This window comes from Sphingopyxis sp. YR583, assembly GCF_900108295.1.
In the GTDB taxonomy this organism is placed as follows: Bacteria; Pseudomonadota; Alphaproteobacteria; order Sphingomonadales; family Sphingomonadaceae; genus Sphingopyxis.
This window is the reverse complement of sequence record NZ_FNWK01000001.1, coordinates 1,135,708-1,191,327: the sequence shown is the minus strand read 5'-3', so window position 1 is coordinate 1,191,327 and position 55,620 is coordinate 1,135,708. Positions and strand designations below refer to the sequence as shown.

Genomic DNA, 55,620 nt, shown 5'->3' with positions numbered 1-55,620 from the left:
GGCGGCTATGCCTATGCGCACTGGCTCGGGCGTTTCACCGTGCGGCGTCAGGCGACGATTCATCTCGCGCTTTTCCTCGTCGCGGCGCTCTGGCTCCCGATCGGCATCGCCCAGATCGCACCGCCCGCGCCGGGACAGGAGGCGCTGTGGGTGCCCTTGCTCCTGCTCGCGTCGATCGGCCCGGTCTTCTTCGTCGTATCGGCGCAGGCGCCGTTGATGCAGCGCTGGTTCGCCGCCGACGCGCGCGCGGGCGATCCCTATTATCTTTACGCCGCGTCGAACCTCGGCAGCTTTGCCGGCCTGATCAGCTATCCGGCGCTCGTCGAGCCGACGATGCCGCTCGCGGTGCAAAGCTGGGGCTGGACCGCGGGTTATGCCCTGCTGGTCCTGCTCGTCGCAGGGGCGGCCGCGGCGCGCTGGCATGGCGGCGCCGAAAGCCATGCGGCCGCCTCCGACGAACCGCGACCGACGCTCCGCCGCCAGCTCCACTGGCTGCTGATCGCTGCCGTGCCGTCGGGGCTGATGCTGTCGACGACGACGCACCTCACCACCGACATCGTCGCGATGCCCTTGCTCTGGGTGCTACCGCTCGGCCTCTATCTGCTCAGTTTCGTGATCGCCTTTTCGACGATGGCGCGGCCGACGCAGATCATCACGCTGGTCGCGCCGGTGGTGTTGCTCGCGGTTGGCGGGCTCGGGCTTTTGAGCTCGGGCGGCGGGTCGATGATGGTCGCGCTCGCCAGTCTCGCGATGCTGTTCGTCATCGCGACCGCGCTCCACGGCTATCTCTATCACCTGCGTCCGGCGCCGCAGCATCTGACGCTCTTCTATCTCATCATGTCGGCGGGCGGCGTGCTCGGCGGATTGTTCGCGGCCTTGTTCGCGCCGCTGATTTTCGACTGGGTGTACGAACATCCGCTGCTGATCCTCGCCGCCGGGCTGTTGCTGCCGCTTCCTGCGCTCTTCCCGTGGGACAAATGGCTGGGGCTCGACCCGAAGATCACGCGTATCGCAGCCACGATACTCGTCGTGATTGCGGCATTCGGGGCCTGGCATATGGCGAACGCATGGACGGGCCGGTTCGATAGCGGGACGACCGCGTGGGGCATCGCGATCTTCGTCATCGGCATTCTCGTGATCGGCTGGCGCTGGGCCTATGTGCCCTTGCTCGCGTTGCTGATGATCGGTGTCGGCGGCTGGGACACGATCCAGGAAAGCTTCACCGGCGCCCGCGTGCGCAGCTATTTCGGCGTCTACACCGTCACCGACTATCCCGCATCGAACCAGCGCCGCCTCGCCCACGGGACGACGCTCCACGGTCTCCAGCGCACCGACGCCGCGCACCGGCGCGATCCGACCACCTATTACGGTCCGCAGTCGGGCGTCGGCCTGACGCTCGACAAGGCAGCGGCGCTTGCCGGGCCGGACGCATCGATCGGCATCGTCGGCCTCGGGGCGGGAACGCTCGCCTGTTACCGCAAACCCGGCCAGCACTGGACGATCTTCGAAATCGATCCGGTGATGGTCGACATCGCGCGCGATCCGTCGAAATTCACCTTCCTGTCCGATTGTGCCGGCGACACGCCGATCGTCATCGGCGACGCGCGACTGCAACTCGCCAATCAGCCCGCCGGCCGCTTCGACGTCATTGTCATCGACGCCTTCTCGTCCGACGCGATCCCGCTGCACCTGCTGACGAAGGAAGCGATCGGCATCTACGCGCGCGCGATGAAGCCCGACGGAATCCTGCTCATTCACATCTCGAACCGCTTCTTCGATCTGGAACCGGTGCTGGCGGCGGAAGCGAAGGCGCGCGGCTGGACGAGCGCGATCCGAATGGATCCCGGACCGATCGGCGACGAATATGGCGACCTCACGGGATCGAACTGGGTCGCGCTGACGGCGACGCCGCAGCGGATGCAGCAATTGACGGGCGGCATCCGCCCGCGCAAGGACGCGATGGATCTCGACGCGTGGGTGCCGGTCGATGCACGCCCCGGTTTCACCCGCTGGACCGACGATTATGCCTCGACGCTGCCGGTCCTGATCTGGAAGAATATTATCGGAGGCCGCGACGAATGACCTATCAAGACGTCAGCATCATCAGCGTCAACGGCAAGACGCCGCAGATCGACCCCAGCGCCTTCATCGCGCCGGGGTGCCGGATCATCGGCGACGTGACGATCGGTCCCGACGTCAGCATCTGGTATAATTGCGTACTCCGCGCCGACGTCAGCAGCATCGTGGTCGGTGCGCGTTCGAACATCCAGGACGGCAGCGTCGTCCATTGCGACGGCCCGATGCCGCATCGCCCCGACGGCTTTCCGACGATCATCGGCGAGGATGTGCTGATCGGCCATCTCGCGATGGTGCATGGCTGCATCCTTGCGGACCGGGCGTTCGTGGGCCTCAAAGCGACGGTGATGAACGGCTGCCGGATCGGCAGCGACGCGATGCTCGCCGCGGGCGCGCTCCTCACCGAGAATAAGGAAATCCCCGACCGCGAACTCTGGGCCGGATCGCCCGCGCGCCGCGTGCGCGAGATCGACGATGCACAGGCCGCGGGCATGCAGATGGGCGTCGCGCATTATGTGATGAACGGCCGCATGCACAAGGCGGCGATCGAGGGCTGAAACGAAAAGGGCGCCCCGGTCTCCCGGAGCGCCCTGTTTGCAATCTTCGCCGATTAGCTGAAGTTCACCATCGCATAGAGCATCGGGATCGACAGCAAGGTGTTGGTCCGCGAAAAGATCATCGCGGTCTTGGCAGCCTTCGCCTTGGTCGCATCGTCGGCCTCGACGATGCCCAGCGCCTTTTTCTGGTTCGGCCAGATGACGAACCAGACGTTGAACGCCATGATCAGGCCCAACCACATGCCGACGCCGATCAGCTTGTACGGATCCTGCAACCCCAGCGCGGGTGCCAGATATTTGGCGTGACCCGCGATGGCGAGGCCCAGCAGCACGGTGATCAGCGCCGCCCAACGGAACCAGAACAAAGCGGCGGGTGCGATATGCTTGCCGACCGCCGGTTTCAGCTCGGCCGGGATTTTCGGCATCGTCGGAATCTGGACGAAGTTGAAATAGTAAAGCAAGCCGATCCACAGCACGCCGAAGAAAGTGTGCAGCCAGCGCATGATCGCATTGCCCGCGGCAATTCCGTCCTCGAAATTCTGGCCGTTCAGCGTGAGCATCAGGACGATGGCGAGTATAAGACCCGCGCCGAGCACGGCGTGCAGGTTCCCGAAAAATTTATCCATGGCAGTTCCCCCTGTTTATCGCGGCCCCCGCGTGCGACCCGGTGCCGGTGACGCAGCTATGCCAGCCCGAGGGGGAAATGCATCAACTTTTGTCGGCGGCAGCCTCTTCGGGCACGGCGAGGCCGTTCTTCAGCATCACCGGAACCTGGCTGAAGGTGAAGAGGAAGGAGAGGGCGGTGACCCCCCAGACCTTGATCGTCAGCCACAGGTCGAAACTCATCTGCTTCGCCTGGATCATCTCGTACATCACATGATTGGCGATGCCGAGCGCGGCAAAGAATATCCCCCAGTTGCGCGACAGGAGAAGCCAGCCACGGTCGGTGAGCCCTTCCAGCGCCGACTGCAGCAGATATTTCAGCATCGGCTTTTTGAAATAATATCCGCCGAGCAACAGCACCGCGAAGGCGGCGTAGATGATCGTCGGTTTCATCACGATGAAGCGCTCGTCGTGGAACCAGATGGTCAGCGCGCCGAAACCGAGGACAAGGATGCTCGACATCCACAGCATCGGCGAAATCTTGCCGAGCTTCCATTTCGACACGATCATCGCGATGACGATCGCGACCATAAACGCCACCGTGCCCTTGATCGCGGCGGTCGTCGCAGCAAAGGCGCCTTCGCCGCCCGACGAAAATTTATAGGCGACGAAGAAGACGAGCAGCGGCCCGAAATCGATGACGAAATTGAGCCAGCCATGCTTCGCGGGCGGCGGTGCCGGGACCGTCTCGGGGCCAGTGGGAAGCACGTCGCTCATCGGATATTTCCTGCAATAATGCCCGCGATCTCGTCCGCATCGAACGGGCGAAGATCATCGATGGTTTCGCCGATGCCGATCGCGTGAATGGGAAGGCCGTGACGCTCGGCGGCCGAGACGAGCACGCCGCCACGCGCGGTGCCGTCGAGCTTGGTCATCACGAGGCCGGTGACGCCGGCAACCTCGCGGAACACGTCGATCTGCGACAGCGCATTCTGCCCCGTCGTCGCGTCGAGCACGAGCACGACGTCGTGAGGCGCGGCGGGATTGAGCCGGCCGAGCACGCGCTTGATCTTGGCGAGTTCGTCCATCAGTTCGCGCTTGTTCTGAAGCCGTCCGGCGGTGTCGACGATCAGCACGTCGATGCCCGTCGCCGTCGCCTGTTTCACCGCGTCGAACACGATGCCCGCGCTGTCGCCGCCCTCGGGCCCCGCCATGATCGGCACGCCGAGCCGTTCGGCCCAGACCTTCAATTGCCCGATCGCGGCGGCGCGAAAGGTATCGCCGGCGACCAGCATCACGCCATAATCCTGTTCCTGGAACAGGTGCGCGAGCTTGGCGATCGTCGTGGTCTTGCCCGATCCGTTGACTCCGATCACCAATATGACTTGCGGGCGCGGGAAAGCGTCGATGTCGAGCGGTTCGGCGACCGGGCGCAGGACCGCGGCGATTTCCTCCGCGACGACCTTGCGCAGTTCCTCGGTGCCGTTCGCGGCGATGTCGCGGCGTTCGGCGAGGCGGCCGCGGATGCGGTCTGCCATCGCGGGGCCAAGGTCGGCGGTGATCAGCGCCTCCTCGATCCGGTCGAGATCGTCCTCGTCGAGCCGCGCCTTGCCGGTCAGCCCGGCGAGATTTTCGCCGAGCCGTTCGGAGGTGCGGCGAAATCCGCCGAGCAGCCTTTCACTCCAGCTTTTGCCGGTCATGCGGCGATGTCCTTTGCTTGGGTGGGGGTGGCGATCATTCGGTCGCCGTCGCGCGCCGTCAGGCGCACGTCGATAATGGTGCCGGGCGCCGCGGGTGCGGTCAGCGTCACGGCGGCGAAATTTTCGGCATGGCCGCTGACGCCGTCGCGCTCGACGAGCATCGAAGCGGTGCGGCCGGTTTGCGTATCGAGCCAGTCCTGCCGACGCCGTGCATTGGCTTCGCGCAGGATCGCGGCGCGTTCGCGCGCGACCGTGCGGCCGACCTGCGGCATCCGCGCGGCGGGCGTCCCGGCGCGCGGGCTGTAGGGAAAGATATGACCGAAGACGATGTCGCAATCGTCGATCAGCGCCAGCGAGTTCGCGAACATCGAGTCGTCCTCGGTCGGAAAACCCGCGATCAGATCGGCGCCGATCGCGATGTCGGCGCGCGCCGCCTTCAATCGCTCGATCAGCCGCACCGCGTCGGCGCGGCGATGGCGGCGCTTCATGCGCGTCAGCACCATATCGTCGCCCGCCTGCAGCGACAAATGGACGTGCGGCATCACGCGCTTTTCCTGCGTCAGCAGCGCGAACAGCGCGTCATCGATCCGGTTCGGGTCGAGCGACGAGAGGCGGAGGCGCCCCACCGGCAAAGCCAGCAACGCCTCGACCAGCGCGGCCAAAGTCGTGCCGCTGTCGTCGCCATAGCTGGCAAGGTCGACGCCGGTCAGGATGATCTCGTGCTGCCCGCGATCCAGAGCGGTGCGTGCGGACGCGACCACCGCGTCGACGCTTGCCGATCGCGCGATCCCGCGCGCCAGCACCGTCGCGCAGAAAGTGCAGCTATGCGAGCAACCCGTCTGCACGCCGAGGAAGGCGCGCGCATGATCGGCGCCGGAGAGGGCTGGGGCGTAGGCCGAAGCCGCCGGCGCGACTGCGCCGCCGTAGCTTTGAGTCAGGCCTTTCGCGTCATTGGACACCACCCGGGCACCCATTGCAGCAAAAGCATCGCGCTCCAGTTCGGCCGCGCACCCCGTCACCACAACCTCGGTTCCCGGCCGCTCGCGTAGCGCACGGCGCACCGCCTGCCGTGCTTGCCGCACCGCTTCGTCGGTCACTGCGCAACTGTTGAAGACGATCGTGTCGCGCGCGCCCGCGGCCTTGATGGCCGAGCGGATGGCCTCGCCCTCGGCGATGTTCAGTCGGCAACCGAAATTGACGACCTCTTGCCGGTCGACGAGGGATGCGCTCATCCGAATTGCGCCCAGTCGGTCTCGCCCTCGTAAACGCGTGTCGCGGCGCCGCTCATCACGATCGGTTCGCCGGGCGCCCAGCGGATGACGAGGTCGCCGCCGGGCAGCGACACCGTCACCGGCGACTGGACAAGGCCGGCGCGGATCGCGGCGACCGCGGTCGCGCACGCACCGGTGCCGCACGCCTGCGTCAGGCCGACGCCGCGTTCCCAGACGCGGAGCTGCAACTGGTTTTCGCCGTCGAGGCTCGCGACATTGACGTTGACGCGCTCGGGGAACAGCGGATCGGTCTCGATCCGCGGGCCCAACTCGTCGAGCGCGACGGCGTCGGCCTCGGGTACGAAAAACACGATATGCGGATTGCCGACATTGACCCCCGCGCCATGCTCCAGCTCGTCCCACGCGACGGGCATGTCGCGCGTGTCCATCGGCATCGCGAGCGGGATATGCTCCCAGTCGAATTCGGGTTCGCCGAGCACGACCTCGGCGCCGCCGTCGGCCGGGGTGACGCGCAGCATCCCGCCCAGCGTTTCGATCACCGCGGGCTTGCCGATCAGCGTCGCGACGCAGCGCGTCGCATTGCCGCACGCCTCGACCTCGCCGCCGTCGGCGTTGAAAATCCGCATCTTCACATCGGCGTTGTTCGACGGTTCGAGCAGGATCAACTGGTCGCACCCGATGCCGTGGCGGCGGTCGGCGATCGCATGCGCGCGCGCCGGCGTCATCTCGACGGGCGTCACGCGCGCGTCGATCACGACGAAGTCGTTGCCGAGGCCGTGCATCTTGGTGAAGCGGTCTGCCATAATCCGCGCATGTAAGGGGGCGCGGGCGCGAAGTCTAGCGATGCGGCGGGATTACGCCGTCTTGCGCAGCGGCGCGTCTTCGCTCGTGTCGGGGCCCGCAGGCGGCACCAAGGGCGCGCGCAGCAGGCCGCGGTCGGCGAGCAGGCGGTCGGTGTCGGCGGCCGACGCGGCGCGGCCGAAAAACCAGCCCTGACCCTTCGAACAGCCAAGCCGCGTCAGTTCGATCGCGGTCGCCTCATCCTCGACACCCTCTGCGGTGATCGGCATGGCAAGGCTTTCACCGAGCCGCACGATCGCGACGACGATCGCCTGTGCATCGGGGCTGCCGCGCATCGCGGCGATGAAGCTGCGGTCGATCTTGATCCGGTCGAACGGCAGCGCGCGCAGATGCGACAGCGAGCTATAGCCGGTGCCGAAATCGTCGAGGCTCAGCGATACGCCCTGGTTCTTCAGGCTGGTGACGATCGAGCGCACGAGCGGCAGATTTTCGAACAGCGAGCTTTCGGTGATCTCGACCTCGAGCTGTGCCGCCGGAAAACCCGTCTCGACGAGCAGCTTGGTCAGTTTCTGGCTGAACCAGGGATCCTTCAATTGCTGCGGCGAGATATTGACCGCGAGCATGATCGACGGATCCCAGCGCTTGGCGATTTCCATCGCCTCGCGGATGACCTGCAGCGACAGTTCGCCGATCAGGCCGCTTTCCTCTGCGACCGGAATGAAACGTTCGGGCGGGATCATCCCATATTCGGGCGATTCCCAGCGCATCAGCATTTCGAAACCGAGCAGCCGGCCGCTGGCGATATCGACCTGCGGCTCGAAATGCGGGATGAACTCGCCGCGCGGCATGCCGTCGCGAATGCCGGTTTCGATCTGGTTGCGAACCTGCACGGCCATCTCCATTCCGGCTTCGAACCAGCAGAAGCGGTTCCGGCCTTCGTCCTTGCAATGATACATGGCGATGTCGGCCTGACGGACCATCGTTTCCATCGTCATGCCGACATCGTTCGCGAGCGCGATGCCCAGCGAAGCGCCGATCCGGATCTGCTGCGCGTCGTGCACGACCTTGTTGTCGAGTTCGGCGACCAGTTCGGCCGCGAGCGCGTCGATGTCGGCGCGCGCCGCCGGTTCAAAGGCCAGCATCGCGACGAACTCGTCTCCGCCGAGCCGGGCTTTCGTTGCATTGGGGGGCAGAACGGCCGAAATGCGCTCGGCGGCGACCTGCAGCACCCGGTCGCCCGCGGCATGGCCGTGAATGTCGTTGACCGTCTTGAAATGGTCGAGGTCGAGCAGGAACAGCGCGACCTGACGCTTTTCGGCGACTGCGCCGGCGATCATCCGTTGCCCGGCCGACAGCAGCGCCCGGCGGTTGAGGAAGCCGGTCAGCGGGTCGGTGTCGGCCAGGTAGCGCGCGCGCTGTTCGGCCTCGGTGCGTTCGCGGATTTCGCGGTTCAGATCCTTGTACCGGCGCCAGCCGAACAGGATCAGCGCGACGTTGAGCACGAGTGCGGTGGCGAGCGCGCGATCGGGGCCGCCGCCGATGCCGATCAGCGCACGCACCGCCGCCTGCATCACATTGCTGCCCGTCCCCACGAACAGCAGGATTGCGGCGACAACGATGCCGCCGGCTATGATATCGCGTTTGGCGCCCTCGCTTCGGTCGAATGGCTTCGGCGTCGCTGTCATATGAATTTTTCCCACCCTCATGCGCTCTATGGGCGCAAAGCGGTGAAATTTGGGTTAAGTGGGCCGCATCGGCGCTTGCTTGCCTATATGGGCATAAATGTGTATTGGCCGCCGCGTTCGCGCGCATTTTGCGTTCGGGCATATCGACATCCGCGACGGAAAACCTGTCCACGGATACCGCTGGTTGGCGAGGTTTCGCTCACCGGCGTGTTTTGCGTTGCGGGCGTCGAAAACAAGGATTTGAGGCGCATGTTCGACAGTCTGAGCAATCGGCTTGGCGATGTTTTCGGGAAGCTCCGCGGCCGCGGTGCGCTGACCGAGGACGACGTGCGCGCCGCGATGCGCGAAGTGCGAATCGCCCTGCTCGAGGCCGACGTCGCGCTGCCCGTGGTGCGCAGCTTCGTCGATCAGGTCACCGATCTCGCGATCGGCCAGAATGTCCTGCGCTCGGTCACCCCGGGGCAGCAGGTCGTCAAGATCGTCAGCGACGCGCTGACCGAAATGCTCGGTTCGGAAACCGCCGAGCTCGACCTTGCCGTCACCCCGCCTGCCGTCATCATGATGGTCGGCCTTCAGGGCTCGGGTAAAACCACCACGACCGCGAAGATCGCGAAGCGGCTGAAGGACAAGGAGCGCAAGAAGGTGCTGATGGCGTCGCTCGACGTCAATCGCCCCGCTGCGCAGGAACAGCTTGCCGTCCTCGGTACGCAGATCGACGTCGCGACGCTGCCGATCGTCGCGGGTCAGCAGCCGGTCGAGATCGCGCAGCGCGCGATGCAGGCGGCAAAGCTTCAGGGCTATGACGTCCTGATGCTCGATACCGCGGGCCGCCTCCACGTCGATCAGCAGCTGATGGACGAGATGCAGGCGGTGTCGCGTACCGCGAACCCCGCCGAAACTTTGCTCGTCGTCGACAGCCTCACGGGTCAGGACGCGGTGCAGGTCGCACAGCGCTTCACCGATCAGGTGCCGCTCACCGGCGTCGTGCTCACGCGCATGGATGGCGACGCGCGCGGCGGTGCCGCGCTCAGCATGCGCGCCGTCACTGGCAAGCCGATCAAGTTTGCGGGTACAGGTGAAAAGCTCGACGGGCTCGAACTCTTCCAGCCCTCGCGCATCGCGGGTCGCATCCTCGGCATGGGCGACGTCGTCAGCCTCGTCGAACGCGCCGCCGAAACGATCCAGGCCGAAGAGGCCGAGGCGATGGCGGCGAAGATGGCCAAGGGCCAGTTCGACCTCAACGACCTCCGCACGCAACTCAATCAGATGCGCCGCATGGGCGGCCTCGGCGCGCTCGCCGGGATGATCCCCGGGATCAAGAAGGCGCAGGCGCAGATGGCCGCCGGCGCCGCCGACGACAAGATGCTCATCCACTTCGACGCGATCATGGGGTCGATGACCCCCAAGGAACGCGCGAAGCCCGAAATCCTGACCGCGAAGCGCAAGATCCGTATCGCCAATGGCTCGGGCACCACGGTGCAGCAGGTCAACAAGGTGCTGAAGATGCACCAGGAAATGGCCAGCGCGATGAAGAAGATCCGCAAGATGGGCGGGCTCAAGGGCCTCGGCGCGCTGTTCGGCAAGGGCGGCGGCATTCCCGGAATGGGCGGAATGGGCGGTGGCCTCCCCGGTCTCGGTGGCGGCGGATCGATCCCGCCCGAACTCGCGAATCTGATGAATAAGAAAAAGTGATTTTAACCGACAACTCGAATTTGAATTAGAAAGAAGGAATTACTCATGGCAACCTCCATTCGCCTCGCACGCGGCGGTTCGAAAAAGCGTCCTTATTACAAGATCGTCGTTGCTGACTCGCGCAGCCCGCGCGACGGCCGCTTCATCGAGCGTATCGGCAGCTATAACCCGCTGCTCGCCAAGGACAATCCCGAGCGCGTGAAGCTCGACGCCGACCGTGCGAAGCATTGGGTTTCGGTTGGCGCGCAGCCGACCGACCGCGTCGCTCGCTTCCTCGACGCCGCTGGCGTCCTCGAACGCGCCGCGCGCAACAACCCGAACAAGGCTGTTCCGGGTGAAAAGGCCAAGGAACGCGCCGAGGAAAAGGCCCAGAAGCTGGCTGACGCCGAAGAAGCCGCAGCCGCCGCTGCCGCCGCACCGGCCCCGGAACCCGAAGCGCCCGCCGCTGAAGAAGCTGCCGCTCCCGAAGCCGCTGAATCGGACGCAACCGGCTCGGTGAAGAGCGAAGAAACCGCCGAAGCCGTTGCCGAAGCCGTCGCCGACGAAACCCCGGCCGACGCGACCGCCGACGACGCGACCGCGATCGCCGAAGAAGTCGCCGAAGGCGGCCCGGTCGCTGCCGAAGCCGAAGAAGCTCCGGCCGCCGAAGCTGGCGAAGAAAAGGCCGAAGGCTAAACCTTGGCCGACGCGAATCGCCCCGTCACCCTCGCCGCCATCGCCGGCGCGCACGGGGTACGGGGCGAGGTGCGTCTCAAGCTGTTTGGCGAAGGCGCGGAGGCTCTCCGCGCCTTTTCCGTTTTCGATGCGGGCGACCGCAAGCTCACGCTCAAATCGGTGCGCCCCGCCAATCAGGGCGCGGTCGCGACCTTTGCCGAGGTCAACGACCGCAGCGCCGCCGAGGCGCTCCGCGGCACCGTGCTTACCGTCCCGCGCTCGGCATTGCCGGCGCTTGGCGAGGGCGAATATTACCATCACGACCTGCTCGGCTTGCCGTGCGTATCGACCGACGGCAGCGCGATCGGCACCGTTGTCGCGATCGACAATTTCGGCGCCGGCGACATCGTCGAAATCGAACGCCCGACCGGCAAGCGTTTCATGGTGCCGATGCGTGTCGAGGCGGTGCCCGAATGGAACGCCGAACGGCTGGTCGTCGCCCAGGCCTTTGCCGACGCGGACTAGCGTCGGCTTAGCGGCAGAGTGTCTCTCGTTTCCGCGCCGCGATCGAATCGGGCGCGATATCGAACCAATGTTCCTCGTCGCTCATGTCGAAACGTTGGATCTCTGCGCCGCTCGCGTCATAATCGATGATCTCGATCGGCCGCATCCGGTTGCCCTTGCAATCCATTTCTTCCAGCATAACGCTCAGCGGCGGTTCGTCTTCGTCGAGTGTGGCGTTACGTCCGTCCGCGCGGGAGCGATATTGCACGAGCGGTCCGCTCCGCTTCGCCGTCGCCGGGTCGTAATAATGAAACACGCCGCGGTCGTCGTCGGTAAGCCGGGTCCATTCGGCCGCCGCTGGCGCCGCCACGCCCAGCGTCGATACCGCCACTATCGCGCAAATGAATTTTCGCATGTCTGGTCCCCCGTGCGCCCGGTCGGCGCGCGGCCACCCTGCTGATATCGCCCGCCAAAGCAAGCCCGGGTAATTTGGGGATGCCCTGTCATTGCCCGGACACGGCCCGGGTTTCCGGTTTCCCGGCGATGGCGATCAACGCGAGGCTTGACCGCGAGCGCGCCACCCCGGATCAGGTTCGGGTGATGTCGCAGCCGGACTCGTCCAGCTTGCTTGTGGAGAATCGTGATGCGTTCGAGATCGGCTTTTGCTTTCGCGGCTATTTTGGCCGTGTCGTCACCTGCGCAGGCGCAGGACGCCCCCAAGGCGCTCGACCAGCTCGCCCCCGAAATCGATGCGCTCTTCGCGAAATTCCAGGCCGAGCAGCATATCCCCGGCCTCGTCTACGGCGTCGTCGAGGACGGCAAGCTCGCCTATGTGAAGGGCATCGGCGTCCAGAACATCGCCGACAAGCGCGCCGTCACGCCCGACAGCCTGTTCCGCATCGCCTCGATGACCAAGGCGTTCACCGCGCTGTCGATCCTCAAACTGCGCGACGACGGCAAACTCCGCCTCGACGATCTTGCCGAACAATATGTGCCCGAAATGAGGGGCTGGACCTATCCGACCAAGGACAGCCCGCGCATACGGGTCAGGGATTTGCTCCAGCATGTCGGCGGCTTCGTTACCGACGATCCGTGGGGCGACCGGCAGCAGGTGCTGCCGCAGGACGACTTCACCAAAATGATCGCGACGGGCGTGCCGTTCAGTCGCGTGCCGCAGAGCCAACATGAATATTCGAACTTCGGCTATGCGCTGCTTGGCCGCATCGTCGCCAATGCGTCGGGCATGGCCTATACCGATTATGTCCAGAAGACGATCCTGACCCCGCTCGGCATGACGAGCAGCGGCTTCGACGCGCCGAAGGCTCCGAAGACGCGCTATGCGCTCGGCTATCGCTGGGAAAATGACAAATGGACCGCCGAGCCCGAGATGGTCGATGGCGCGTTCAATGCGATGGGCGGGTTGCAGGTCAGCGCCAACGATTATGCCAAATGGGTCGCCTTCCTGCTCTCGGCATGGCCCGCGCGCGATGATGCCGATAATGGCCCGGTCAAGCGGTCGACGGTACGCGAGATCGCGCAGGGATCGAACTTCGTCTCGGTCACGAACCGCATCGGCGCCAGCGGCGCGACCGCGTGCAAACAGGCCGCCGCCTATGGCATGGGCTGGCGCGTCGCACAGGATTGCGACCTCGGCCTCACGCTCGCGCATGGCGGCGGCTATCCGGGTTATGGCAGCCATGTGATGCTGATGCCCGATCATGGCGTCGGGGTGTTCGCGCTGTCGAACCGCACTTATGCCGGTCCGTCGGGCCCGGCATGGGACACCGCGGTCGCGCTGGACAAGGCGGGGCTGCTCGAGGCGCGTGCGATCCCCGTGTCGCCGGCGGTCGCGGACGCCTATGCGGCGGCGAAGGCGGCCTATGCTGCGGGCGATGTCGGTCCGCTTCAGGGCCGGCTCGCGATGAACTTCCTGCTCGACCGCTCGGCCGATAACTGGAAGGTCGAATTCGCCAAGCTGAAGGCCGAGGTCGGCGAATGCCCGACCGACGAACCGCTGGCGCCAACCGGCGCGATGTCGAGTGCGTTTCGCCTCAACTGCGAAAAGGGAAAGCTCGACGGGCAATTGCTGCTCGCGCCAACGACACCAGCGACGATCCAGGCGCTACGCTTACGCGTCGTCCCGCCCGAGGCGCGATAATGTCGACGGGGTGAGGCTTTATGCAAGGGACAGCCTCACCCCGTTTCACCCTGACCCTAGGGGACGGACAGGGAAATTATCGTGCCCGGCGCGGGCGGACGCCGCAGCGCTGGGCGACGCGGGTAAAGGCGCTGTCTTCGCCGGGCGCGCTCGGCAGGGCGATCCATTCGCCGAGGCGGCGGAACGGGGTCGCGAGCCAGTGAAGGCCGCGGGCGATATCGGCGCTGAAATGATCATGACCGTCATTCCAAACGCGCATGAACTGCTCGTCTTTCATCGTTCATCTCCTTTCGCTTCGGTACAGCCTGAATGCGCCCATTGGCGCCGCGCCGCCAACAAAAGGCGTAGACCATGATATAAGGCTGACTTATAAGGTCGTATGTCCCGCCTGCCGCCCCTCGCTGCCATACGCACCTTCGAAGTCGCCGGTCGTTTGCAGAATTTTTCGCGCGCCGCCGAAGAGCTGGGACTGACGCAGGCGGCGGTCAGTTATCAAATCCGCCAATTGGAGGACCGGCTCGGACGCGCGCTCTTCGTGCGCGAAAAGGGGCGGGTTCGCCTCTCCGAAACCGGGCGACGGCTGCTCCCCGCGATCAGCAACGCCTTCGCGACGATGGGCGATGCCTTCGCCGCGCTCGGCAGCGACGAGGCCGATGTGCTGACGATCAACGCCTCGACCAGCTTCGGCGGCACCTGGCTCAGCGCGCGCATCGGCAGCTTCCAGCTCCAATATCCCGAGCTCGCGGTGCGCATGGCGATGAGCAACGATCTGGTCGACTTCGACGCCTCGAACGTCGACGTCGCGATCCGCATCGGCCGGGGTGTGTGGCCCGGGCTGCGCGCCGATTTCCTGATGCGCCAATATCTCGCGCCGATCGCCTCGCCGGCGTTTATCGAAGAGCATGGCATAAGCGAACCCGCCGACCTGCTGCGCGTCCAGCGGCTCGCGCCGAACGATAGCTGGTGGGCCGACTGGTTCACCCTTGCTGGCGTCGAAACGCCGCTGGTGCCGTCGCGCCGCGGGATCGAACTCGACAGCCAGTTGCAGGAAGGGAGCGCGGTACAGGCGGGCTTCGGCGTCGCGATGATGACCCCGCTCTACTGGCAGGGCGAACTCGCGAGCGGCCGCATGGTCCAGCCCTTCGACACATTCTATGTGTCGGCGACGTCGGGCATGTGGCTCGTCCACCGCGACAATCGGGTGGGGGTGCGCAAGATCGAACGCTTCCGCGAATGGCTGCATGCGGAGATCGAGAAGGATCGCCACCTGCTCCCCGACGCGGTATGGGAGCCGCCATCATGACCTTCACTGCTGTCCCCCTGACCCTCTATCCCGACATGTTCCCCGGCCCGCTGGGGCACAGCATGGCGGGGCGCGCGCTCGAAAGCGGCACATGGCATTGCGCGCCGGTGCAGATCCGTGATTTCGCGACCGACAAGCACCGTACCGTCGACGACACGCCCGCGGGCGGCGGTGCGGGCATGGTGCTGAAGGCCGATGTGCTAGGCGCGGCGATCGACCATGCCGTCGCGGCGCATCCGGGCTTGCCGATCCTTGCCATGACGCCGCGCGGGGCACCGGTGACGCAGGCGCGCGTGCGCTCTCTTTCGGCCGGTCCCGGCGCGATCATTCTCTGCGGCCGCTTCGAGGGGTTCGACGAGCGCATCTTCGCTGCGCGCGCGATCGAGGAGGTGTCGATGGGCGACATCATCCTGTCGGGGGGCGAAATGGGCGCGCTGCTGCTGCTCGACGCCTGCATCCGGCTGCTCCCCGGCGTGATGGGCGCGGCGGCGAGCGGCGACGATGAATCGTTCGAGCAGGGGCTGCTCGAATATCCGCACTATACCCGCCCGGTAAGTTGGGAGGGACAGGATATTCCCGATGTGCTGCGATCGGGCGACCACAAAAAGATCGCCGCCTGGCGCCGCGAGCAGGCCGAGCGCGATACAAGGGCGCGCCGCCCCGACCTGTGGGCGGCTTATGTCGCTGCGCGCGACGGGCGATAGCGCAGCAGCACCCACGGCACCTTTGCGCTGTCGAACATCAGCCGGCTTTTCTGCTGGGTAAAGGGCGGCATATGATCGCCGACGATGAGGATGTCCGTGGGCGGGAAATCGGGCCGGCTCGCCATCGCGGCGAGCGCCGCGGCGGTATCGTCCCAGACCGCGAAAAGACGGCAGACCTGCGGATAGTCGCTATCGAGAACGGCGCCGAGCTGACGGCAATTCTCGGTGCGCAGCTCGGCGTTGGCAACGACCGGCAGGTGCGAATTGAGCGTCAGCCAATAGATGAACTGCGGCTCTTTTGCCGCGGCCAGATCGCGCCCGATCAGGCGCGGGATGTCGCGGTCGCACGCGCCGGGAAAGACATTGGGGCAATGCCCCGCGCCCTCGGCCTCGATCGTATCGCGAAAGCTCGTCTGTTCGAAACCGATCAGCGGATACCATTGGTCGCGATCGAAGAATTTCGGCGAAAAGCCGTGGAAGGCGTGCGTCCGATAGCCGCGCCGCGCCAATATGGCGGGCAGGCAATCGGGCTGGGGACCGGTAATTTCCCCATAGTCGCCCCAGCGCTGGCATAGCTCGCGAATCTCGCCCTTGGTCGTCGAATTATAGAAGGTCGTGCTGCCCTGGCTGATCGCGAACCGCTCCGACAGTTCGGGGCGCGTCCAGATCGCGTCGAGCCGCTCGCGCAGCGTCGCCTCGGTGGGAAGCCCCATCGCCTCGACCACGACGATCATCACATTGCGCTTGCCGTCGGCAAGCGTCAGGAAACCGGTCTGACGGGTTGCGGAGGTGAAGGGCGCGCCGACGGGCGCCATCCGGTTATAGGCGGTCGAACCGTCGCGCGCCCAGATATAGTCGGCCTGCGCCAGCGTATAGGTCAGCGCGGCCGCCGCGATGATCCATTGCAGTCCGTGCAGGGTCTGCGGCTTGCGGAGCTGCCGTGCGGCAAAGGCAAGGACGAGGATCAGCAGGCCGCCGCCGACCATATATTCGGGCGAGGCGGCGGGGCGAAGGTCGAGCACCAGCGCGATCACCGACAGGATCATGCTGATATGCATGTTGAACATGTTGGCGATAAAGACGAGCGTCAGGTAGAAAAGCAGGCCGAAAAAGGCCGTGAGGCGGACCCAATAGCCGAACCAGCTCGCGGCGAAGCCGACCGCGCCGCACAGCATGATCTCCGACGCCCGCATCGGGCCGCCCATCACCGTGATCGGCAAGAAGGGCAGGTTGGGCAATATGATCCAGCACAAGGCCCAGTTGAGGAACGCGGCCAGCCCCACGCCGCCGGCCGGCGCAAAAGCGCGGCTCGCCAGCGGCTTTATGGCATTCATGTACAGCATCGGTCCCCTTCGATGCCGTCCATGGCGGATTTTGGTTAATGGCTGTTTAAATCGCCGCCGCCGCCGGTCTGCCGAACCCCTTGCATTTGGCGCCTTTCCGGCGTAGTGGCCCCGGCTTCAAGTGGAACCAGGCGAATCGCGTTCATCGCATGTGCCTGTCATCCGCTTATCCCTGATCGCTTTGCGGACAGGGCGCAGGGTTTCCGAAGTGCTGCGATCGGGAAGCCTTGTCGATAGAAACGGTTACGCAGGCCGGACCTTTGGGAGCGCCATGAGGGTGCTCGGGACCGACCTGCCTCTGGCGCGCGGCGACAAGAAAAGGACTAGAGGACATGAACCTCATCCAGACGATTGAAGCCGAAGAAATCGCCAAAGCGGCAAAGACCATTCCGACCTTCCGTCCCGGCGACACGCTGAAAGTCGGCGTGAAGGTGGTCGAAGGCGAACGCACCCGCGTCCAGAATTTCGAAGGCGTGTGCATCGCACGCTCGAACAAGGGCATGGGCTCCAACTTCACCGTGCGCAAAATGTCGTTCGGCGAAGGTGTCGAGCGCGTGTTCCCGCTCTATTCGCCCAACATCGACAGCATTACCGTCATCCGCAAGGGTGCCGTGCGTCGTGCGAAGCTTTACTATCTTCGTGGCCGCACTGGTAAATCGGCGCGTATTGCGGAGCGCCGCGAATATCGGTCGGAAGCCGGCGAAGGCTAAGGAGAGCTTCTCCTCTACAAAGCCGAAACAGCTTTCAAAAACGACCGGTTCCGCCAACAGGCAGAGCCGGTCGTTTTCTTTTGGGCAAAGCGAATTTGATGCACCAGTCCGTCCTCCCCTTCCAGCCGACGCGCCGCGCCTTCCTTGGCGCGGTGCTCGCCTTTGGCGTGTCGGGCGAGGCGATGGCGCTCACCAATGCGCAGCGCGTGGTCGCGGCGGCGCGGCGGCAGGTCGGCGTCACGCTGACCTATGACCCCGCCTATACGGTGCTGCGTTTCCCCAACGGCGATGTCGACCGCGCCAAGGGCGTATGCACCGACGTCGTGATCCGCGCTTTTCGCGACGCGCTGGCTCTCGACCTTCAGGCCCTTGTAAACGCCGATATGAAGGCCAATTTCGGGGCCTATCCCAAGAATTGGGGCCTCGGCCGCCCCGACCGCAACATCGACCATCGCCGTGTTCCCAACCTCGCGACCTACTGGCGGCGGCACGGCGCGGCGCTGCCCGTCACCGACGATCCCGCCGACTGGCGGCCGGGCGACATCTTCACCTCTGTGGTCGGCGGCCGGCTGCCGCATACCGGCATCGTGTCCGACCGCAAGGACACGACCGGCGTGCCGCTCGTGCTCCACAATATCGGCGGCGGGACGCGCGAGGAGGATGCGCTGTTCAAGCATAAGCTGACCGGCCATTTCCGCTGGAAAGTCTGAATTATCGTAACGTTTTCAACCGAGTATTTGCACTGAGGAGTGAAGTAATGGGTTATCGTATCGTAGTCGCCGGAGCCACGGGCAATGTCGGGCGCGAAGTGCTCGCCATTCTCGCCGAGCGCGAATTTCCCTACGACGAACTGGCGGCGGTAGCATCGTCGCGCAGCCAGGGCGACGAGATCGAAATCGGCGATACCGGTAAAACCGTGAAGTGCCAGAATATCGAGAATTTCGACTGGTCGGGATGGGACATGGCGATTTTCGCGATCGGCAGCGACGCGACCGCGATCCACGCGCCAAAGGCCGCCGCCGCCGGCTGCGTCGTGATCGACAACAGCTCGCTCTATCGCATGGACCCCGACGTGCCGCTGATCGTGCCCGAGGTGAACCCCGATGCGATCGACGGCTATACCAAGCGCAACATCATCGCGAACCCGAACTGCTCGACCGCGCAGATGGTCGTCGCGCTGAAGCCGCTCCACGATGCCGCCAAGATCAAGCGCGTCGTCGTCTCGACCTATCAGTCGGTGTCGGGCGCGGGCAAGGCGGGCATGGACGAGCTGTGGAACCAGACGCGCCAGATCTTCGTCGGCGACGAAAAGGACGTGCAGAAATTCACCAAGCAGATCGCCTTCAACGTCATCCCGCACATCGACAAATTCCTCGACGACGGTTCGACCAAGGAAGAGTGGAAGATGGTCGTCGAGACCAAGAAGATCCTCGATCCGAAGATCAAGGTCACCGCGACCTGCGTCCGCGTCCCCGTCTTCGTCGGCCACTCGGAAGCGATCAACATCGAGATGGAGGATGAATTGTCGGCCGAGGACGCGCAGCGCATCCTGCGCGAGGCGCCCGGCGTCGTGCTCCACGACAAGCGCGAGGACGGCGGCTACATCACCCCCGTCGAATGCGTCGGCGATTTCGCGACCTTCGTCTCGCGCGTGCGTGAAGACCCGACGGTCGAGAACGGCCTCAACCTCTGGTGCGTCAGCGACAACCTCCGCAAGGGCGCGGCGCTGAACGCGGTGCAGATCGCCGAACTGCTTGGCCGCCGGCACCTCAAGAAGGGCTGAGCCCGAACCTCTCCCCGTTCGCATCTCGACTTCGGGATGCGAACGGGTAGGGATGAGGCATGACCAGCCCCTATGCCTTCACCCATGCCCTCTGCCGCGCCCCCGCCCGCTCGGCGGTTAAGGGCATCCGCGCCGACGGCGGCCCCGATCCGGATTTCTACGGCCTCCTCGCCGAACATGAAGCCTATGTCGCGACGCTGCGCGACCTCGGCCTTGCGGTCGAAGTCCTGCCGCCGCTCAATGATTTCCCCGACGCGCTCTTTACCGAAGACGTCGCGCTGACCTTTCCGGAGGGAGCGATCCTGCTCCGCCCCGGCGCGCCGAGCCGCGCGGGCGAGGTCGCGCATATCCGCGAACCGCTCGCGACACATCACAGCCGCCTCCTCGAAATGACCGGCCCCGGCTATGCCGACGGCGGCGATATCTTGCGCCTCGCCGACCGCGTGATCATCGGCCTCTCGGCGCGTACCGACCGCACAGGGGCGGAAGAACTCGCCGGGCTGCTCGGCCAACTCGGCACCCGCGCCGAAATCGCCGAAACGCCGCCCGGCGTGCTCCACTTCAAGACCGGCTGCGGGCTGATCGATGAATCGACCATCCTCGCCGTCCCCGCGCTCGCCGACTGCCCCGAGTTCGCCGGGCTCGAGGTGGTAACGACCCCGCCGGGCGAAGAACCCGCCGCCAACATCCTGCGCATCCGCGATACCGTCCTCGTCGGCGACCGCTGGCCCGCGACGCACGCGTTGCTTGGCGCGCGCGGCATCGAAATCCGTCCGCTGCCGACCGACCAGATCGCGCATATCGATGCGGGACTCAGCTGCATGTCGCTCCGCTGGTGAGCGCCGCGACCCCGCCCGCGCAGCGCCGCCTGACCGGCCTGCTTCTCATCCTCCTGCTGCTCGCGCAAATCGACCAGCCCTATCCCGAGATCGCGCTGCTCCAGCATATCCCGACGATGCTGCTGATCGTCGCATCGCCCGCGCTGCTCCGCCGCTGGCCGCTGTCGACCGCGTCGGTCGCGTGCATCGTGGCATTCATGGCGCTCCACACGCTCGGCGGGCGCTACGCGTACAGCAATGTCCCCTACGACGAATGGACGCGCGCACTGGCGGGCACGAGCCTCTCCGAAGCCTTCGGCTGGACGCGCAACCACTATGACCGTCTCGTCCATTTCGCCTTCGGTGCGCTGTCGGTGATCCCCGTTACCGAGATCGCACGGCGCTGGGGTGGGCTCGGCGCGCGCGGCGCGGCCTTGACCGTGCTGGCGTGGGTTCTCGCCATTTCGTGCCTCTATGAAATCTTCGAATGGCTGCTCACCATCGTCGCGGCGGGCGAGACCGCCGACCGCTATAACGGGCAACAGGGCGACATCTGGGACGCGCAAAAGGATATGGCGCTCGCGACGCTGGGTGCGATACTGGTGCTGGCGATCCCGCGCCGCGACAGGAGATAATATGCGCAAGTTCACCACTCTCGCGATGATCGGCTTGCTCGCCGCCTGCAAACCCGCCGCCGAACAGGCCCCCGCGGACGCCGACCCCGTCGCGCCCGCGGTGCCCGAGGCAAAGGCCGACGGCCCGAACGCCGCGACCACCGCGGTCAGCCTCGATGGCGAGGGACTGCGCTTCGTCGACAAGACCAGCGGCAAGACCAGCCTGCTCGCCTTCGGCGTCCCGCGCGCGCAGGCCGAAACCGCGCTTGCCAATGTCGCGGGCAAGGAGGATGACCGCAGCACCAACGAGGAATGCGGCGCCGGCACGATGGAATTCACCCGCTACGACGCGATGACGCTCAACTTCCAGGACGGCAAATTCGCCGGCTGGTTTCTCGGCAACGAACCCGGCGCGAACATCTATTCGACGATGAGCGGCATCGCCATCGGCACGACGCGCGCCAAGGCGAAGGAATCGGTGTCGATCGTCGATCTCGAGGACAGCACGCTGGGCGAGGAATTCAGCATCGGCACCGGCGACACTGTCATCGGCGGCATGTTCGCGGCGCCCGGCGAAACGGCGAAGATCGACGCGCTGTTCGCGGGCACCAACTGCTTCTTCCGCTGATATGGCGCGGGAAATCACCGGCGGCTGCCGCTGCGGCCAATTGCGCTACCGCTTCGATCAGGACGGCCCGCTGCTCAACTATTGCTGCCACTGCCTCGACTGCCAGAAATCGACCGCGAGCGCCTTTGCCGATCAGGTGATCGTGTCGACGGACGCGCTGACGCTGACCGGGCGCAGCGTGATCTTTTCGACCGAGCGCCCGTCGGGCGGGACGACGAACAACCAGCATTGCCCCGACTGTTTCAGCCGCGTGTGCAATGCGAACACCGTCTACCCGGCGATGACGATCGTGCGCGGCGGGACGCTCGATGACCCCTCGGGCCTCGAACCCTTCGCGCATATGTGGACCAGCCGGAAACGCGGCTGGATCGCGATCGACCCGGCGGTGCCGACCTTCGAGGAAACGCCCGACCCGGCGGAGTTCATGCGGCTCGCGATGGCGCGTCGGAAGGTCTGAGCGGCAGCTAACGACCGATTGCGGACGCTCGGCCTCCTATACTTCGTCATTCCCGCGAAAGCGGGAACCCAGCGATAGGCCAGCCGACGGCCGCTCTAGGTTCCCGCTTTCGCGGGAATGACGAAGATAGAGATGGCAGCTCCCCACCCCAAGCCGACCCCGCCCCTAATGCCCCATATCCGCCGCCGACGCCCGCGGCCCACCCGGCTTCGGCGGGCGTAGCAACAGCACCAGCGGCACCGACGCCAGCGTCACCCACATCATCAGCCAGAAATCGTCGATATAGGCGACCATTGCCGCCTGCCGGTTGATCTCGGCATTGACCATCGCCATCGCGGTATCGCCCGCGATCCCGAAACGGTCGGCGGTCGACGGGTCGAGCAGCGCGACCGAGCTGTTGGTGACATGCGCAGCCAGATCCTCGTGGCTCGTCTGGATATTCGCGCCGAGCAGGGTGGTCACGATCGAGATGCCGACCGACGCGCCGATGCTGCGGAACAGGTTGAGCAGGCTCGATCCGTCGGTGCGATATTGCGGCTGGATCGTCGCGAACGCCATGGTGTTCAGCGGAATGAAGATCAGCCCCATGCCCAGCCCCTGCACCAGCCCGCTGATGATCACCGGTTGCATTCCCATTTCCAGCGACCAGTGGCTCATCTGCCACAGCGAATAAGCCGCGATGAGCAGCCCGGTTCCGACCATCCAGCGCGCGTCGATCTTGCCGAGCAATTGTCCAGCGACCCACATGCTCGCAAGGATACCGATCCCGCGCAGCGCGAGGATGACGCCGGTGTCGATCACCGGCCAGCCGAACAGATTCTGCAGCATCGGCGGCAGCAGCGCCATCGATGCGAACATCACGACGCCGATCACGATCATGAACCCCATCGCGGTGACGAGGTTGCGGTCGGCCAACATCAGCCGGCTGAACAAGGGCGCGCGCGCGGTGAACATGTGGACGATGAACATCCACAGGCACGAGACCGCGACGCCTAGTTCGATCCAGATTTCGATGCTGTCGAACCAGTCGAGATGCGCGCCGCGGTCGAGCATGAGCTGCAAGGCGGCAAGCCCCAGCGCGAGCATCGAGAAACCGAACAGGTCGAACCGGCGCGTGACGCTTTTTGTCTTGGGCAGCAGCGCCCACATCATCGCGAGCGTCAGCAGCCCGACGGGCAGGTTGACGTAAAAGACCCAGCGCCAGTTGACGCTTTCGGTCAGCCAGCCGCCCAATATCGGCCCCAGGATCGGCCCGATCATGATCCCCATGCCCCAGATCGACATCGCGCGCGCGTGGCGTTCGGGCGGGTTGATGTCGAGCATCACCGATTGCGACAGCGGCCCGATAAAGGCGGCGCTGACTCCCTGCAGGAAGCGAAAGGCGACCATCTGCTCGAGCGATTGCGCGGCGCCGCATGCCATCGACGCGATGATGAAACCGACGACCGCTGCCATGAACAATTCGCGCCGCCCGATGCGGTCGGCAAGCCAGCCGGTGATCGGCATCGCGACTGCCGAGGCGAGAATATAGCTCGTCAGCACCCACGTCACCGTCTCGCTTGTCGCGCCCAGTGCCGACTGCATATGCGGGATGGCGACATTGGCGATCGTCGTGTCGAGGATCTGCATGATCGACGCGCCCATGACGGCGACCGTCAGCAGCCCGCGATATCGCACGCGTTCGTGCAGCGGGATGCTGTCATCGTCGGGAAGAGCCGCGGCGGCCGAGCGGCGGGGGAGGGAGCGGCTGGCCATCAGCGGCCGTTCGTCTTCAAACCAACCTCGTCATTCCCGCGAAAGCGGGAACCCAGCGAGCAGACGTCGCAACTGGGTTCCCGCTTTCGCGGGAATGACGAAGGATAGGAGGCAAGCGCCATCGTTTTACTTCGTAAACACCCGGACGTCGGCCGACAGCCCCGCGATCATGTCACGCGCGGGCTTTTCGTCGAAGGCGATGCGCACCGGCACGCGCTGCGTCACCTTGACCCAGTTGCCCGTGGCATTCTGCGCCGGCAGCACCGAAAATTCGCTGCCCGTGCCCGCGCCGATCGTCAGCACATGGCCGCGCACCTTGACGCCCGGATAGGCATCGAAGCTGATTTCGGCGCGCTGCCCGACGCGCATGTCGGCAAGGTCGGTTTCCTTGAAATTGGCCTCGACCCACGGATGCGCCGTGTCGACGAGCGTGACCGCGGGCAGCCCCGCGACCATCATCTGGCCGATCTGCAGCCGGTCCGACTGGGCGACGCGGCCGGCGCTCGGCGCGCGGACTGTCGTGCGCCCCAGATTGACCTCGGCCTGCGAGCGCTGGACACGCGCCGCCTCGACCTGTGGATTGATCCCGCTCGAGGGGCCGGCGGCCAGCTTGGTTCGTGCTTCGGCGGCGGCGGCTTCGGCCTGGCGCACGCTCTCGCGTGCTTGGCTGAGCGCGTGGCGCGAGGCGTCATAGGCGGCCTTGGTCGTAAAACCCTTTTCCATCAGCGCCGCCTGTCGGTCGAAGGTCACCTGCGCGAATTTGACGTCCTCGCGCGCCGCGGCAATGTCGACGCTCGACGTGTTCGCGCTCGCCGACAGGTTGCCGACCTCGACCTCGGCGGCATCGATTGCCGCAGTCGCCTGCGCGACGGTCAGCGCATAGGGTTCGCCGTCGATGCGGAACAGCAGCTGGCCTTTCGTCACCTGCTGGCCGTCGCGAACGGCAACTTCGGTGATCCGTCCGCCGACCTCGGCGGCGACGGACACCTTGTCCATCTGGACATAGGCATTGTCGGTCGACACCGACCCGCCGCTCGTCAGCCACCAGCCGGCGCCGCCCGCGATCAGCAGCGCAGGCAGGCCGAACATCAGGATGCGTGTGCGCCAGCTTGCCTTGGGCGCGGCTTCGGCCGCCGGAGCGGGGGCAGGCAAGGGGTCGGCCTTCGGCGCCGCTTTGGGAGGGGCCGCGTTTTCGGCTTTCGGGCGGGACGGGGAGAGCTGGTCCATCAGGCGGTCTCTTTTTCTTTTTGGCATATGCGGCGGGACAGGTTGGCGCGGACGCGTTCGACGAGGCCGAGCAGTTGGTCGATTTCGGCAGGGCTCAGCCCTTCCATCGCTTCGGCGGTCAGCGCGTCGGCGATCGGGCGCATTCCGCCCAGCAGCTCGCCCGCGCGCGGCGTCAGGTAAAGCTGCCAGGCGCGGCGGTCGGCAGGATCGGCGCGGCGCTCGACCAGCTCCGCCTCGACCAGCCGGTCGACCATCCGCGACAGCGTGATCGGCTCGACCTCAATCAGTTCGGCAAGCGGACCCTGCCGGATGCCCTCGTGGCGCTTGAGGTAGGTGATCAGCCGCCATTGCAGCGCGGTGATCCCGCTATCGCGCGTGCGCGCGTTGAACGAGCGCCGGAACAGGCGCGCGGTATCGTTCAGCAGGAATCCGATCGTTTCACTCATGTCATAAGATATAATAGCAATTGCTACTATATTCAATAACGCCGCGATGTGCGCAATGCGCGATGTGCGCAATGATCGAGAAGTTGCGCATCCGACCATCGCTTGCCCAGACTCTTGCCGCCCGCAAATCCTTGCGGCAGGATGACGTCATGACATTGACCGCCGACCTCTTCTGGTCCTTTCGTTCGCCGTACAGCTACCTCGCTATCGGCCGCTATCGCGCTCTTGCCGCGAGCCACGACCTGACGATCAATCTGCGGCCGGTCTATCCGCTGGCGATCCGCCAGCCCGACTTCTTCGAACGCAACCATCCCAACTGGTTGAGCTACACCGTGCGCGACATGATCCGCGTGGCGCAGTTTCACGGCATTCCCTTCGGCCCGCCGCGCCCCGACCCGATCGTTCAGGATCTGGCGACACGCGCAATCGCGGCCGAGCAGCCCTATATCTATCGCCTGACTCGGCTGGGGCAGGCCGCATCGCGGCGCGGGAAGAGTCTCGCCTTCGCGCATGAGGCCGCGCAGCTCATATGGGGCGGGGCGCAGGACTGGCATTTGGGCGACCATCTGGCGGGCGCAGCGAAACGCGCGGGCCTCGATCTTGCCGAACTCGACGCCGAAGCGGTCAGCGATGCCGAAACGCTCGATAACGAGATTGCTGCCAATCAGGTCGCGCTGGAGATCGCGGGCCATTGGGGCGTGCCGACCCTGGTGTTCGATGGAGAGCCCTTTTTTGGGCAGGATCGGATCGAAATGGCGAAGTGGCGCATGGAGCAAAAGGGGCTGCGCCCGCGTTGAGGCGCTTGCCGAACAGGCCGCGAAGAGCGCATAGCGCGGCGCATGACGAACCAACCCCAATTTTTCGAGGCGCGCGACGGCGTGCGACTGGCGTGGCGCGAACTCGGCGAAGGGCGTCCCATCGTCCTGCTTCATGGCCTGTTTTCGAATGCGGAGGTCAACTGGATCAAGTTCGGAACCGCGGCGCGCGTCGCAGCCGAAGGGTATCGCGTGATCATGCCCGACCTGCGCGTCCACGGGTCGAGCGACGCGCCGCACGAGGAGGAGCATTATCCGGCGGACGTGCTGGTCCACGACCTCAATGATCTGGTCGTACACCTCGGTCTCGGCGATTTCGACCTTGGAGGCTTTTCGCTGGGTGCGCGGACGAGCGCGCGGGCGGTGGTGGCGGGGATGAAGCCGCAACGGCTGATCCTCGGAGGCATGGGGCTGGCGGGGCTCGCCGGGTGGCAGCGGCGCGGGCGCTTCTTCAAGCGGGTGATCGCCGAATATGAAACGGCGAAGCGCGGCGACGACACATGGCTGTCGATCCAGTTCATGAAGACGATGAAGGTCGACCGCATCGCCGCGGGGCATCTGCTCGACAGCTTTACCGACACGACGCCGGAGATGCTGGCGGCGCTTACGATGCCGACGCTTGTCGTGTGCGGCGAGCAGGATCAGGACAATGGATCGGCCGAAGAGCTGGTCGCGGCGCTTCCCGATGCGCGGCTGGCGACGATTCCGGGGACGCATATGTCGAGCGTGACACAGCCCGAACTCGGCGAGGCGATCGCTGCCTTCCTGACCGCTTGACCGGACTCGCGGCAAGCGCCTAGCTGTCGCCATGCGCCGCAGAGCGCGGCCAGAATAATCCAGAGGACGCACCCCATGAAAGCCATGATTTCCACGCTGTCGCTTGCCCTGTCGCTTGTGGTCGCGACCCCCGCGCTTGCGCAAGCCGCGCCGACCGCCGCCGATGCCGATGCCTTTATCGCGTCGGTCGAAAAGGACCTGTTCGACTATACGGTCGAGGCGAGCCAGGTGAACTGGGTCAACAGCACCTATCTGACCGAAGACACCGATGCGATGGCATCGCGGATCAACGCCGTCGGCACCGAGAAATCGGTCAAATATGCGCTCGAGGCCGCGAAATATAAGGATGTTGCAGGGCTCAGCGCCGATACGAAGCGCAAGCTCGACATCTTGCGCACCGGTATCGTCCTGCCAGCACCGACGACGCCGGGTGCCGCGACCGAGCTCAACACGATCGCGACCGATCTGCAGTCGCAGTACGGCAAGGGCCGCGGCACGCTGAACGGCAAGGAAATCTCGGGCTCCGACATCGAGGCCGAGATGGGCAATCTGTCGAATACGCCGACGCAATTCGCCGAAATGTGGACGAGCTGGCACGACAAGGTCGGCGCGCCGATGAAGGACGATTATGCCAAGATGGTCGGCATCGCGAATGCCGGCGCGAAGGAGCTTGGCTTCGCCGACACCGGCGCGATGTGGCGTTCGGGTTACGACATGCCGCCCGAGGAATTCGCGAAGGTCACCGAGCAGATCTGGAACGACATGAAGCCGCTCTACATGGCGCTCCACACCTATGTCCGCTCGAAGCTCAACGAGAAATATGGCGATGCGGTGCAGCCGAAGACCGGCCCGATCCGTGCCGACCTGCTCGGCAATATGTGGGCGCAGGAATGGGGCAATATCTACCCGCTCGTCGCACCCGCGGGAACCGGCGACCTCGGCTATGATATTGGAGATCTGCTCACCGCAAAGGGCAAGGGGCCGCTCGACATGGTCAAGGCGGGTGAGAATTTCTATTCGTCGCTCGGCATGGCGCCGCTGCCCGAAACCTTCTGGAAGCGCAGCCAGTTCCTGAAGCCCGCCGACCGTGAAGTCGTCTGCCATGCCTCGGCATGGGACGTCGATAACAAGGACGATATCCGGATCAAGATGTGCATCAAGGTGAATGCCGACGACTTCATCACGATCCACCACGAACTCGGCCACAATTATTACCAGCGTGCCTATAACAAGCAGCCGTTCCTGTACCTCAACGGCGCGAACGACGGCTTCCACGAAGCGATCGGCGATTTCGTCGCGCTGTCGATCACGCCGCAATATCTGGTCGACATCGGCCTGCTCGACAAGGCCAAGGTGCCCAGCGCCGACAAGGATATCGGGCTGCTGCTCCGCCAGGCGATGGACAAGGTCGCTTTCCTGCCCTTCGGCCTGCTCGTCGATCGCTGGCGCTGGGGCGTTTTCGATGGCTCGATCCAGCCCGCCGACTACAACAAGAAATGGACCGAACTGCGCACCCAATATCAGGGCATCGTCCCGCCGGGGGAGCGGCCGGCGAACGCGTTCGACGCGGGCGCGAAATTCCATATCCCGGGCAACACGCCCTATACGCGCTATTTCCTCGCGCGCGTGCTGCAGTTCCAATTCTATCGGGCGGCGTGCAAGCAGGCAGGCTGGAAGGGCCCGCTCCACCGCTGCTCCTTTTATGGTAACAAGGAAGTCGGAGCGAAGCTGAACGCGATGCTCGAAATGGGCGCGTCGAAACCGTGGCCCGATGCGCTGCAGGCCTTCACCGGTAGTCGCGAAATGTCAGGCAAGGCTATGGCCGACTATTTCGCGCCGCTGAAGAAGTGGCTCGACGCTCAGAACAAGGGTAAGCCGCAGGGCTGGTAAGCCGGGCGATCAACTGAAAGCAGAAAGGCCGGGGTGGACGCCCCGGCCTTTTTTCATTGTGCTTCGACTGCCTGCTTGAAGCGTGCGAGTTTCGCGCTGGCCGCTGCGGCGTGGGGGCCGATCCAGCGATCGTGAATATCCTGGATCGGCATCGCGTTGAGATGGTTCCAGCGTTCGCGGCCGCGGCGTTCGGCAATCACCAGGCCAGCGTCTTCCAGCACTTTCAGATGCTGCATTACGGTGCAGCGGTCGATTTTCTCGAACATTGCGCACATCGCACCTGTGGTCATCGGCTGGTCGCGAAGCGTGTCGAGGATCTGGCGGCGGATGTACGACGCCAGTGCCTTGAAAACTTTGTCATATTCTTCGTGGATTGACATGTTATAAATTTATAACATAAAATCCAGCCGACTCAAGCGGAGAATGTCGATGGAACTGAAATTCAGGGTCGCAGCGCGGATCGCGAAGCCGGTGCATGAGGTGTTCGAGGCGGTCGCCGACCCCGCGAAGTTGTCGAACTATTTCACCACCGGCGGTGCGAAAGGGCGGCTGGAGACCGGCGCGACGGTCGAATGGGATTTCCACGATTTTCCCGGCGCATTTCCCGTTTATGTGATCGAAGTCGTCGCGGACGAAAAAATCGTTCTCGAATGGCAGGCGAACGAAGGCGAAGCGCCGAATGTCGAAGGCGGCGAGTTGAAAGACGCCGATTACCGCACGCGCGTGACGATGAGCTTCAAGGGCCTCGACGACGGGCGCACGCTAGTCGAGATCGCCGAGGAAGGCTGGCGCGAGAATCAGGGCGCGCTGGGCGCCTCCTATGGCAATTGTCAGGGCTGGTCGCAGATGCTGTGTGCGCTCAAGGTCTGGATCGAACACGGAATCAACCTGCGCGAGGGCATGTACAAGTAGCGGCCGTCAGTCGGGATATTCCATTTTGAGTGGGCGGGTGCCGATCGGGGCACCGGTGTTGGCGTCGACCACCACGGGGCGCACGACCTCACCGGTCGCTACATCGAGATGCTGGCTGAGCGCGCCCCCGCCGTTATATTTCCGTCCCCACGCGCCGATCGCCATCAGGATCGGCAGGAAATCGCGTCCCGCATCGGTGAGCAGATATTCGTCGCGCGGCGGGCGCTGGCTGTAGCGCTTCTTTATAATTAGCCCGGCCTCGACAAGCGCCGACAGACGCCGCGACAGGATGTTCGGCGCGATGCCGAGACTTGTGCGCAACTGCTCGTAACGCGTCAGCCCGCGCTCGATATCGCGCAGCACCAGCATGCTCCAGCGGTCGCCGACGCGCGTCAGCCCGCGATCGACAGGGCAGGTGCCCGAACTATTTTCATCGTCGCTCATTGAACTCATATGATGCAGTCACTATCATTTTGCAAGTGACCCGTAGCGGGCCGCCTGCAAAGGAGAAAGACAATGACTATTCCCACTGGAACGGCCCTGATAACGGGCGCCTCGACCGGCCTTGGTGCCGTTTATGCCGACCGCCTCGCGAAGCGCGGACACGACCTGATCCTCGTCGCGCGCAATGGCGCGCAGATGGAGGAACTCGCGGTCAAGCTTCGCGCCGAATATGGCGTGGCGGTCGATGTGATCGCCGCCGACCTGACCAAAAGCGACGATGTGACGCGCATCGAACAGCGGCTGATCGACGATGCCGCCATCACGCTGTTCGTGAATAATGCCGGCATGTCGCTGAACGGCAGCACGCTGGAGAATAGCGCGGCCGAGATCGAGACGATCGTCGCGCTCAACATCACCGCCGCGGCGCGGCTCGCGATCGCGGCGGGCAAGGCGTTCGGTGCGCGCGGCAAGGGTGCGATCGTCAACATCGCTTCGGTCCTCGCGCTCGCGCCCGAGACGTTCGAGGGCGTGTACAGCGGATCGAAGGCGTTTCTGCTCAACCTCAGCCACGCGCTCGCGACCACAGGCCGTGAGAAGGGGTTCCATGTACAGGCCGTGCTCCCTGGTGCGACGCGCACCGAAATCTGGGAGCGTTCGGGCAAGGATGTCGATGCGTTTCCCGCCGAGATGGTGATGGGTGCGGGCGACCTTGTCGACGCGGCGCTCCTCGGGCTCGATCGCGGCGAGGAAGTGACGATCCCGCCGCTCGCCGACGAAGGCCAGTGGAAGGATTATCATGCCGCTCGGCTTGCGATGGCGCCGAACCTGTCGAAGCGCGATGTGGCGCCGCGTTATCGGGTGAACGAAGCGGTCTGAGGTGCGGAAGGACGGTCGACCGACGAAGGCCGCCCTTTCGGTTATCGCGGCCCCGAATGGCCGCGGTATGGGGCAGTCGGCCGACCAGCCCGACACGGAAATCAGACCCGTCCGGGCGCCCGCGCGCGAACGAAGTTTTCGAGCGCGACGAAAAGCATCTCGCGTGCGTCGCTGCCGAGCATTTCGGCGGTCAGCCAGTCGAACTGGACGCGGTCGCGACGGGACGCCGCGCCGACGATCGCGGCGAGCAGCGCCTCGTCGAAGCTGACGCGCGGGCAGCAGGGCGGAGCAACCGCAAAGGGTTCGGGCCAGACGTGGCCGATCGCCTCGACCACAAGGCGGTAACGGCGCGCCGCAAGGATATTCCCCCATCGCCGTTCAAGTTCGGGCATCGGGTCGCGTTCGCTGCGGCGGCAGAGGATGCAGTATCTGAGGGCGAGCACGGCCTGCGCCGCATCGACCGACAAGTCGCGCACCAAGGGCTGTTCGGACAATATGCGGATCAGCTCGCTGCTTTGCATGAGGTTCGTTTCTCCCGGCCCATGCAGTCCGTCCGTCCATCGCTCTCATCGATTTTCGAAAAAGATGCCGGCCGCTTTAAAGCGCAGCTTTAAGTTGCAGCGGCCGGCAGGAGGGGACTGCCCCACCTTGCTATTGAGAATTATTCGCAAATACAAGCAAAAAAGAGGCGCCAGAAAGCGCCTCTCTTATCAACGACTTATGGGCGTTGACTTGCCCATGTGCCGCCGAATCGCTGTCAGTCGTCGCTCACGGGCTTCGACTGGAGCTGGATATAATTTTCGATGCCCATGCGCTCGATCATCTCGAACTGCTTTTCCAGTTCGTCGACATGATGCTCTTCGCTTTCGAGGATGTCGGCGAACAGGTCGCGGCTGACATAGTCGCGCACGCTCTCACAATGGGCGATCGCATCCTTGAGCAGCGGGATCGCTTCTTCCTCGACCGCGAGGTCTGCGCGCAGGATTTCCTCGACCGTCTCACCCACGCGCAGGCGGCCGAGAAGCTGGAAGTTGGGAAGGCCGCCAAGGAAGAGGACGCGATCGGCCAGCTTGTCGGCGTGCTTCATCTCGTCGATCGACTCTTCGCGTTCGAATGCAGCGAGGCGCGCGACGCCCCAATTGTCGAGCATGCGGTAATGCAGCCAATATTGGTTGATCGCGGTCAGCTCGTTCTTGAGCGCCTCGTTGAGGAAATCGATGACTTTTTCGTCGCCCTTCATGGTGTCAGTCCTGTCATTTTTGTCTTGGAATGGAGTGGGCGCATTATAGGCGCCCCGGCCCCATCAGGCCAAGGTCAAAAATGGCGGAAAACCAAGAAAAATCAGGCGGTCGCGGTGACGTCGCTGATGATATTGCGAGCGAAAGGCAGGCATTGGCCGCACTTGGGTTTGCGACCCAGTTGCGCATAGGCCGCCTTGGCACACCGCAATTGGCCGTCGCGCGCAACATCGCGCAGCTGGCTTTCTCTTATTGCGTTGCAGACACAGACGACCATGTGCGAATCCTTCTCAGCAATTCCGATTTAGGGATAGTGCGAAGGATTCGCAACAGGAAAGATGCGACTGGTTCGCAATGTGAACAGCGACATTTTCGCCGTTCCGGGCCTTGCCCGAAAAGTGATTCGCGGGCATAGGCGCGCCCATATTCCCCGCCCGCCAAAGCAAAGGTCCGACCCCATGAAAGTGAATGTCTATGTGACGCTCAAGCCGGGGGTGCTCGATCCGCAGGGCAAGGCGATCCATCATGCGCTCGAGGGTCTTGGTTTCGGCGGTGTGGCCGACGTTCGCGCGGGCCGCTTCATCGAGCTGGATGTCGCCGACGGGACGAGCGACGCCGACCTCGACGCGATGTGCGCCAAGCTGCTCGCCAATACGGTGATCGAAAACTACCGCATCGAACGGCCGTAAGGGGAGCCCGAGCCATGAAGACCGCCGTCATCGTCTTTCCGGGCTCCAACTGCGATCGCGACATGGCGGTTGCGCTGGAACAGGTTACCGGCGTCAAGCCCGCGATGGTGTGGCACCGCGAGACCGAACTGCCGGACGGCGTCGATTTCATCGCGCTGCCCGGCGGCTTCTCCTATGGCGATTATCTGCGCTCTGGCGCGATGGCGGCGCGGTCGCCGATCCTGCGCGCGGTGTCCGACGCGGCGGGCCGCGGTGTTCCCGTGCTGGGCGTCTGCAACGGTTTCCAGGTTCTGACCGAGGCGCAGCTGCTGCCGGGCGCGCTGATGCGCAATGCGGGGCTCAACTTCGTCTGCCGCACCGTGCCGCTGACGGTTGAGAACAGCAAGTCGCTGTTCACGGCGGGCTACAAGGCGGGCGAAGCGATCGACATTCCGGTCGCGCATCACGACGGCAATTTTTTCGCAGACGCAGCGACGCTCGACCGGATCGAGGGCGAGGGGCGCGTGGCTTTCCGCTATGCCGATAGCGTCAACGGATCGGCGCGCGATATCGCCGGGGTGCTGAACGATGCGGGCAATGTGCTTGGCATGATGCCGCATCCCGAACGCGCGATCGACCGCGCGCATGGCGGCACCGACGGGCTACGCCTGTTCGAGGCGGCGCTCGGCGTCCTCGCCTGACGCCTTGCGGCGGCGCCAGCCGTCGATCAGCGCCAATATCGTCGGCCAGAACATCGTGTTCCAGATGTCGTGCCAGTGCGCGGCATCGGGCGCGAGCCGGCCGCGCAGCACCTCGCCCTGCAGGTCGATCCATTCGGCCGCGCACGCGACAAGCAGCGTCGCGATCCATGCCGCAAGGCCCGGGCGGCGCCAGCGCCACAGGCCGCGCACGCTCAGGAAAACGGCCAGCCCGGCATAGATGTGAAGCGCGTCCTTGCCGAGCCCGGTGCCGTCGATCAGCCACAGCTTGATCTGCTGATAGGCGGCCGAGGTCTCGATCATCGCGCCGGTCTAGACCTTTGCCTTGAACGGACTGAAATCGGTGCCCTCGTCGAACACGTCGACGCCCTCGCGCCGTTTCAACGCGCCGACCACGATATAGGTGACCGGGGTCAGCGCCGCTTCCCACAGCGTCTTGATCAGCCATTGTGACAGCACGACTTCGTAAAGCTGCTCGGGCGGCCAGCCGGCGAGGCCGTAGAAGGCGAGCGGATAGAAAATCAGGCTGTCGAGGCCCTGACCGACGATCGTCGACCCGATCGTCCGCGCCCATAATTGCTTGCCGCCAGTCCACAGCTTCATCCGCGCCAGCACATAGGAATTGGCAAATTCGCCGATGCAAAAGGCCGTCATCGATGCGATGACGATGCGCCAGCTGTTGCCGAAGACGAATTCATAACTCGCCTGCCCGGGCCAGCCGTCGGCGGGCGGCAGGGCAACGACGATCCACGCCATGAAGGCCATGAAGGCGAGCGCGGCGAATCCGGTCCAGATGACGCGCCGGGCGCGGGCATAACCATAGACCTCGGTCAGTACGTCGCCGATGATGTAGCTGATCGGGAAAAACAGGACGCCCGCGCCGAACGCCCATTGGGTCCCATCGGGCAAGGCGATATAGCTTGGTTTCGAGGCCCCGATGATGTTCGACAACAGCAATATCGCGACGAAGGCGGCCATCAGCAGATCATAATAGCGGAAATGGCGTACGCTGGCGGCGCTGACCGCGACCGGCCGGTTCGTCGGGGGAGAAGAGTCTGACATGCCGCCGCTGCTTAACGCGCTTTGCAGCATACGCAAACCGCGCTATTCGCGCGGCGGACAGCCTCGTGCACGCGCCCGTAGCTCAGCTGGATAGAGCACCCGCCTTCTAAGCGGGTGGTCGCAGGTTCGAATCCTGCCGGGCGCGCCATTTTCCTTCGATGTCGAAACCCACTATAACTGCCGCAAATGCAGCCTAAGAGCGCCTCAATACACATTAGCAGCGCCTCAGCTAACTCGGCAATCTTTGTCGGAAGACGGACAATCCTATTCTGCCTCTTTCTTGGTTTTATTCGGGTTTCCGGAAGCGGCCGTTCGGCATTGCGCCCCGATTTCAGCCTTTCGGCCCGAGTCACTCGCCACTTAAAAGCGGTCGCTTGGATTTAGTGAGCGATGGCGACACGAGGCGATACCGAACCCCTTGCTCAATCAATCGCGCGTAACCGCCGATGGAACGGAATCTTCGCGCACCGCGCCTGCATTCATGATATACTCTCCATGTTCAGGGCGCCCTTGTCGTATTCGCGAGCGCGCCGTTTCTCCCCGGACCCGGCTTTCAAGCCCGTCAGCTCTCCGGTCTCCCCGAAAGGGGCCATGATGATCCGCACCACCCACCCCGACGTCGCGCTCAATCTGGCGCTTGCCGTCATTACCGCCTCCGACGCACCCGCCCTTCTGCTCGACCAGAATTTCACGATCATTGCGGCCAGCACGTCCTTCTGCCGCGCCTTCGCGCTCGACCGGCGGCAAGCCGTTGGGCGGAAGCCGATGGAACTGGGAGACGGCGAGTGGGACGTGCCGCAACTTCGGACATTGCTCGGCGTCACCTTTCACGGCGACGCAGAGATAGAATGTTATGAAATGGACCTCGATGGCCCGGGCGCGCCCCGCCGGCTCGTGCTCCGTGCGAAAATGCTCGACTATGGCGATCTCGCCCAGCCGCGCTTGCTGCTGACCATTTCGGACGTGACCGAAGCGCGGATCAGCGAAAAGTTGAAGGATGACCTGTTGCGCGAGAAGGCGATCCTGCTTCAGGAGCTTCAGCATCGCGTCGCCAATAGCCTTCAGATCATCGCCAGCGTGCTCATGCAGAGCGCGAGGCGGGTGCAGTCGGAAGAGACGAGAAGCCATCTTCGCGATGCACATAATCGCGTGATGTCGATTGCCACAGTCCAGCAACAACTGGCGGCGTCGCGGCTGGGCGAGGTCCAATTGCGTGCCTACTTCACGCAGCTTTGCCAGAGCCTCGGCGCCTCGATGATCCGCGACCCGAATCTTGTCTCGCTCAAGGTGAGCGCCGACGACAGCATGGTGAATGCCGACATCTCGGTCAGCCTCGGGTTAATCGTGACCGAACTCGTCATCAATGCGCTCAAGCATGCGTTCCCGGGCGAACGCGGTGGAACGATCCTGGTGGATTATCATGCGCTGGGCGAGGCATGGAAGCTGACGGTCCGTGACGACGGCATAGGTACACCGCGCAAGCTGGCTGCGGCCAAGCCCGGCCTCGGGACCAGTATTGTCGAAGCCCTGGCGAGACAGCTTCACGCGACCGTCGAAACGGTGGGCGCCAATCCCGGAACCAGGGTTTCGATCGTGCACGACGCGCCGGTCGGTGCGGGCTGAAGCGGGCACGGCCGGTTGACAAGATCGGCCTGCCAACTCCGCCATGATCGAGACGATAAGCTGCCGCCCCCGCATTGAGCGGAGGCGGCAGATCCCCTTTTAATGGGCGTTCGTTTTACTGCGGGCTGAGCCGCAGGCGAAGATTCAGGCGATCGATCCTCGACTGAAGCGCGGCTTCATTGCGCGCTGACAGGCGGTCCATACGGTCATGACGCATGGCCCGCTCGCTGGCGCGAATGGATTGCAGCTCGCGGCTGGCACTCATGGCCGTCCGGTTGTCGATCGTGCGTTCCGATCGGGCGGTGCGGACATATTGGTCGAGGTTGGCGAGCTGCGAGAGGATAGCGGGGCGGTTCGCCCCATAGTCGCTGCCCATGCCATCGCGCCCGGTAGGAACCCAGCGCCCGCGGGCGTCGTAATAGCCCGTCGTCGTACCGGCGTTCCATCGGCCATTCCGATCATAATAGCCCGGATGCGGATCGGCGATCCACTGGCCGTTCGCGTCGCGGCGCCCGCTCGCGGCGCCGGCAATCCACTGGCCATTCGTGTCATAATGGCCGACGGTTACGCCTGCGACCCAGCGGCCGCGCTGATCATAGTGACCGCTTGCCGCACCGGATATCCAGCGGTTGTTGTCATCATAATAACCGGCCGAAGAGGCCGGTATCCAGCGATTCTGGCCGTCATAACTGCCGCTCGCCGTTCCGTCCTCGCGCTGGGGAATCCAGTTGCGCCGCTCGTCATAATAGCCGTTCGGCGTTCCGGTGACCCACTTGTTGTCGCGGTCATAATAGCCGGTAGCCCGGCCGCGCGCGGTCGATGTCGTGTGCCAGGCGCCGGCGGTGTCGTAATAGCCATAGGCGTCGTCGCGGCGAGTTGGCGGGTTTGAAGCGGTGTTTCCGATCCAACGCCCGCGATCGTCATACCGGCCACCTGCCGAACCCGGCACCCAGAGGTCGTCGCGGTCGTAATAGCCGTTCGCCGATGCGGGCACCCATTCGCCGCCCGGTCGATAGTCGCCTTCTCCGCGACCGGACGCCGCGTAAGTGACCCAGCGGCCATCGCTGCCATATCGACCGTTGGGGGGACCATCGACCCATATCCCGTCACGATTATAATAGCCCCGGGCATCGGAGGAGTTCACGCCGGTGGCGTGCCAGCGATTTTCATTGTCGTAATAGCCAAAGGCATCGCGGCAATCGCGCGTCGGTTTGGCGATCTGGTTGGCGAGAACGGCTCCTGCGGCGGCGCCGATCACGGTTCCGACCGTCTTGTCGCCACGACCGGCGGCGACATTGCCGAGCACGCCGCCGGCTGCGGCACCTCCGATGGTGGCGACGACACGCGTAGAGCGCTGTTCTTCGCAGGTCGCCTGCGACTGCGTTCGTGCGCCGGCGATGGACGGAACAAGGGCGATGGCGGCGATATTCGCCGCGAGAATAAACCTGTACATTTGGGAGGCTCCTGGAGCTGGCAAGATGCCGCTCTCTATTGATGAACACTCCGCATTTGACATTGTTCCTCTATATTTATATTTTATGAAATAATATTTTCAAGATTCGATACATTTCTTCCTATCGTGATAAATTGTATCGGTAATATTTATTATTTTAATCGGGATTTTATCAACGGACTTAGGGCGACTGGAAAATTTGATGAGACGCGCGCGAAATGCGCCCTCGCTGCCTGGGCCGCTACGCGAAGCTCGGACAGCAATGACGGACTGGAGTGGATGCGCCGCTGGCCTTGGACACCAAGCAGCCTGCCGGGGGTGATCAGTGGCGCCCTGCGGCCCATATCGCCGTCAGTTGGCGAATGACCCGTGTGCGATGTTGATAGGTGCTGTACCGTTTGCCGACGCGCCCGTTGGCGAAGTCGTCGGCGAGTTTACGGGTGAGGCTCTCTATCTCCGCTCTCTGCATTTCGGATTCGGTGACCGCCGGTTCGGGAACTGCGGCGCTCGGGTTTCGGATGGGTGCGAACTCGGGGAAGTGGCCGCCTTCATTTTCCCAACTCTCGACTGTGGATCGCCTGTCCGCTTCGTGCCGCGAAGGCAGCGTTATCACGCGAGGCGCGGCCGCGGCCCGCCTGCCTTTCAAAACTTCTGATATATTCGGCATTATCCGGCTCCGTCGTAGAGCGGGAGTATGGAGGTATCTCTCAGTCGCACCGGCGCTCAAGGCAGGGGATGCAATATCCCCCATCTGGGGATGATGCATGTCCAATGCTAAAGCAGAGCGATCATATTCGTCGACGGCCCGGATGGAGCTTTGGGGAACTTCGTGTCTAGTTTGCTGACGTGCGATCCAAGCTGCTGCGTGCTTTGGTCCGTCGCCGTTGTAGGATCGACCTTCTGCCATCGCTGGTGGCGCGGCCGTCTTCTGTATGGCGGCCCTTTCCGGAAGGATCGTTATTGCCCCATGATACCTGTCTCTCTCCATGCTCGTAATGAGACTGGTCCTCGCCTTCATCGGCGGGCTTATCGCGAGCAGGCTGAAACTGTGCTGCCGCTCGACCGGACGGAATCGCCTAATTCGCGACCCGGCATGATAAACAGGAACAATGCCCTATCCCGCGCGTCTTCTCCATGCCCACTACCGGGCATTTGAAGAGAGGAGAATGGTCATGGTCAACCCCGACCAGAACCAGACCGGCAACCAGCCGGGCCGCAAACCGGAAGGCGAGCGCCAGCCCCAGCAGGAAGATGGCAATCGCCGTCAGCCCGGCCAGCCGGACCGCGACAAGCGGCCTCAGCAGGGCGGAGAAGCGGCAAAGCCGGGCAAGCAGAGCAGCTAGCCTCCGGCTAACCGATCGTTCCCAAGCCGGGCCGCGTGTCGATACGTGGTCCGGTTTCGTTTTGCTCACTGTTTCGGGCATCTATGCGCCCGAAATCAGACATTCGGTGCCCCGTCTAAATCGCTACTAGCTTGGAGAACATTTCGCATCAAGCAAGTGCAAGTCTGCAATGGGCCTCGAATCGGACGTTCGGTTTCACGCGCAAACCATTGAAAGTCGTGCTTGTATTTGACGACTTCAACGTCTGCTAGCGGCCATTTCACGAATGTCTACCGCGCTGAACTTTTCGTGGCTTGCAGGCGGCGTATCGATCGGTGGCTGCCGCAACCCCGTTCCTGAACTCGCGTTCCATCCTGCCAGTCCATATCAACCATCATAACGGGCTGAATTCGATCGTGATGAGATCGCTGTATGTCCCGGCCACATGCGCCCCCACTTCGCCCAGCCGCAGATCGAAGGGCAGCGACGATCCCGCAAGGGTGCGCGGCAGATCGAACATGGCGTCATAATGCTGGCGCAAATCGATCTCGATGCCGTTCAGGATGGCATAATAGCCGATCGAATCTGCCGCGGGACTGCCGTTTTCCAGTTTGAGGAAGCCCCGGTTGGCGGAATCGATGGTGAGCCGCGAGATGGTATTGGCGCGGACCTGGAGAAAGACGCGGCGCGCTTCATTCGCCGTCATTTCGCCGAAGTCGACGCGGCTCACCGCGGCCCCCTGGCCGAAAGCGCCCGCCGCGCCGGCAATGTTCATCTGAGCCCGCGGCGGCGAGACAAGCTTAAAAGTCACGGGATTCCCTGCGTGGCTGGACGAAATTGCGCCGCTGTCGCGAAGCTCCATTTCGAGCGTCTGGGAATGCTCGCCCGCCTCGGCGACCGCATCGCGAATTGCCACGACCTCAAGTGATAGGCGGTATCGTTTGCCGGGATCCAGTTGAATGCGCCAGATTCCGGGTGTCGCGGTCGCTGCCATCGCGGTGTCGCCGGCGCCGGCATTGAAACGGACCCGCACGCCGGTATCGCCGACTTCGGTTTCGTCGAGTGGCAGACGGTCGGGGCCGAGCAAGGCGATGTCCATCGCGCAGCGCTCGGCCGAGCGGCTCTCGATGCTAAAATTCATTCTTCCCGCCGCCGGGGCGCTTGCGAACGCGTCATAGTCGAGGCGTAGCACCGATGGCTGTTCGACGACCAAAGCGTCGCAAGCTGCGGCAGAATTGGCGGTGCCGGCCGCGGTCATTCCCCATAGGGTGGCGATGGCGAGCCTATGGCGTGTTGAGCGTACCGACATCGATCAATCCTTTGGAGTCTCGGGTGATTTCGAATGTGGCGACGACGGCGCCGCCGACGATCAGTCGATAATGTCCAGGCGCCAGCCGGTCGGCGACGAAGCGGCCGCTGCGGTTGGTGAAGAAAGGCCGCGGCTCTAGCTTCTTGTCGTCCACCGCCTCGACGGTGCCGCCGACGAGCGAAAGCGGGCCTTGCGGCCCGACGAGATACCCGGTCGCGATGCGAGAGGCATCGCTGCCGATCTCGGCGCGGTAACCCGAGCCGAAGCCGGGGAATGTGTTGATGACGCCGCTGCCGATATCATAGCCGACGGGGAGCGGATCGACCTTCACTTCATAGCGGTTGATGCCATAGGCCCGGTTTACGGGAATGACTGCCGGTCCGAACAGGCCCGATCGCGCCACGATCCGGTCCCCCGATTGGATGCGCACCTGGCTTCCTGCCAATGTGTCATGGACCGGCGCGATGATGAAACCGTCGTTCACCGTCCGCCCTAGTCCGATCGCTCCGTCGGCGAAGCCAATAAATCCGCGGAGATTCCAGTCGGAAATGGTCGAACTCGGGCCATCGGGACTGCGCGATTCGATCCGGTTGTGGTTCACAACAAGGTCGAAACGATTGTTGATATAGGCGAGCCGCCCCGCCAAGGCGGTGCCCTCGCGCTCGTCGGTAAAGCGGAGATTACCGCTCAGTTCGTCGAGCCTGCCTTCGGACGACCGGCTGATCTCGACCTCCTTGCGCTGCGTGCTGCTGTCGTAACGCACATCGCCATACCAGCCCGGGCCGAGGCGCACCGAGACGCCGACCGACACGCGCCAATCACCGCCACGATCGTCGTTGATATGCGACGCTGTGCTGTTCACGCTGAACCGCCCGAAAGTGCGTCCGATATTCGCATCGAACCGCTGGATGTCGCGCCCGTCGCCGCGCATCTTCGTATATCCATATCCCAGCCCCATGCTGATCTCGAACGGCGCGCGCCACTGGAGTAGCACCGCCGACTGCCATGCCTGGGGATTGCGGGCTTCGCGCGTGAAGGCGTCCTGGAAATTGGCGCTACGCAGCACCGAAGAGATGTTCAGTCGCAGATCGCGCTCGCGCAGCAACGAGAATTCACCGCGATAGTCGAACGAAAGCGCTGTTCCGAACCCGAAACCGTTGAGGCTCCGGCTCGCCGATGCCTCCACCTGGATGAAGCCGAGCGGCGAGCCCCATAGCGCCGACCCGCCGGCCTGGACCGAGAAACTCGTCGCCTGCGCGTTGACCCCCAACGTCAGAGCATTGGAAATGCCGCGGTAGATATAGCCGGTCGCGGCGGGCGTTCCATAATGTAGCCGCGTGTCACCCTCGCGAAGCCCGATTGCGCCCCCGAATTCCGTGACCCCCGGATTGAGCAGATCGGCGCCGCTGAAGATGTTGAAATCGAGAATCTCGCGGCGTCCGCCGACATCGTCGACGACCAGCCGCACATTGTTGGGTCCTGCGGCGAAGGGAAAGTCCCCGATATCGTAACGGCCCGCCGCGAGCCTCAGTGTCTGGACACGGATATCGTTGACATAGACTTCGACGCTCGACTCGCGATCGAGAACAAAGTCCTGGCGGCCGATCGGACGCACATTCTGAAAGGGGCGTATCGTCGAAAAGGCCCGTTCGACTCCGAAGCCGAGGATGCGGCCCGAGCCCTGAAAAGATGTGCTGCCCGGGGTGAACTCGCCGAGCGTGGCGCGGACTGCGCTATCATAGAAATCGCGCGTGGCCCGGATCTCGCGGCGCTCCCAAGGATGTTCGCGATTGTTGCCGTCATAACGCATGCCGCCTGTCACGGTGACGCCGTCGAAGCCGCCGATGTTCATGATGCCGTCGACATCGACGCTGAGTGGCTGGAAGCCCTGACCCCCGTCATGGACATAGCGCTGGGTGGCGGAGATATTGGCGCCAACAGCAAAACCGGCGGGCTGATCAAAGGTCTGCGGGACGGGCGCGCCGTCGCGCTCGACCACGCGCACCGCGGTTGCGCTGGTTGCGTCGGTCGGTAAAGTCGCCGTGACGCTCAGGCTCAGCGTATCGAAGGCGATGCTCAGCCCGTCGCCGTCGAATGCGGCAAAGGCTACGATATTGCGCCCCGCGATGCGGGCTTCGATCAGGGCCTTGATTTTCGGGGTGATGACCGGACCAAGGAGCTCAAGCAAGCGCTTGGCGTCGATCTCGCCATCGCCCTTGCCGTCAACCGAGATGGAAATGGTGCCGAGGAACTTTCCGTTCAGCGTCAGCGGAACATCGAGCGGAACCCGGGCCGAAGCACCGCCTGCCGGAGCGGGCACTGCGCCCTCTGAGTCTGCGGTAATTGCGGGCGACGCGTCCGAAGGCTGAACGGTTGCAGATGCCGGGCCGGAGACGGCGCCGAGCATCGATCCGCACAGGCAGATTGAAAGGTGTCGCAGCGAGTGCTCCATGCGTCACGGTATTTCCAGCTTGGACGTAATCGTGCCCGTCAGTCCGGGGACATCCTTCGCAGCGACCGACGCCAGCCGGTCCTGGTGCGGCAAGAGCGCCGAAAAATCTCCGAGTTGAACATGGTCGGTATCGAGCTCCACGCTCTTTCCTGCGGCGTCGGTGAAGGTCCAACGCGCCGAGTTGAGCACCGCAATTCCCGTTCCGGGATTGCGGAGCCGCAGCGCCAGACCACCATCGGCTTTGTGCTCGACGACCTCGACAACGATGTCGGACCGGGCGGACTCCGGCGAGACGATGATATGGCTGAGGAAATTGAAGCTGACCTTCACATCCGCCTGAGCATTGGCGTCGCCCTTCGCGGCGCCGGTGCGAAAATCGATCGGCAATTGCGCCACGCGCACACCATACATCCGCGCCTCGGCGAGGGCGGCATCGCCGATATAGCGTATCTGTACGGTCTGTTCGCGCCCGGGGGGAATGGCCGTCTGCGCGGGATAGACCAGCAGGTCCTTGTCCTCCGGTGCCCGGGTCGGCGTTCCGGCCTCGTCGACACTCGCACGAAAGGGGATCATTTCGAGCATGATCGGCACTTCGCCGGTGTTCTTGATCGACAATGTCAGCCGGGAATCGGGGCCCGAGGGGCGGATCGTCGCGAGCATGGGCTGGATTTGATAGCCCTGCGCCTGCGCCGGCGAGGCGTTGGCGAGAAGCCCGATAGCTGCGGCACAAAGTGAATATGCGATACGCATGAGACATGTTCCCGCCGTCAAAATGCAGCATGGGACCGCCCGTGAAGGCGATCCCATGCATGACCCGTCCGATCAGATGGACGAAGCGGTGAAGCTGAACACCTCGGTATAGGTGCCAGCAGGCGCCGCATCAGCCGGGAACACGTTGGGGGTCGAGAAATCCGGCTGGGTATTGGCGTTCTCGACGTTCACATTGAGCCAGAGCTCGAGCGGAAGGCCGTTGGCGACGCTCTGCGCATAGCCGGCCTGCTGCCGCGTGAAGAGGCCAACGGCTTCGGCATTGCCCGGCGCCGTGTCGGTTTCATTGATCACGAAATTGGCATTGGTGGGCGACTTCAGCGTCATCGCATAGTTGATGCGATTGCCGGCAGCGCTGAGCAAGTCACCGTTCAGCGGATCGGTGACCATCTTCGTTCCCGAAGCGGCATTGCACGAAAGGCGCAGGTTCGCGACCTTCTGGTTGTCGGTGAAGGCGATCGAGGCGGTGCCGCTCGAGACATTGGTGAGATTGACGTTGCAATAGGGGGCAACGACGCCCTGCACACTGAGTGTTTCCGCCATAGCGGGGGCGGCGTTGAAGCCGACCAATGCGATAGCTGCGGAAGCGAGGAATAGTGAATTGCGCATGAATAATTCCCTTGATTTTAAGTGGTTACCGGGGATTTCCGGCTTCGTATGCCCGATGATCGAGCAAAGGAATTCGATCCATTGGTGAATCGAAATCGAAAATTCATAGCAACTTCAAAATAGTGAAAAGTGTTTTTACAATATCACTCAATAATCCTCATCTACATGAAGTAATATAGATAGGACTTTGGAATTGTTGTGAATGCCCGATGAGATTTTTATGTCACCATATCATTCATGTTACAACTCAGGTTAATACGTCTGTATTTTTACGTATGTGCATTTCTGATCTAGCCCGTACTCTAGGGGTACGAGATTTCGGATCGCTTGGGCCGTCATTCTCAGGATGGGGCAGCAGGCAATCTATTTCAGGCAAGCTATTGCAAGCATGGGAGGCTTAATTCGTTGAATGAATCTTAATCAAAGGCTAAGAGGGCCGGTCGATGAACTCCGAGTCGCAGTCGAACAAGGGAAATCGCAATTCCCGCACGTGGGCCTGCCCAGGATCGCAAATTTGCTGAAGACCCAGCAAGAGCGATCCCCGGAGGGAAATCATGCCTTATATATTGATGCAGCCTATGACGGCGCGGGAGCTCGAAGTGCTGACGCTCGTTGCTTCGGGTGCCTCCGCGAAGGAGATCGGTCGAGAGCTCGAGATCAATTCGCGTACCGTCGAGTCCCATATCAGCCACCTCAAACTGAAAACCCGTTCGCGCAATCGCGCCCACCTTGTGGCGATGGCGCTGGAAGAAGGGCTCATCGACAACCCATGCCATGTCACTTTGGGAGTTGTCGCTAGCATAGCGCCGGTCGAAACGAAGCCTCGAAAGGGCGGCAGGAGTGCCTTGGCAGACGGAAGTGTCGCCATTTCGCGAGGTATCTCCGAACAATAAAGTCTTTGCTTATAAGGGGTCTTCCATGCCCTCAGGGCAATCGGCAGTCACGCTGACGGTTGAGTTCGAGTTATAGAGGACCAGAACACAGCGCGGCCCTGCACGCCGTCAATTGCCGGATCACTCGCGAACGATGCTGATAGGTATTGTAGCGCTTCCCAACACACCCATTCGCAAAATCGCTGGCGAGAGCTTTTGTCAGCTGATCTATCTCGTTAGCCAGCTGCTCAGGGCCTGTGACGACCACAGAAGACGGGTGTCGTAGTGGAGCAAACTCGGGGAAACGACCGCCTTCATTTTCCCAATTCTCGACAGCTGATTGTCGCTCCATCTCCGGCTTTGAAAGAACTCTTCGAACTTGGCGAACGGAAGCGAAGGAGGAAAGCGCGGTCTTCGAAAAAGTCGATACCTTTGGCATGGCGCAGCTCCACAAAATGAGCGGGAGCTTCGACGCATCTCTCAGTCGCATCGGCGCTCAGAACTGAGGGATGCGATCAGTGCTATCTGGTGCGGCATGCGGAAAAATACTAGGTCTGACCCCCAATAATCACGGAAGTTTGCCGTTTTTGCTTTGCAGGGGCGGGAGTTCGACAGAAGGCCCTTTCTCGCTGCCCCTAACTGATGAGGTGCCGTCGGCTTTGGGGGTTTCCAGAAGAAAAAGCAGACTGGCTGTTATCGGCCAGAATCGATGAACCGGGTTAGGTAGTGAATCGCACGGAAGGCGCGGCCCGCGCCTTCAAAAAAAGTCGTTACGGCTTTTCTGTCACCAATTGTCTTCCTTCGGTAGAAGGGCAGACGATCGCCCGGGAGGCAGGCGCGCCGATGGTGGATGACGATATTCTCGAGAGCTGGTTCTGCCGCGAGGTGCTGCCGAATGAGGCGGCGCTGACCCAGTTTATCCGGCGCAACTGGCGGGTCGCGGATGACGTCGTCGATCTGCGGCACGACATTTACGAGCAGGTCATTGCCGGTGCCCGCCGCTGCCTGCCGGACGAGGTCAGGCCCTATCTGTTTACGGTTGCCCGCAACCATCTGATCAACCGTGCCAAGCGGGCGCGCATCGTTTCGTTCGAACTCGTTGCCGATCTCGAGGCCGTGCAACATGACGCCGACCTGCTGACCGCCGAACGGCATGTCCTGGCCCGCGAGGCGCTCCGGCGCACGCAGGAAGGGATCGACCGGCTTTCGCCGCGCGTCCGCCAGATCGTCCTGCTCCGCAAGATCGAAGGCATGAACACGCGCGAGACGGCGGCGCATCTCGGCATCGGCATCGATGCCGTCGAGCGTCAGCTTTCCATGGGTATGAAGGCGCTTGCCGACTTCATGCTGGGCGGAACTGGCAAGATCATAAGACAGAAACTTGCCCGGAAAGGGCGGCAGGGGAGAGAGATATGAGCCGCGCAGCGGAGGCGTCCGACAAGGCATCCGCCTGGATCATACGCCGCGAAAACGGTGACTGGTCGGAAAGCGACCAGGTCGATCTCGACGCCTGGCTTGCCGAATCCGACGGCAACAAGGCAGCCTACTGGCGATTGAAGCATAGCTGGCGTGAGGCAGACCGCATCGGCTCGCTCGGGGTTGAGCCGGAGACGGTTCCACCCATCGAAGGCCCGTTGCGCCGACATTGGAAACCCTTCGCGCTTGCTGCCTCGCTCGCGGTCGCTGTCTGGATCGGCTCGATCCAGATCGTGCCGCGGCCGGCAGCGCGGCAGCAGGTCGCCCTGACCTTCCGGTCTCCCGTGGGCGAGCGCAAGAATGTCGAGCTTGCCGACGGCAGCCATGTTGAACTCAACACCCGCAGCGTGATCCGGTCGTCGGCGTCCTCGGGACGCCGGGATATATGGCTCGAGGATGGCGAAGCCTATTTCGAGGTGGCCCATGATGCGGGCCGGCCCTTTGTCGTACATGCAGGAACCCGGACGGTGACCGTGCTCGGCACGAAATTTTCGGTCCGGCGTGACGGTGAGAGGGTATCGGTATCGGTGATCGAGGGCAGGGTCCGGATTGACGAGGTTCCCGGCGGAGGCGCGCGCCCGGCGTCTGCGACGATCACGGGCGGCATGTCAGCCATCAGCGATGGCCGCTCGATCCTCGTTGCCGAACGCTCCGAAGAGCGTGTCGGAAACGCGCTCGCCTGGCGCGACGGTATGCTCAGTTTCGACCAGACGAGCCTTGCCGACGCGGCGGCGGAGTTCAGCCGTTACCACCAGCGCCCGATTCTCGTGACCGATCCCGAGGCTGCGAGCATTCGTATCGGCGGCACGTTTCAGGCCTCGAATGTGGAGGCCTTCGCCCGGCTGCTGCGCGATGCCTATGGCCTCCGCGTCGATGTCACGCCCGACGCGATAAAAATCTCGAGCTGATGCGTTACGGTTATGTGACGCCGGTTTGTCGTTATTCCTGAGGGTTGCAACAGGGTGCGGCCGTACAGGGGGAAACGATGAAGATGAGAAGCCTTGCTGCGACGCTTGCTACAGGCGTGTGTGTGGTCGCGATGGCGACGCCGGCGCAGGCTCAGACCCGAGCCTATAATATCGCAGCGGGGAGTCTGAAGTCGGCGCTCGATGCCTATGGCCGCCAGTCCGGTCGGCAGATCATCTACAAGGCGGACGATATTCGAGGGGCGCGTTCGGCCGGCGTTCGGGGATCGCTTTCTGCAGAAGCGGCGCTCGCGGCGCTGCTCCGCGGCACCGGCTTCAGCTACCGGATCGACACCTCGGGCGCGATTGCCATCGTCGCGGGGGAAAGCGAGGCCGGAAGCGCCGCGGCCGATAGCGAGGACGCTGAAATCATTGTCACCGGGTCGCGTATCCGCGGGAACAGTGTCGCATCTCCGGTCGTTGTGCGGACTGCCGAGGATATGCGCAACGCCGGGCAGGCGAGCGTCGCTGACGTGATCCGTACCATCCCCCAGAACTTCGGCGGCGGTAGCAACGCCGGTGTCGGCTATGGTGTTCCCGAGAGCCGCGGTACCGGCTTTGGCGGGGCGGCGACCATCAACCTGCGCGGCCTCGGTAGCGACGCAACACTCACCCTGCTTAACGGTCACCGCGTCGCCTATGGTGGCGCGCAGCAGGGGATCGACGTATCGGCTATCCCGTTTCTGGCACTCGACCGGATCGAGGTCGTTCCTGACGGTTCATCGGCGCTGTACGGATCGGACGCGGTCGCCGGGGTTGCGAACATCCTGCTGAAAAAGCGCTTTGATGGCCTCGAAGCCTCGGCGCGCTGGGGTGCGTCGACGGACGGCGGTAACGAGCAGCAGCAATATGGCTTGATCGGCGGTACGAGCTGGGACAGCGGCGGCGTCTGGCTCGCTTACGAATTCGGGCGGACGACCGCGATCAAGGCGTCGCAACGCGATCTGGGGACGGGCCCCGCCGACGAGTTGATGTACCAGCCGAACCAGAAATGGCACGCGGTTGCGTTCGGCGCCGAACAACAGATCGTTCCCGATCTCTCGATCCGCCTGGATGCCCTGTACAACCGGCGCTCAAGCAACCGGATCATCCCGATCGTGCCGACAATGCCCTACAACCTCGACGAGCGATATGAGATCGAAGGTCTGTCGCTGGCGTCGTCGCTCGACTGGAAAGTCTCGCCCGGCTGGGCCGTGTCGCTGAGCGGAACCTATTCGATGAATTCCTCGGACTATCGATCGGTCCAGACGATCTCGGGGGTTACTTCGGTTGCGGGTTCGGGGTGCTATTGCAATGAAGGGATGTCGGCCGAACTCGCGGCGGACGGACCGTTGTTTACCCTGCCGTCGGGCGACATTCGGGTTGCCGTCGGTGGGGGGTATCGTGCGAACTACTGGCATGACCAGCGGACTATCCCGGCCGCGTCGGCGCGCGATATCAGGCTGACACGGGACACCGTCTATGCATTCGGCGAGATTAATGTTCCGATAGCATCCCCCGCTCAGGATATTGCGGGACTTCACAGTCTCAACCTGGCCGCCGCGCTTCGGTACGAAGATTATACCGGCGAGTATCGGGTTACTACGCCCAAGTTCGGGCTCATTTATGCGCCGAGCGCCGATTTCGAACTGAAGGCGACTTGGGGAAAATCATTCCGCGCGCCAACTTTCTACGAACAGTTGAGCGGAAATTCGACCATCCTCTATCAGGCGTCGCGACTAGGCGGCTCGGCCTATCCCGCGGATGCGACCGTCCTCTTTCTTGCCGGCGGGAACCTGTCACTGAAACCGGAGCGAGCGACGAGTTGGTCGGCATCGTTCGTCGCCCATCCCGTGGCGCTTGCCGGCGCGCGACTTGAGGTGACCTATTATGAGGTGGATTACCGCGACCGTGTTGTCGTGCCGATCCTCTACAGCAGCACGTCGCTATCCAATCCGATATATGGCGAGCAGGTGACTCTATCGCCGAACGCAGCGAAACTGGCGGCTGCCTTGGCAGCAGGCACCTACACCAATGCCACGACGGTTCCCTATGATCCTGCGAAGGTAGTAGCCATCATCGACAATCGACGCGTCAACGCGAGCACGCAGTCGATCCGCGGTGTCGACATCGATGCGCGCTATGGCTTCGATGTCGGCGGCGCGCGCAAGATCGATCTGTCACTCTATGGAAGCTATATCCATAGCAAGCAGGTGCTGAGTGCGCTCCAACCTGAACAACCGCTTGCGGGATATCTTTTCAATCCGCCGCATTTTCGGGTCCGGGGCGGCGCGGCCTATTCCGATCGCGGCTTCACCCTCTCTTCCTTCGTCAATTACACCGGCGGCGTATCCGACGCGCGCACGGCAACGTCGCTCGCGATCGACGGGATGACGACGGTCGATCTCATCGCCCGCTACCGGTTCGAAGAAGGGGCTTCGTTACTACGCGGGCTCGATCTCAGCCTCTCGCTTGAGAATATGTTCAACACCAAGCCGTCCGCGATCGCGACGACGATCGTCTATCAGCCGCCGTATGACTCGACGAACTATTCGCCGGTGGGCCGCTTCGTGAGCTTCAGTATCTCCAAGCGCTGGTAACGCGCGCACCTCCCAATCCGACGGAGACTTTCATGACGTCAAATCCTGTCCGGTGCTTCCGGAAGCGCACCCTCCTTGCCGCCACATCTGTGTTGCTGGGCCCGCTATTTATCCCGGTCGCAGCCAGTGCTGCGGAAGCTGAAGGCAAGGTCATGCCTTTCGATCTGCCCGTCAGTGCCCGCGAGCTCAAGTCGGGACATCGACCGGTCCTTTCGCACTCGGGGCATCTGCTGGCCTATACGGTGGGGGAACGGCCGATTACGTCTTCGGGCGCTGACCGGTTCATGAGCAATGGCGTGCCAGGGCAAATCCCCAACACCGCAATATGGCTGGTCGATCTGGTCAGCGGCGAGACGAAGGCAATCGGGCAAGGGGTGGGGAATTGCTGGCGCCCGGTCTTTTCGCCGGACGAGAAGAGCATCGCGTCCTACTGCGACGGCGGCGACGCGCCTCAATTGTGGATCCATGACCTGGCCTCGGGCAAGAGTCGCCGGATTTCGGAAGCGCGCATCAAGGCGAGTCTATGGACGGGCGACGAGCCGATCTGGCTGCCCGGCGGCGAGCAGCTGCTTGCGCCGCTCGTGCCCGAGCCATTGTCGTCCGGAGCGCGACCGGAGTCCGGACCGGCAGCGGCAGTGACTTTTCAAACTACGGGCGGTGCTTCGTCAGGCGCTGCACCGGCCTCCGATGCCTCCGCTATAGCCTTGGCCAAGCATGTCGAGACCCTGTTTCACGCCGACCTCGCGGCTATCGACGTCGCGGGCGGACGGGTCCGAACGATCGTGTCTCACGATTATGCAAAGCCCCCGAGCGCAATGCTGCTGTCACCATCCGGGCGCTGGATTTCCTTTATTTCGCATGTCGGCAACGAGACAGGCGGCGCCAGGCCCAATATTGACCTCGGCGTCGCGCCGGTCGGCGGCGGGGCCGCGAAGCTTGTCGCGGAGCGGCTCACGCGGATGGAGTCCCATTATCTGAAGGGTTCGCATTTCTGGCATCCTGTCCGCGACGAGATTTTCTGGGTCCAGGATGGCGGGCTGTGGACAGCCGGAGCCGACGACGGCTTCACGCCGCACCGCGTATCGGCCAAGCTGTCGACGGCGATTCCCGATGCGCTGGGTCTGATGAACGATGGAAATGCGCTCGTGGTCGGGATCGATCCCCTCGACGACCCGGCTTATCTCGAACCGCATCCGGGCGCCTTCGAGCTGGTTCGTCTCGATGGCCGGGCGGGACGGCGTATCGAAATTCCTTCCGGGTTTCTCGCAGACAACCTCGTTCGCGACGGGGATGGACGGTTGTGGCAACCCGATGCGAATTCGGTTGCGGCGCGCGCTCGGGAAAGGGCGACGGGCAAGACTGCCGTGCTGCGCCTCGATATTTTGTCGGGGGCAGTCTCGTCGATGTGGACCGATTTCGCTACGATCGATCCTGTCGGTCAGGTGCGTGGCTCGCAGGACCTGCTCGCGATCTACGAGGATAACTCCACGCCAGAGGATATTATCCGGTTCAATCCGGATCTCTCGATCAAACAGCGGGTTTCCCATGTCGAACCCAGACTCGACGGGTTCACTTTCGCTCCCCCCGTGTTGTTTGATACACCGGTCAATCGTCTCGATGGCGCGGGGAACAGCGTGAAATCGGCGCTTTACCTTCCGCCCGGCGCGAAGCGCGGCGACCGTTTGCCGACGGTGGTCACGGTCTATCCGCGCTCAACCACGCGGGTGGGCAAGTTCGGGGGAGGCTTTCAACAAACCATGCCGGCGTCGATTTTTACGACCCGCGGTTATGCGGTTCTGGTGACAGAACTGCCGGTCCGGCCGCTCGGTGAAATCAGCCCATCGGTGGTCGACGACGTCAAGGGGCTGCTGACGCCGCAGATCCGGCATGCCTCCGATCTCGGCTATGTCGATATGTCGCGTCTCGCGGTCATGGGACAGTCCTTTGGCGGATACACGACCGCGTCGCTGCTGATAGAGAGCGACCTGTTTCGCGGCGGCATCGCGCTCGCGGGAGCCTATGATTTGACATATCTGACCGCATTCATGGGCAAGAACCGGGATTTCGGCTATCCGCCCGGGGCAATCGAGCAGTATTGGAACATCAAAGGCCTGCCATGGGCGAACATGGACAGCTACATCCAGCTTTCGCCATTCTTTCAGGCGGGAAGAATGCAAGCGCCGATCCTGATCGCACATGGTTCGAACGACCTCATTCCGATTGAGGACGCCCGGAAGATGTTCAATGCTTTGCGCTTTGCAGGAAAGACTGCGGAATTTGCCGAATATGCCGGTGAAGCCCATGTGCCGAGTCACTGGTCGACTGCAAATGCCGCAGACCTGGGGCGGCGGGCGATCGACTTTCTGGATCGCTATGTGAAACCGGCACGAGAACCGGGCTCGTCGGTGGCGAACGCAGTCAGTCCCTAGTCGCGACCCTGCAGTCGCAGAATTCAAGCGCAGTGCTTTGCGTCCGCTTATCCCCTTCTGCCTCCAATATCTGCCCCACTATCGAGCAGCGCCGAAAATAAAATTGGGGAGCGTGGTGTGACTTGGCTCGGCTCGTGCGTCTAATATCGTTCGGGAGAATTTTCAGCCCGGAAGAATGCAGGAGTGCAGGTGGGCGACAGGCAGGAAGCATTGGCGGACATGCACCGGGATCACCGTCCCGGCCTGCTCGCCTTCTTCCTTCGCCGCGTGCACAATCACAGCGAGGCCGAGGATCTGACGCAGGAGGTCTTCGCGCGGATCGCAGCTATGGATGATGTAGAGATGCGGCGGGCCGACGCCTATATCTTCCAGGTTGCGGCCAACCTCTTGCGCGACAGGGCGCGCCGTATGGCGGTGCGCCGCGATTTCGCGGCGGGAGCGCGCGCGATCGATGGAAGAGGCGTCGATCCGATCGACCCGCACCGCGTCGCCGCCGGACGTGAGGCCGTCCACATCCTGCGGGCCGGGCTCGAAGATCTGCCCGAGAGGACGCGCCAGATATTTCTTCTGTTTCGGTACGAGCAGCTCGACTACCGGACGATCGCCGAGAGCTTCGGGATATCCAGCAGCGCCGTGCAAAAACATGTCTACCGCGCGATGGCTTATCTGGTCGACAGGCTGGGGGAGGCCGAATGAACGACGATCTATCGAGCCGGGAAGCGGGAACTGGCAGCAGCGAGGCGGCGGGAGCGTGGTGCATTCGCATGGCCGGCGCTCCGCTGGATCCGGCTGAGCAGGCGGACTTCGATGCCTGGCTTGCGGCCGATGCGGCGCATCCGCCGGCGTTCGAGCGGGCGCTCGCGGTGTGGGGCGGTCTCCACGCGATGGAGGCGGACGCTGAGGTCATCGCCATGCGTGCCGAAGCGCTGGAGGCGATGCGCGAAGCGAATGCTAAGCGATGGACGCGAGGTGCCCCGCGCCGCGGATGGCGTTGGGCGATGGTCGCGGCGGCTTGCCTGCTGCTCGCGCTGACGATCGCCTTTTTTCCGGGCCGCGGCGGGCCGGTGGAATATGCGACCGGGCTCGGTGAGCGGCGAACTTTCGTGCTCTCCGATGGGTCGCGTCTGTCACTTGATGCGGAGACGCGCGTCGCGGTCGACCTCGCGGATGATCGGCGCATGCTCCACCTGCTGGCAGGCCGCGCCAAGTTCGATGTCGAAAAGGACGCTGCGCGGCCCTTCTCGGTCACCGCAGGCGGACGGACCGTGGTGGCAACGGGCACCGCGTTCAGCGTCGAACTGCTAGGCGACAAGCTTCATGTCATCCTTTACGAAGGCAGCGTGGCGGTGGTGCGCGGCGAGCCGCCCTCGGCGCCGCGGCTCCTCGCGCTCAAACGGACGCCCGGCAAGGATGCGATCGCGCTCGTGCCGGGCCGCGAACTTGTCGCGCCAGTCAAGGCTCCCGTGGCGCCGACCATCGTCGAGGCCGATGTGGCGCGTTCGCTCGCCTGGGAAGGGGGGCAGCTCAGTTTCGTCGATGAACCCTTGAGCGCTGTTGCTGAACGGCTCAATCGCTACAGCCGCGCGAAGGTCACCATAGGCGATGCGCGTGCGGCCGCGATCGAGATTAATGGCGTGTTCAATGCCGGCGATACGGACGCCTTCCTCGACGCGGCGCAGATGGCCTATCCGCTCGAGGTCCGCCGCGAAGGCGGTGCGGTGATCCTCGCGAGCAGGCCGCGATGACAATTTTATGAATTCGTCGATGTGAGTCTTTTGAACATGCGCGTCTTATCCTCCATGCCGCTGGATCGCGGCGTCAAACAGGGGGACTGATATGACGGGGCGCGTGACAGGTGGGATGATCCTCGGGATATCGGCGGCGGTCATGGTGGCGGCGCCCGCGATCGCGCAGGCGCAGACTTACCGTTTCGATCTGCCCGCCCAGCCGCTTGACGCATCGCTCCGCGCTTTTGCGCGCACGACGCGTCAGCAAATCCTGTTCGATGGCGCGCTCGTTCGCGGCAAACGCGCGCCGGTCCTCAAGGGGAGCTACAGCGCGGAGCAGGGCCTTGCTGTATTACTTCGAGGGTCGGGCCTCGCTGCGGTGCGGGGGCGCGGGGGTGCCTTCGTCGTGAGCGCGGTGGGAAACGGCGCTTCGACTGACACCGCGGGTACCGCGCCCGAGGTCGTCATGGCGGACGCGGAAATCGTCGTCACCGGGTCGCGCATTCGCGGCACCCAGACGCCGTCGCCGACGCTAACACGTCAGCGCGACCAGATTGCCGAAAGCGGCGCGAGCGATCTCGGCGAATTCGCGCGGACGCTTACCCAGAATTTCAACGGCGGGCAGAACCCCGGTGTGCGCGGTTCGCAGGGAGGCTCCGAGGACACCACGGGATCTTCCGCCTTCAACTTGCGCGGGCTTGGTTCCGACGCGACGCTGACGCTCGTCAACGGCCATCGCAGCGCTTACGATGGCGTGTTCCAGGGCGTCGACGTTTCGGCCATTCCGCTCGCCTCCGTCGAACGGGTAGAAGTGGTGACCGATGGCGCTTCGGCTCTTTATGGCTCGGATGCGGTCGCTGGTGTCGTGAACCTGATCTTGCGCCGTGATTTCGACGGAATTCAGACGTCGGCGCGCTTCGGCGCCGCAACCGACGGCGGTGCGGCCGAACAGCAATATGTGCTGACCGGCGGCAGCCGCTGGTCGGGCGGCGGTGCGGTCGCAACGATCGAATATAATCGCGCAACCCCGGTTCGCGCCGGTCAGCGAAGCTACACGCAAGGGGACGATGCCGACGCCACGCTCATCCCGGGCTACAGGCAAGTGAGCATCGTCGTTGCCGGTCATCAGCGTCTCGGCGACTGGCTCGGGCTGGAGATCGACGGGCAATATAGCGACCGCACATC

At 63.6% G+C, this 55,620-nt stretch carries 55 protein-coding genes, 1 tRNA gene and 2 pseudogenes (2 of these 58 cut by a window edge); 34 read left to right on the top strand and 24 right to left on the bottom strand.

From position 1 onward, the window contains the following. Positions 1 to 2,082 carry the 3' portion of a fused MFS/spermidine synthase gene (locus BLW56_RS05450; RefSeq protein ID WP_093509593.1) on the top strand. Its footprint begins 171 nt before the window's first position, so the window shows 2,082 of its 2,253 coding nt (coding positions 172-2,253); the start codon falls outside the window, past its left edge; the stop codon is at positions 2,080 to 2,082. After that, positions 2,079 to 2,633, top strand: coding sequence for a gamma carbonic anhydrase family protein (locus tag BLW56_RS05445; protein WP_093509592.1), 555 nt, complete (start codon positions 2,079 to 2,081; stop codon positions 2,631 to 2,633). The genes BLW56_RS05450 and BLW56_RS05445 overlap by 4 nt, the downstream gene beginning before the upstream one ends. A gap of 53 nt (positions 2,634 to 2,686) precedes the next feature. Here the strand turns inward: BLW56_RS05445 and BLW56_RS05440 are convergent, their stop codons facing one another. From BLW56_RS05440 to BLW56_RS05415, 6 genes are all read right to left on the bottom strand, one after another. Then, positions 2,687 to 3,259, bottom strand: coding sequence for a urate hydroxylase PuuD (locus BLW56_RS05440; RefSeq protein WP_093509591.1), 573 nt, complete (start codon positions 3,257 to 3,259; stop codon positions 2,687 to 2,689). A gap of 82 nt (positions 3,260 to 3,341) precedes the next feature. Further along, entirely contained in the window at positions 3,342 to 4,013 is a 672-nt protein-coding gene (locus BLW56_RS05435; RefSeq protein WP_093509590.1) for an inner membrane-spanning protein YciB, read from the bottom strand. Continuing rightward, positions 4,010 to 4,936 (bottom strand): signal recognition particle-docking protein FtsY, encoded by a 927-nt coding sequence (gene ftsY / locus BLW56_RS05430; RefSeq protein WP_093509589.1) that lies wholly within the window; start codon positions 4,934 to 4,936, stop codon positions 4,010 to 4,012. Before ftsY ends, BLW56_RS05435 begins: the two co-directional genes overlap by 4 nt. Next, positions 4,933 to 6,168 carry a MiaB/RimO family radical SAM methylthiotransferase gene (locus tag BLW56_RS05425; protein WP_093509588.1) on the bottom strand — a complete coding sequence of 412 codons (1,236 nt, stop codon included), beginning with the start codon at positions 6,166 to 6,168 and terminating at the stop codon, positions 4,933 to 4,935. Before BLW56_RS05425 ends, ftsY begins: the two co-directional genes overlap by 4 nt. Beyond that, positions 6,165 to 6,971 carry a diaminopimelate epimerase gene (gene dapF / locus BLW56_RS05420; protein ID WP_093509587.1) on the bottom strand — a complete coding sequence of 269 codons (807 nt, stop codon included), beginning with the start codon at positions 6,969 to 6,971 and terminating at the stop codon, positions 6,165 to 6,167. The genes BLW56_RS05425 and dapF overlap by 4 nt, the downstream gene beginning before the upstream one ends. 51 nt (positions 6,972 to 7,022) lie before the next feature. Further along, positions 7,023 to 8,654, bottom strand: coding sequence for a putative bifunctional diguanylate cyclase/phosphodiesterase (locus BLW56_RS05415; protein ID WP_093509586.1), 1,632 nt, complete (start codon positions 8,652 to 8,654; stop codon positions 7,023 to 7,025). 249 nt (positions 8,655 to 8,903) lie between these two features. Here BLW56_RS05415 and ffh point away from each other — a divergent pair, with 249 nt between their 5' ends. The 3 genes and pseudogenes from ffh to rimM all read left to right on the top strand — a co-directional run bounded on the left by ffh (position 8,904) and on the right by rimM (position 11,525). Next, a complete protein-coding gene (gene ffh / locus BLW56_RS05410) occupies positions 8,904 to 10,346 on the top strand; it encodes a signal recognition particle protein (RefSeq protein WP_093510803.1) in 1,443 nt (480 codons plus the stop codon). A 45-nt stretch (positions 10,347 to 10,391) separates the two neighbouring features. Then, a pseudogene (gene rpsP, locus BLW56_RS20815) lies at positions 10,392 to 10,868 on the top strand (30S ribosomal protein S16); the annotation flags it as partial. A gap of 156 nt (positions 10,869 to 11,024) precedes the next feature. Next, entirely contained in the window at positions 11,025 to 11,525 is a 501-nt protein-coding gene (gene rimM / locus BLW56_RS05400) for a ribosome maturation factor RimM (protein WP_093509584.1), read from the top strand. 7 nt (positions 11,526 to 11,532) lie between these two features. Here the strand turns inward: rimM and BLW56_RS05395 are convergent, their stop codons facing one another. After that, entirely contained in the window at positions 11,533 to 11,919 is a 387-nt protein-coding gene (locus BLW56_RS05395; protein WP_143043383.1) for a surface-adhesin E family protein, read from the bottom strand. A gap of 228 nt (positions 11,920 to 12,147) precedes the next feature. On the opposite strand from BLW56_RS05395, the gene BLW56_RS05390 reads away from it, so the two are divergent. Then, positions 12,148 to 13,662: a serine hydrolase domain-containing protein gene (locus BLW56_RS05390; RefSeq protein ID WP_093509582.1), complete on the top strand. Its 1,515-nt coding sequence runs from the start codon at positions 12,148 to 12,150 to the stop codon at positions 13,660 to 13,662. Positions 13,663 to 13,738: 76 nt separating this feature from the next. Here the strand turns inward: BLW56_RS05390 and BLW56_RS05385 are convergent, their stop codons facing one another. Further along, a complete protein-coding gene (locus tag BLW56_RS05385) occupies positions 13,739 to 13,939 on the bottom strand; it encodes a hypothetical protein (RefSeq protein WP_093509581.1) in 201 nt (66 codons plus the stop codon). 102 nt (positions 13,940 to 14,041) lie between these two features. On the opposite strand from BLW56_RS05385, the gene BLW56_RS05380 reads away from it, so the two are divergent. Together BLW56_RS05380 and trmD are read left to right on the top strand one after the other, a co-directional pair. Next, the gene (locus BLW56_RS05380; RefSeq protein WP_093509580.1) at positions 14,042 to 14,965 is read left to right on the top strand and encodes a LysR substrate-binding domain-containing protein; all 924 of its coding nucleotides are present in this window, start codon (positions 14,042 to 14,044) and stop codon (positions 14,963 to 14,965) included. Continuing rightward, on the top strand, positions 14,962 to 15,669 hold the full coding sequence (trmD, locus tag BLW56_RS05375) for a tRNA (guanosine(37)-N1)-methyltransferase TrmD (RefSeq protein WP_093510802.1): 708 nt from the start codon (positions 14,962 to 14,964) through the stop codon (positions 15,667 to 15,669). Before BLW56_RS05380 ends, trmD begins: the two co-directional genes overlap by 4 nt. Here trmD and BLW56_RS05370 read toward each other — a convergent pair. After that, positions 15,642 to 17,012 (bottom strand): sulfatase-like hydrolase/transferase, encoded by a 1,371-nt coding sequence (locus BLW56_RS05370; protein WP_093509579.1) that lies wholly within the window; start codon positions 17,010 to 17,012, stop codon positions 15,642 to 15,644. The two genes, trmD and BLW56_RS05370, sit on opposite strands and share 28 nt — an antisense overlap. A 240-nt stretch (positions 17,013 to 17,252) precedes the next feature. Between BLW56_RS05370 and BLW56_RS20810 the strand changes: the two are divergent. From BLW56_RS20810 to BLW56_RS05335, 8 genes and pseudogenes are all read left to right on the top strand, one after another. Beyond that, positions 17,253 to 17,339 (top strand): annotated as a pseudogene (locus tag BLW56_RS20810) (tRNA (guanosine(37)-N1)-methyltransferase TrmD); the annotation flags it as partial. Between the two features lie 5 nt (positions 17,340 to 17,344). Then, entirely contained in the window at positions 17,345 to 17,722 is a 378-nt protein-coding gene (gene rplS, locus BLW56_RS05365) for a 50S ribosomal protein L19 (RefSeq protein ID WP_037513643.1), read from the top strand. 98 nt (positions 17,723 to 17,820) lie between these two features. Then, positions 17,821 to 18,432 carry a DUF1287 domain-containing protein gene (locus BLW56_RS05360; protein ID WP_093510801.1) on the top strand — a complete coding sequence of 204 codons (612 nt, stop codon included), beginning with the start codon at positions 17,821 to 17,823 and terminating at the stop codon, positions 18,430 to 18,432. A 47-nt stretch (positions 18,433 to 18,479) separates the two neighbouring features. Then, on the top strand, positions 18,480 to 19,505 hold the full coding sequence (locus BLW56_RS05355) for an aspartate-semialdehyde dehydrogenase (RefSeq protein ID WP_093509578.1): 1,026 nt from the start codon (positions 18,480 to 18,482) through the stop codon (positions 19,503 to 19,505). A 59-nt stretch (positions 19,506 to 19,564) separates the two neighbouring features. Further along, positions 19,565 to 20,344: a dimethylarginine dimethylaminohydrolase family protein gene (locus BLW56_RS05350; protein ID WP_093509577.1), complete on the top strand. Its 780-nt coding sequence runs from the start codon at positions 19,565 to 19,567 to the stop codon at positions 20,342 to 20,344. Next, on the top strand, positions 20,341 to 20,958 hold the full coding sequence (locus BLW56_RS05345; RefSeq protein WP_256203315.1) for a DUF2238 domain-containing protein: 618 nt from the start codon (positions 20,341 to 20,343) through the stop codon (positions 20,956 to 20,958). The genes BLW56_RS05350 and BLW56_RS05345 overlap by 4 nt, the downstream gene beginning before the upstream one ends. Position 20,959: 1 nt before the next feature. Then, positions 20,960 to 21,565: a hypothetical protein gene (locus BLW56_RS05340; protein WP_093509576.1), complete on the top strand. Its 606-nt coding sequence runs from the start codon at positions 20,960 to 20,962 to the stop codon at positions 21,563 to 21,565. A 1-nt stretch (position 21,566) separates the two neighbouring features. Next, positions 21,567 to 22,022, top strand: coding sequence for a GFA family protein (locus BLW56_RS05335; RefSeq protein WP_093509575.1), 456 nt, complete (start codon positions 21,567 to 21,569; stop codon positions 22,020 to 22,022). A 165-nt stretch (positions 22,023 to 22,187) separates the two neighbouring features. On the opposite strand, the gene BLW56_RS05330 is transcribed toward BLW56_RS05335, so the two are convergent. The 3 genes from BLW56_RS05330 to BLW56_RS05320 form a co-directional block, all read right to left on the bottom strand. Further along, positions 22,188 to 23,777, bottom strand: coding sequence for an MDR family MFS transporter (locus BLW56_RS05330; protein WP_093509574.1), 1,590 nt, complete (start codon positions 23,775 to 23,777; stop codon positions 22,188 to 22,190). Between the two features lie 126 nt (positions 23,778 to 23,903). Further along, positions 23,904 to 25,004, bottom strand: coding sequence for an HlyD family secretion protein (locus tag BLW56_RS05325; protein ID WP_093509573.1), 1,101 nt, complete (start codon positions 25,002 to 25,004; stop codon positions 23,904 to 23,906). Then, complete coding sequence (locus BLW56_RS05320) at positions 25,004 to 25,450, bottom strand: MarR family winged helix-turn-helix transcriptional regulator (RefSeq protein ID WP_093509572.1); 447 nt, start codon at positions 25,448 to 25,450, stop codon at positions 25,004 to 25,006. The genes BLW56_RS05325 and BLW56_RS05320 overlap by 1 nt, the downstream gene beginning before the upstream one ends. 149 nt (positions 25,451 to 25,599) lie before the next feature. On the opposite strand from BLW56_RS05320, the gene BLW56_RS05315 reads away from it, so the two are divergent. The 3 genes from BLW56_RS05315 to BLW56_RS05305 all read left to right on the top strand — a co-directional run bounded on the left by BLW56_RS05315 (position 25,600) and on the right by BLW56_RS05305 (position 28,932). Continuing rightward, on the top strand, positions 25,600 to 26,247 hold the full coding sequence (locus BLW56_RS05315) for a 2-hydroxychromene-2-carboxylate isomerase (protein ID WP_093509571.1): 648 nt from the start codon (positions 25,600 to 25,602) through the stop codon (positions 26,245 to 26,247). A 42-nt stretch (positions 26,248 to 26,289) separates the two neighbouring features. After that, a complete protein-coding gene (locus BLW56_RS05310) occupies positions 26,290 to 27,042 on the top strand; it encodes an alpha/beta fold hydrolase (RefSeq protein ID WP_093509570.1) in 753 nt (250 codons plus the stop codon). 75 nt (positions 27,043 to 27,117) lie between these two features. Continuing rightward, the gene (locus tag BLW56_RS05305) at positions 27,118 to 28,932 is read left to right on the top strand and encodes a M2 family metallopeptidase (RefSeq protein ID WP_093509569.1); all 1,815 of its coding nucleotides are present in this window, start codon (positions 27,118 to 27,120) and stop codon (positions 28,930 to 28,932) included. Positions 28,933 to 28,985: 53 nt separating this feature from the next. On the opposite strand, the gene BLW56_RS05300 is transcribed toward BLW56_RS05305, so the two are convergent. Next, a complete protein-coding gene (locus BLW56_RS05300; protein ID WP_093509568.1) occupies positions 28,986 to 29,312 on the bottom strand; it encodes an ArsR/SmtB family transcription factor in 327 nt (108 codons plus the stop codon). Positions 29,313 to 29,361: 49 nt separating this feature from the next. Here BLW56_RS05300 and BLW56_RS05295 point away from each other — a divergent pair, with 49 nt between their 5' ends. Further along, on the top strand, positions 29,362 to 29,844 hold the full coding sequence (locus BLW56_RS05295) for an SRPBCC family protein (protein WP_093510799.1): 483 nt from the start codon (positions 29,362 to 29,364) through the stop codon (positions 29,842 to 29,844). 6 nt (positions 29,845 to 29,850) lie between these two features. On the opposite strand, the gene BLW56_RS05290 is transcribed toward BLW56_RS05295, so the two are convergent. Then, positions 29,851 to 30,288 (bottom strand): winged helix-turn-helix transcriptional regulator, encoded by a 438-nt coding sequence (locus BLW56_RS05290; protein WP_093509567.1) that lies wholly within the window; start codon positions 30,286 to 30,288, stop codon positions 29,851 to 29,853. Positions 30,289 to 30,360: 72 nt separating this feature from the next. Here BLW56_RS05290 and BLW56_RS05285 point away from each other — a divergent pair, with 72 nt between their 5' ends. Further along, positions 30,361 to 31,164 (top strand): SDR family NAD(P)-dependent oxidoreductase, encoded by an 804-nt coding sequence (locus tag BLW56_RS05285; RefSeq protein WP_093509566.1) that lies wholly within the window; start codon positions 30,361 to 30,363, stop codon positions 31,162 to 31,164. Between the two features lie 101 nt (positions 31,165 to 31,265). Here the strand turns inward: BLW56_RS05285 and BLW56_RS05280 are convergent, their stop codons facing one another. The 3 genes from BLW56_RS05280 to BLW56_RS05270 all read right to left on the bottom strand — a co-directional run bounded on the left by BLW56_RS05280 (position 31,266) and on the right by BLW56_RS05270 (position 32,679). Next, complete coding sequence (locus tag BLW56_RS05280) at positions 31,266 to 31,685, bottom strand: addiction module antidote protein (protein ID WP_093509565.1); 420 nt, start codon at positions 31,683 to 31,685, stop codon at positions 31,266 to 31,268. A gap of 236 nt (positions 31,686 to 31,921) precedes the next feature. Beyond that, entirely contained in the window at positions 31,922 to 32,404 is a 483-nt protein-coding gene (gene bfr, locus BLW56_RS05275; protein WP_093509564.1) for a bacterioferritin, read from the bottom strand. A gap of 101 nt (positions 32,405 to 32,505) precedes the next feature. Continuing rightward, entirely contained in the window at positions 32,506 to 32,679 is a 174-nt protein-coding gene (locus BLW56_RS05270; RefSeq protein WP_093509563.1) for a (2Fe-2S)-binding protein, read from the bottom strand. Positions 32,680 to 32,860: 181 nt separating this feature from the next. Between BLW56_RS05270 and purS the strand changes: the two genes are divergently transcribed. Next, a complete protein-coding gene (gene purS / locus BLW56_RS05265; RefSeq protein ID WP_037513977.1) occupies positions 32,861 to 33,091 on the top strand; it encodes a phosphoribosylformylglycinamidine synthase subunit PurS in 231 nt (76 codons plus the stop codon). A gap of 14 nt (positions 33,092 to 33,105) precedes the next feature. Then, entirely contained in the window at positions 33,106 to 33,771 is a 666-nt protein-coding gene (gene purQ / locus BLW56_RS05260) for a phosphoribosylformylglycinamidine synthase subunit PurQ (RefSeq protein WP_093509562.1), read from the top strand. Here the strand turns inward: purQ and BLW56_RS05255 are convergent. Both BLW56_RS05255 and BLW56_RS05250 read right to left on the bottom strand, forming a co-directional pair. Then, entirely contained in the window at positions 33,733 to 34,092 is a 360-nt protein-coding gene (locus BLW56_RS05255; protein ID WP_093509561.1) for a hypothetical protein, read from the bottom strand. The genes purQ and BLW56_RS05255 overlap by 39 nt on opposite strands. A 9-nt stretch (positions 34,093 to 34,101) precedes the next feature. After that, positions 34,102 to 34,851, bottom strand: coding sequence for a queuosine precursor transporter (locus tag BLW56_RS05250; RefSeq protein WP_093510798.1), 750 nt, complete (start codon positions 34,849 to 34,851; stop codon positions 34,102 to 34,104). 71 nt (positions 34,852 to 34,922) lie between these two features. Between BLW56_RS05250 and BLW56_RS05245 the strand changes: the two genes are divergently transcribed. Both BLW56_RS05245 and BLW56_RS05240 read left to right on the top strand, forming a co-directional pair. Next, positions 34,923 to 34,999: transfer RNA gene (locus tag BLW56_RS05245), tRNA-Arg, on the top strand. A 347-nt stretch (positions 35,000 to 35,346) separates the two neighbouring features. After that, on the top strand, positions 35,347 to 36,474 hold the full coding sequence (locus tag BLW56_RS05240) for a sensor histidine kinase (RefSeq protein WP_256203314.1): 1,128 nt from the start codon (positions 35,347 to 35,349) through the stop codon (positions 36,472 to 36,474). A 115-nt stretch (positions 36,475 to 36,589) separates the two neighbouring features. Here the strand turns inward: BLW56_RS05240 and BLW56_RS05235 are convergent, their stop codons facing one another. Next, entirely contained in the window at positions 36,590 to 37,927 is a 1,338-nt protein-coding gene (locus tag BLW56_RS05235) for a glycine zipper 2TM domain-containing protein (RefSeq protein ID WP_093509559.1), read from the bottom strand. 1,172 nt (positions 37,928 to 39,099) lie between these two features. Between BLW56_RS05235 and BLW56_RS20575 the strand changes: the two genes are divergently transcribed. Beyond that, the gene (locus tag BLW56_RS20575) at positions 39,100 to 39,270 is read left to right on the top strand and encodes a hypothetical protein (protein WP_156344032.1); all 171 of its coding nucleotides are present in this window, start codon (positions 39,100 to 39,102) and stop codon (positions 39,268 to 39,270) included. A 373-nt stretch (positions 39,271 to 39,643) separates the two neighbouring features. Here the strand turns inward: BLW56_RS20575 and BLW56_RS05225 are convergent, their stop codons facing one another. The 4 genes from BLW56_RS05225 to BLW56_RS05210 all read right to left on the bottom strand — a co-directional run bounded on the left by BLW56_RS05225 (position 39,644) and on the right by BLW56_RS05210 (position 44,387). Then, positions 39,644 to 40,507: a hypothetical protein gene (locus BLW56_RS05225; protein ID WP_093509557.1), complete on the bottom strand. Its 864-nt coding sequence runs from the start codon at positions 40,505 to 40,507 to the stop codon at positions 39,644 to 39,646. A gap of 25 nt (positions 40,508 to 40,532) precedes the next feature. Then, positions 40,533 to 42,878 carry a hypothetical protein gene (locus BLW56_RS05220; RefSeq protein WP_093509556.1) on the bottom strand — a complete coding sequence of 782 codons (2,346 nt, stop codon included), beginning with the start codon at positions 42,876 to 42,878 and terminating at the stop codon, positions 40,533 to 40,535. 135 nt (positions 42,879 to 43,013) lie between these two features. Continuing rightward, entirely contained in the window at positions 43,014 to 43,760 is a 747-nt protein-coding gene (locus BLW56_RS05215) for a fimbrial biogenesis chaperone (protein WP_093509555.1), read from the bottom strand. A gap of 72 nt (positions 43,761 to 43,832) precedes the next feature. Further along, entirely contained in the window at positions 43,833 to 44,387 is a 555-nt protein-coding gene (locus BLW56_RS05210; protein WP_143043381.1) for a hypothetical protein, read from the bottom strand. A 554-nt stretch (positions 44,388 to 44,941) separates the two neighbouring features. Here BLW56_RS05210 and BLW56_RS05205 point away from each other — a divergent pair. The 8 genes from BLW56_RS05205 to BLW56_RS05170 form a co-directional block, all read left to right on the top strand. Next, the gene (locus BLW56_RS05205) at positions 44,942 to 45,280 is read left to right on the top strand and encodes a response regulator transcription factor (protein ID WP_093509553.1); all 339 of its coding nucleotides are present in this window, start codon (positions 44,942 to 44,944) and stop codon (positions 45,278 to 45,280) included. A 705-nt stretch (positions 45,281 to 45,985) separates the two neighbouring features. Next, the gene (locus BLW56_RS05200) at positions 45,986 to 46,675 is read left to right on the top strand and encodes an RNA polymerase sigma factor (RefSeq protein ID WP_256203313.1); all 690 of its coding nucleotides are present in this window, start codon (positions 45,986 to 45,988) and stop codon (positions 46,673 to 46,675) included. Further along, complete coding sequence (locus BLW56_RS05195; protein WP_093509551.1) at positions 46,672 to 47,643, top strand: FecR family protein; 972 nt, start codon at positions 46,672 to 46,674, stop codon at positions 47,641 to 47,643. The genes BLW56_RS05200 and BLW56_RS05195 overlap by 4 nt, the downstream gene beginning before the upstream one ends. A gap of 77 nt (positions 47,644 to 47,720) precedes the next feature. Continuing rightward, the gene (locus BLW56_RS05190) at positions 47,721 to 50,279 is read left to right on the top strand and encodes a TonB-dependent receptor plug domain-containing protein (RefSeq protein ID WP_093509550.1); all 2,559 of its coding nucleotides are present in this window, start codon (positions 47,721 to 47,723) and stop codon (positions 50,277 to 50,279) included. Positions 50,280 to 50,311: 32 nt separating this feature from the next. After that, a complete protein-coding gene (locus BLW56_RS05185; RefSeq protein ID WP_093509549.1) occupies positions 50,312 to 52,708 on the top strand; it encodes a S9 family peptidase in 2,397 nt (798 codons plus the stop codon). A gap of 183 nt (positions 52,709 to 52,891) precedes the next feature. Continuing rightward, a complete protein-coding gene (locus BLW56_RS05180) occupies positions 52,892 to 53,404 on the top strand; it encodes an RNA polymerase sigma factor (RefSeq protein WP_371262206.1) in 513 nt (170 codons plus the stop codon). Beyond that, entirely contained in the window at positions 53,401 to 54,453 is a 1,053-nt protein-coding gene (locus BLW56_RS05175) for a FecR family protein (protein ID WP_093509548.1), read from the top strand. The genes BLW56_RS05180 and BLW56_RS05175 overlap by 4 nt, the downstream gene beginning before the upstream one ends. Before the next feature lie 91 nt (positions 54,454 to 54,544). Next, positions 54,545 to 55,620 carry the start of a TonB-dependent receptor gene (locus BLW56_RS05170; protein WP_093509547.1) on the top strand. 1,516 nt of this gene lie beyond the right edge of the window, so the window shows 1,076 of its 2,592 coding nt (coding positions 1-1,076); its start codon is at positions 54,545 to 54,547; its stop codon lies off the right edge, out of view.

Coding starts and splice junctions, on each gene's coding strand:
- BLW56_RS05445 (WP_093509592.1), top strand. CDS start 2,079: ATGACCTATCAAGACGTCAGCATCATCAGCGTCAACGGCAAGACGCCG.
- BLW56_RS05440 (WP_093509591.1), bottom strand. CDS start 3,259: ATGGATAAATTTTTCGGGAACCTGCACGCCGTGCTCGGCGCGGGTCTT.
- BLW56_RS05435 (WP_093509590.1), bottom strand. CDS start 4,013: ATGAGCGACGTGCTTCCCACTGGCCCCGAGACGGTCCCGGCACCGCCG.
- ftsY (WP_093509589.1), bottom strand. CDS start 4,936: ATGACCGGCAAAAGCTGGAGTGAAAGGCTGCTCGGCGGATTTCGCCGC.
- BLW56_RS05425 (WP_093509588.1), bottom strand. CDS start 6,168: ATGAGCGCATCCCTCGTCGACCGGCAAGAGGTCGTCAATTTCGGTTGC.
- dapF (WP_093509587.1), bottom strand. CDS start 6,971: ATGGCAGACCGCTTCACCAAGATGCACGGCCTCGGCAACGACTTCGTC.
- BLW56_RS05415 (WP_093509586.1), bottom strand. CDS start 8,654: ATGACAGCGACGCCGAAGCCATTCGACCGAAGCGAGGGCGCCAAACGC.
- ffh (WP_093510803.1), top strand. CDS start 8,904: ATGTTCGACAGTCTGAGCAATCGGCTTGGCGATGTTTTCGGGAAGCTC.
- BLW56_RS05395 (WP_143043383.1), bottom strand. CDS start 11,919: ATGCGAAAATTCATTTGCGCGATAGTGGCGGTATCGACGCTGGGCGTG.
- BLW56_RS05390 (WP_093509582.1), top strand. CDS start 12,148: ATGCGTTCGAGATCGGCTTTTGCTTTCGCGGCTATTTTGGCCGTGTCG.
- BLW56_RS05385 (WP_093509581.1), bottom strand. CDS start 13,939: ATGAAAGACGAGCAGTTCATGCGCGTTTGGAATGACGGTCATGATCAT.
- BLW56_RS05380 (WP_093509580.1), top strand. CDS start 14,042: ATGTCCCGCCTGCCGCCCCTCGCTGCCATACGCACCTTCGAAGTCGCC.
- trmD (WP_093510802.1), top strand. CDS start 14,962: ATGACCTTCACTGCTGTCCCCCTGACCCTCTATCCCGACATGTTCCCC.
- BLW56_RS05370 (WP_093509579.1), bottom strand. CDS start 17,012: ATGCTGTACATGAATGCCATAAAGCCGCTGGCGAGCCGCGCTTTTGCG.
- rplS (WP_037513643.1), top strand. CDS start 17,345: ATGAACCTCATCCAGACGATTGAAGCCGAAGAAATCGCCAAAGCGGCA.
- BLW56_RS05360 (WP_093510801.1), top strand. CDS start 17,821: ATGCACCAGTCCGTCCTCCCCTTCCAGCCGACGCGCCGCGCCTTCCTT.
- BLW56_RS05355 (WP_093509578.1), top strand. CDS start 18,480: ATGGGTTATCGTATCGTAGTCGCCGGAGCCACGGGCAATGTCGGGCGC.
- BLW56_RS05350 (WP_093509577.1), top strand. CDS start 19,565: ATGACCAGCCCCTATGCCTTCACCCATGCCCTCTGCCGCGCCCCCGCC.
- BLW56_RS05340 (WP_093509576.1), top strand. CDS start 20,960: ATGCGCAAGTTCACCACTCTCGCGATGATCGGCTTGCTCGCCGCCTGC.
- BLW56_RS05335 (WP_093509575.1), top strand. CDS start 21,567: ATGGCGCGGGAAATCACCGGCGGCTGCCGCTGCGGCCAATTGCGCTAC.
- BLW56_RS05330 (WP_093509574.1), bottom strand. CDS start 23,777: ATGGCCAGCCGCTCCCTCCCCCGCCGCTCGGCCGCCGCGGCTCTTCCC.
- BLW56_RS05325 (WP_093509573.1), bottom strand. CDS start 25,004: ATGGACCAGCTCTCCCCGTCCCGCCCGAAAGCCGAAAACGCGGCCCCT.
- BLW56_RS05320 (WP_093509572.1), bottom strand. CDS start 25,450: ATGAGTGAAACGATCGGATTCCTGCTGAACGATACCGCGCGCCTGTTC.
- BLW56_RS05315 (WP_093509571.1), top strand. CDS start 25,600: ATGACATTGACCGCCGACCTCTTCTGGTCCTTTCGTTCGCCGTACAGC.
- BLW56_RS05310 (WP_093509570.1), top strand. CDS start 26,290: ATGACGAACCAACCCCAATTTTTCGAGGCGCGCGACGGCGTGCGACTG.
- BLW56_RS05305 (WP_093509569.1), top strand. CDS start 27,118: ATGAAAGCCATGATTTCCACGCTGTCGCTTGCCCTGTCGCTTGTGGTC.
- BLW56_RS05300 (WP_093509568.1), bottom strand. CDS start 29,312: ATGTCAATCCACGAAGAATATGACAAAGTTTTCAAGGCACTGGCGTCG.
- BLW56_RS05295 (WP_093510799.1), top strand. CDS start 29,362: ATGGAACTGAAATTCAGGGTCGCAGCGCGGATCGCGAAGCCGGTGCAT.
- BLW56_RS05290 (WP_093509567.1), bottom strand. CDS start 30,288: ATGAGCGACGATGAAAATAGTTCGGGCACCTGCCCTGTCGATCGCGGG.
- BLW56_RS05285 (WP_093509566.1), top strand. CDS start 30,361: ATGACTATTCCCACTGGAACGGCCCTGATAACGGGCGCCTCGACCGGC.
- BLW56_RS05280 (WP_093509565.1), bottom strand. CDS start 31,685: ATGCAAAGCAGCGAGCTGATCCGCATATTGTCCGAACAGCCCTTGGTG.
- bfr (WP_093509564.1), bottom strand. CDS start 32,404: ATGAAGGGCGACGAAAAAGTCATCGATTTCCTCAACGAGGCGCTCAAG.
- BLW56_RS05270 (WP_093509563.1), bottom strand. CDS start 32,679: ATGGTCGTCTGTGTCTGCAACGCAATAAGAGAAAGCCAGCTGCGCGAT.
- purS (WP_037513977.1), top strand. CDS start 32,861: ATGAAAGTGAATGTCTATGTGACGCTCAAGCCGGGGGTGCTCGATCCG.
- purQ (WP_093509562.1), top strand. CDS start 33,106: ATGAAGACCGCCGTCATCGTCTTTCCGGGCTCCAACTGCGATCGCGAC.
- BLW56_RS05255 (WP_093509561.1), bottom strand. CDS start 34,092: ATGATCGAGACCTCGGCCGCCTATCAGCAGATCAAGCTGTGGCTGATC.
- BLW56_RS05250 (WP_093510798.1), bottom strand. CDS start 34,851: ATGTCAGACTCTTCTCCCCCGACGAACCGGCCGGTCGCGGTCAGCGCC.
- BLW56_RS05240 (WP_256203314.1), top strand. CDS start 35,347: ATGTTCAGGGCGCCCTTGTCGTATTCGCGAGCGCGCCGTTTCTCCCCG.
- BLW56_RS05235 (WP_093509559.1), bottom strand. CDS start 37,927: ATGTACAGGTTTATTCTCGCGGCGAATATCGCCGCCATCGCCCTTGTT.
- BLW56_RS20575 (WP_156344032.1), top strand. CDS start 39,100: ATGGTCAACCCCGACCAGAACCAGACCGGCAACCAGCCGGGCCGCAAA.
- BLW56_RS05225 (WP_093509557.1), bottom strand. CDS start 40,507: ATGACCGCGGCCGGCACCGCCAATTCTGCCGCAGCTTGCGACGCTTTG.
- BLW56_RS05215 (WP_093509555.1), bottom strand. CDS start 43,760: ATGCGTATCGCATATTCACTTTGTGCCGCAGCTATCGGGCTTCTCGCC.
- BLW56_RS05210 (WP_143043381.1), bottom strand. CDS start 44,387: ATGCGCAATTCACTATTCCTCGCTTCCGCAGCTATCGCATTGGTCGGC.
- BLW56_RS05205 (WP_093509553.1), top strand. CDS start 44,942: ATGCCTTATATATTGATGCAGCCTATGACGGCGCGGGAGCTCGAAGTG.
- BLW56_RS05195 (WP_093509551.1), top strand. CDS start 46,672: ATGAGCCGCGCAGCGGAGGCGTCCGACAAGGCATCCGCCTGGATCATA.
- BLW56_RS05190 (WP_093509550.1), top strand. CDS start 47,721: ATGAAGATGAGAAGCCTTGCTGCGACGCTTGCTACAGGCGTGTGTGTG.
- BLW56_RS05185 (WP_093509549.1), top strand. CDS start 50,312: ATGACGTCAAATCCTGTCCGGTGCTTCCGGAAGCGCACCCTCCTTGCC.
- BLW56_RS05175 (WP_093509548.1), top strand. CDS start 53,401: ATGAACGACGATCTATCGAGCCGGGAAGCGGGAACTGGCAGCAGCGAG.